This window comes from Treponema sp. (assembly GCF_017430385.1).
GTDB lineage: Bacteria > Spirochaetota > Spirochaetia > Treponematales > Treponemataceae > Treponema_D.
The window spans coordinates 1-47,703 of sequence record NZ_JAFRNB010000113.1 but is presented as its reverse complement, the minus strand read 5'-3'; the positions used below and the strand labels follow the sequence as shown (position 1 = coordinate 47,703).

The following is a 47,703-nucleotide window of genomic DNA, read 5'->3' as shown; positions in this document are numbered from 1 at the left end:
TGCAATCTGGCGCGCAATTTCAAGATGCGGAAGCTGGTCCTTTCCGACAGGAACGACATTTCCTTTGCAGAAAAGGATATCCACAGCCTGATGAACAGGATAAGTGTACATGCCTGCATTGAGCGGAATTGAAGATTTGGCCATCTCGTCCTTTACGGTCGGGTTTCGGTCAAGGTCACTCTTCGTTACGAGCGTAAGGAAAGGAACCATAAGCTGGTTTGCCTCAGGAACATGACTGTGCGGATAAATGCACACATTTTCGCCAGGCTCAATTCCGGCTGCAAGATAGTCGATTACGAGCTCTTTTGTGTTCTCGCTGATTTTGTCGAAAGCGTCATGGTCGGTCAAAACCTGATAATCCGCAATCAAAATCATCGTTGGAACGCCAAGTTTTGAAAGGCGGACGCGGTTTTTGAGCGAGCCGAAATAATGCCCGATGTGAAGGCGGCCAGTCGGTCGGTCACCGGTCAAAACACGGTATTTTTTGGGATTCTGGGCAATGTCTGCCTCGATTTTTTCGCTCATTCTCATGGCTTCAGCCAGGATTTTATCTGCATTTGTTTCTAATTCTTCTGACATAAATTCCTCTAAATGCAGAGATTATATCAGAATCGGGTGATTTTATCTATAAGAATTTTAAGGCGCGAATCAACTTGCAACGGGCTTTCCAGCCTTCGCTAACGCTCATTGCTACGCTCCCGCCGGTCGCTTCGCAACTAAAGGGCTTCCAATTCCGCGCGGTCATTTATTGTAAAAATAAAAATCCACTCGCTTAAAAAAAAACTAATCATTATAATTTCCAACCATGAAAAAACTTGCTTCAATCGAAAAATTAGAAAACTGGATAGATTCTTACCTCAACTTCGAGAAAACCCCAAAAAAGAACATTTTCTGGCTGGATACCATGAAATTCTTCTGTGAAAAATTCGGCCAACCACAGGATTTCGCACCCTGCTTCCATGTCGCGGGCAGCAAAGGGAAAGGCTCAGTCTCAATGTTTATCGCATCGATTCTGGATGAGGCGGGCTACAAAACAAGCCTTTACACTTCTCCGCATATTCTGGATTTTATCGAGCGGGTTTCAAGCCCAAGCGGAGCTTTTGAGGAAGAAACTTACAACCGTGCCGTCGAAGAAATCATGAGCGGAGTCAAGGCCATTCCGATCGAGGAGCTTCCGGGGCAAAGACCCATAACCTGGTTTGAGCTTGTCACGCTTTTTTCATTCTTGGTTTTCCGACAGGCAAAAGTCGACTGGTCTGTTTTTGAAGTGGGCCTTGGCGGGCGGCTGGACTCAACGAATATCGTAAACCCAAAGGTTTCGGTTATAACGCCGATTGAACTTGAACACACGGAATTTTTGGGCGACACTCTTGAAAAAATTGCCTTTGAAAAAGGCGGAATCATAAAAGAGAACACGCCTGTCGTAATTGCAAAGCAACGACCGGAAGTTCGTAAAGTTTTTGAAAAAATCGCTGCCGAAAAGCACGCCAGGGCAATTTTCGTGGAAGATGCAATTCAGAATCTAAGCTTTGAGATAAAAAATATATCAAACTGTATAAAAAATAATACTAATATAACTATCGGTAGTCAGAATTTTAAAGAAGATGGTATAAAAAATCATACATCTTCACAACAAAATCAAAACATCTCACTAATGAGCGTTAGTTTTTCTTCAAAAAATTTCAAAAGACCTATACAGACGGATACGCTATTGCTCGGTCGCTTTCAGGCTGAGAATGCCGCGCTTGCAGCCCTTGCTGTAAAAACAGCCCTTCCGAACATTAGTGAGGAAGTGATTGAGCGAGGCCTGGCAAAAGCAAAGCTTCCTGCCAGATTTGAAATCATTCAGGCTCCACAAAGCTTTGAAAATATTCCCTTCCTCGTGATGGACGGAGCGCACACAGTCAACAGCGTCCGCTTCACAATTGAAACAATGAATCAAGTTTTCGGGAAAACTGACGGTCGTAAGGAATCTGAAAATCAATTTTCAAAAAAAACTGCCGGTCGTTCGGAAAATGTAAAGGCATGTCCGGTGGTTGGAACGGAGCAGCAAAACTTCAAGCTGCCAAGTCGAAACCACAATTCAGAACAGGCCATTCGCCCAACACTTCTCTTCGCCTGTGCCGCTGACAAGGACGCGAAGGACATTGCCCCGCTTTTCAAAAATCAGTTTGATTCAGTATTTTTGACAAAGCCAGGAAATGTAAAACAGTCTGATCTGGAAACGCTCGCAAAGGCTTTTTCAGATGCAGAAATTCCCTACGACCTCAACGAAGATTTTGAAACGCAAATAAAAAAAGCGTTCGACCATGCGAACGCTAGTAAGTCAATTCTTCTTGTGACAGGCTCCTTCTACCTGATTGCCGAAGTGAAGAAATTCCTGCAAAATCACAGCATTATTTGCCAGCAGCCAGACAACTAACATTAAACTCTGACAGTCCTGACAAATAACTTTCGTACAATTTTCTAATCTTTTCATTTTTTGAAAGGATTAGAAAATCAAAATCATCAAGGAAATCTATTTTTCTAAGACTTTTTTCTATTTCCCACTTTTCATCATTAGCATTGGGATTAAAAAAAGCATTAGGCTCAAAACCATATTTTCTGCCTTTCAAAACCAATTCAAGGCTTTTTTCCAGTGCATTGTCATAATTCAAAAATTCGATTTTCCTTTGGATTCGCTCCAGCTCATCATTCAGCATTGAATAGCTGTAATACTGCTCTCCCTCTAGTTTATAAAAAAATCCTGCATCGTGCTGATTTTTTAATTCCGAAAAATCTCTCCAAAACAAGTCATAGCAAGGCGATTCTTCAGTTATGTCTTTAATTTTCTCACAAACTTCTCTTATATCTTCCTCTGTGTTTTTGCACTTGTAGGCATAATAAAAAACGGCCTCATATTTTGTCGCGGCATAAAAAATAAGGTTGTCATAAGCATCGACAAGCACGAAACTTTGTATTCCAGTATAGCCATATTTATCATTAGCTTTGTCATATAAATCTTTCTTAGGATCTTTGAGTCTTGTTTCAATCAGATTTTCTACCGCCATTCAAAAACCTCTTTTAGTCGATGTAAACTCTCGGAACCCGTTTTGAGATTCCGCAGGTAATTTCATAAGAAATCGTGTTGGTTGCCCGCGCAATTTCCTCGGCACTTTGGAGCGCGCCACTTTCTTCTGGCCCGAAAATCACCGCCTCGTCCCAGCGTTTGACTTCGCTTTCTTTGCCCAAATCAATCATGCACTGGTCCATGCAGATCCGACCTCGGACAGGATACGGCTTTCCGCCAATCGCAACTTTTAGGCCGCCGCCTTCCCTGCCCTCATTCGTCTGATTGAATCTTCGGAATAGACCGTCGTCATATCCAATCGGAAGAACTCCGATGTCGGTCTCACGCGAACTTGTCCAGGTACGTCCATAAGAAACTGAATGCCCTACGCCGAATTTTCTGATTGAGACAACTTTTGAGACAAGAGCCATCACAGGCTTGAGGTCAATTTTTTCGCCTTTTTTCTCGAAATATTCTCTTGTCAAATCACCAGGATAATAACCGTAGCAGATAATTCCAGGCCGGCACATGTCGAGGTGCATTTCAGGATTGTTGAGAGTAAGGGCTGAATTCGAGCAATGCCGGATTCCGGGGTCGATTCCGAGCTTTTTTACCTGCTCGCACGCAAAATTGAACCGCTCGAACTGTTTTTTTGTGTATTCGATGTCGTCCGCGTCCAGAGAATCAGCGACAGAAAAATGAGTGCACATTCCGCCAAGTTTAAGGACTTTTGTGTCCAGAATCATCTTCGCAAAAAAAGGAGCTTCCTCAGGCAAACAACCGATCCGCCCCATTCCTGTGTCCACCGCAAGATGAACCGGGAAATCTTTTTTGCCCAAGCGCAGGCAAGAAACTGCAATTCCTGTGATATATTCCTCGTCAAAAGCAAGCGGAGTCAAATCATTCTGAACAAGGTCGTCCATTTCGTCAGGCGAGCAAAGGCTCAGAACCAGAATCGGGCATGTGATTCCGGCCTCACGAAGCTGGATTCCCTCGCTGATTGCGGCAACGGCAAAATAGTCCGTGCCACACTCAATCGCAGCCTTAGCGCACTCAACGGCTCCGTGACCGTAAGCGTCGGCCTTGATTGCGACGCACATTTTTGAAGAAGGATTTATTTTTGAACGGATAACCTTAAGATTATGCCGCAGATTTTTCATGTAGATTTTAGCAATTGTTGGTCTCATAAATTCTATTCTATATATTCATCTTTTTTTGTTCAATCAAAATTTTTATCTTGTGAAAGATTCGAGTTTTCTCTATAATAATACAGTTTTGTGATATTATGGACAGTTTTAGGAGCCTGTTACTTTCAAAACCGTATTGTTACTTCTTAGAGAAACAGCTTGATGTAACCTTCACAAAAATTATTTATTAAAATTAATGCAAAAAAAAGTTTCAGGGGATTTCATATATGAAATTTACAAAGTCATCAAAAATTTGCATAAGCCTGTTTGCGACATTGGCGTTCTCATGCGCATCAACGGCAAACATCCAGAATGGCGAAAACCAACAAAAAAAATCAAATAAATCAAATACTCCTGTTGAGGTCGTAAAAGTTCCGACTGCCGCAGAGCTTTATTCTCAAAAACTGGACGGATTGAGCTTCTCTCTCTTGTCATTCCCAAAACAGACAACGAAAGGCAAAATCTTCACAGAGCCGTACACAATCGAGGTCAAAAATTCAGAGGGAAATCCGGTCGAGTCATTTGAGATTTCAGTAGTTTATCCTTCGTCACGCAAAGAAGGCCTCATTCAATTCGCGGAGACAGCAGTCTCTACAGATTCAGAAGGAAAAGCAAAATTCCTTCCTCCTGCGCCAACATTCTCATTCAATTCAGAAGTATCATTCTTCCCGAAAGGTGACATGAGCGATCCAGAAATCGCAAAACTCGTCCAAGCAAAAACTATCAAAGCCGCTTACAAAGTTCAGACAAACCTAAAATCAGCAGGCGGCACCCTCGCAATCGTAGACTTCAACCAGAACGGCAAGGCAATCACTTCCAATCCAATTTCTTCATCAAATCTTCTCATGACTTTGATGAAACTCGGATTCACAAGAATCGGTAACGCTCCGCAGGAAGTTTCAGACGCTGTTATTCAGGACAACAAGGAAAAAGTTTATGCCCGCGCAAAATCAATCGCCCCAAGTTTCATAATTTACGGAACTGTTAAGATTGACTCAAACGAAAAGACAGCGGAAGGCTCAACCTACACGCTCACAGGTTCTGTAAAGTCTATGGACTCAAAAACAGGCGAAATCACTTTTGCAATCGATAAAACAATTTCAGTCACAGACAAAAATGACTGGAACGCGCTTGCAAATGCCCGAAAGCAGCTCGCGGAACAAATTGCAGACGAAATTAAATACGGAATCTAGTAAACTGAAAACTAAGGGAGATATAAAATGATCTACACAGATACGCGTGATAAAAGCGTTAAGACTGACTTGAAGACAGCCGTAATGAGCGGCATGAACGAGAAGACTGGCGGATTGTACATTCCTGTCGAGTTCCCGAAATTGCCTTCAAGCTTTATCAACAAAACACCGGAGCCTTCTTTCCGCGACATCGCTTTTGAAATGGCAAAGCCTTATGTTGCTGGCGAAATCCCGGACAAGGACTTGCAGGCTATCATTCAGGACGCATATCCGTTCACAGCCCCGGTTGTTCCTGTCGATAAAGTCTCTTATGTTCTTGAACTTTTCCACGGTCCGACATGCGCTTTCAAAGATTTCGGCGCACGCTTCATGGCTCGCGTAATGTCTTACTTCAACCGAAATGAATCTACCCCGCTCCACATCCTCGTTGCAACATCAGGAGATACAGGCTCAGCCGTTGGCTCAGCTTTCCACAATGTTCCGGGGCTTGATGTAACAATCTTGTACCCGGAGGGAAAAATCTCCCCATTGCAGGAAAAACAGCTTTCAACTTTCGACGGAAATGTTCGTGCCCTCAAAGTAAAAGGAACTTTCGATGACTGCCAGAAGCTCGTAAAAACAGCTTTCACAGACAACGAATTGCGCGCAAAACTCCGTCTTTCTTCTGCAAACTCAATCAACATTTCCCGACTCTTGCCTCAGAGCTTCTATTACATGTACTCAAGCCTCGCTGTTCGCGCACGAAGCTGGGGTGACAACAAAATCGAAAATCCGGCAATCATCTGTGTCGTTCCGAGCGGAAACTTCGGTAACCTCACATCAGGCTTGATTGCACGCGAAATGGGTGCTCCAATCACAGGTTTTGTTGCCGCTACAAACTCAAACCGCACAATTCCTGACTGGATTGCAACCGGCGACTACAATGCCCGCCCATCTGTTGAGACTTATGCAAACGCAATGGACGTCGGTGCTCCTTCAAACTATGAGCGCATTCAGGCAATGTATTCTCTAGAGCAGGTTCGCTCACTCTTCGCATCATACTGGCTTGATAATGACGGAATCATCGATTCAATCAAAAATTGTTACGAAAAAACAGGCTATACAATTGATCCGCACGGTGCAGTCGGCTGGAAAGCTTGGAGCGACATTCGCAAAGGTGGCATGGAAGCTCTCAAAAACGGCACAAAGAACGACTTCACAAAGCCTGGCCTTACACCAAATCTCCCTTCTTGGGCAGACAAAGTTATCAACAAAGAAGCAGTCGGCATCATCTTGGAGACAGCACATCCTGCAAAATTCGGTGCGACAGTACAGAAAGCAACAGGCTCTTCTCCAGTTATCCCGGACCGCCTCGAAAAGGTAATGAAGCTCGAAGACAAAGCGATTCCAATGGAAAACAGCTACGAGCAGTTCAAGAGCTGGCTTCTTGAGAACCTGTAAAAAGTGAGGAGTGAGGAATTAGGAGTTAGAAGTTGCTTGCTTCGTTTCGAGCGACTCGCAGTTACAGAAAAGTTAACTCCTAACTCCTACCTGCTAACTTCTAACTACATATCTTCGTATTTCTGGACTTCATCTTCCAAATGTTCGATTTTAATTCCTACTTCTTTGAACATTTCAAGGCTGTCAGCTTCATCGTGATAGTGCTTTTCGCAGACTACCCGCTTGATTCCGCAGTTGATTATTAGCATGGCACAAGTGCGGCAAGGAGTCATTTTGCAGTAGACCGTAGCTCCGTCGATTGAAATTCCCCTTTTTGCAGCCTGACAGATTGCATTCTGTTCGGCGTGAACGGTGCGAACACAATGCTGGCTGATTGTGCCGTCCGAGTGAAGCATTTTCTTCATCAAATGGCCAACTTCATCACAATGAGGCAAACCTGCCGGGCTTCCGACATATCCAGTAACCAAAATCTGGTTGTCGCGGGCAATTACGCAGCCGCTCCGTCCGCGGTCACAGGTAGCGCGCTTGGCTACAGTGCGGGCAACTTCCATAAAATAGTCGTCCCAGGTCGGACGAATGTATTTTTCAGTTTTTTCTTTTGATTCAGACATGATAAAATTATATCAGAAAAATTTCTTTTGCGATAGGGATAGTAGTGGCAGCGAAGCTGTTCGCGAAGCGAATGAAACCACGAATAGCCCGACCTGCCGCAAGGCAGGAATCGCCCAAAATATTTTTAAATTTTCTTTACTTTATGCCGGATTCTGTATTAAAATAAGTTTAATTTATTTAGTTTTGGAAGTTGATATGAAACATTCAAAAAAAATTCTTCTTTTATCGGCGTTGCTTGCTTCTTTTGCAGGCACAGTAAACGCAAAATCCAACGGCATTGACAAAATCAAAAAAGCTGGCGTACTCACTGTGGGCGTTAAGGACGATGTTCCGGGGTTCGGGCAAATCAATCAGACAACCAAGGAGCACGAGGGGCTTGAAATCGACATCGCAAAGGCTGTCGCAAGGCAAATTCTTGGCACGGACTCAAAAATCAACTTCGTCACAGTCACTGCGAAAAACAGGAGCGCGTTTCTCAATCAGGACAAGGTTGATATGGTTATTGCGACATTCACCGTTACAGAGGAACGAAAGCAAAATTATGATTTCTCGGATGTCTACTACACTGATTCAGTCGGCCTCATGGTCAAAAAAAGCTCCGGTATCACTTCTTTCAAAAATCTGGAGAACAAAAAAATCGGCGTTACGCAAGGCTCGATGACTACGACCACAATAAAAAATGCCGCAATCAGGGAAGGCGTTTTCATCACATGCGTGACCTACCCTTCAAACCAGACTTTAAAAGACGCGCTTGACCACGGTGAAATCGACGCGTTCAGCATTGACAATTCGATTCTTCATGGCTATCTTGACGACTCGGTTATGATTCTGCCAGAGCACTTCGATGAGATGAAGTACGCTGTCGCAATCAAAAAAGACAATTCCGCCGTGACAAAAGTTGTCAACGAGGTTATAAGAACGCTTGTAAAATCCGGGGAACTTGACAGGCTCCTCGTAAAACACAAACTTAAATATTAAAAATCTCATGCAGACTGTTCATGCAGTCTGCTTTTTTTTATAATATTATTATGAAAAAGCTAGCAATCATTTTTTCGCTGATTCTCCTTTCAAAATCAGCATTCTCTCAAATCATTAATTTCGGGCACCAGCATCACAGCGGAATGAACACGGCAAGTTTCGGGGTGTTCCGCACGGACTATGACAACTTCACGGATTATTTTTACTGGAACGATGTCAGCCTTGAAAAGGATTTTTATCCGACTTTCTACGCTGGTGTTGATGAAAACTACTGGAATGCCGGTGCAAGCGCGAAATATCAAGATTTAAAGGCATCTCTTATTTTTTACGAGCAGATTTCCGCTTATAAGGACTGGCCCTCAAACATGACTGATCTTGGACTGGCTTTCAATATCGGTCTTGGTGAAAAACTCACTTTCCAGGGACGATATTATGATTTCTGCTATTCTGGCGGAAAAGGAACCGCAATGCCGGGCGGAACAGTCGCGTACATTTTCGGTGTAGATGAATTCAAGCACAGGGCGGCGGCTTCAATCGACTGGTGTTTCTGGTTTTTGGGGCCATGGACTGCAGATGTGATGTTTCCAAGAATGTCCGTCAAATATGACTGGAGCCGGGATTCATCAAACGGTGTCGGAGCAAGCTATATGGCAGCACCACCGATGAAAGGTGTCGGCAACAAGACAGATGTTCACAAGGTTGCTACGAGCCACACATTCAAATTCTGGGCAGGAACCACAAAAGATATCGAAGATTTTACGGTCGGAATCAGGCCGGACCTTCACATTGTGCTGAATACCGCAAATCCGACAGACCTTCCAAAAAACAAAAAAGGTGAGGTTGATGATTACAATCCGTTCGCCAAAAAAGGCTACAACGAATTCCATCTTTCGCTTCCTGTCGCCATCTCTTACCACATAACTGAAAAAGTTGAGCTTGTGGCATCTGTTTTCTTCGGACTTTACTACGCGAATTTCGATCACGCTAATTTCGTTGACAGTGCAGGAAACAAAAAGAAATACTCAGGCCTCGGCGGAAGCAATAACCGTGGCTGGGTCTGCGAAAAAGGAATCGGACTTGGCCTAATTTTTGACATCAGCCCGCGAGCCAGCCTTCAGATTGGAACTAAATTCATAAGAGTTCCAGAGCTGACTGGCGACGAGACAGGAAATGCTTTCGACAACCACTTGTATACGGCGGAGAATCTTTCGGCCGCAAACATGGCAAAGGCACCGCTTTCGGTCTCTGGCAAGTTCAGTTTATAGCAATTCCTGTTAATTCTAATTCGCAAAATTGAGTTTATCCGTGTTTTTAGACTAATGCCTCAAGTTTTTCGCGGATAAACTCACTCTTTTCTTTCAGGCCGATTTTTCCGGCCTGCATAAGAATCATGTTCGGCTTGGTTGGGTCAAGCTTGACCTTGCCGGCAGTTTCTTTTATCAGTTTAAGAACCCTGTCTACCTTTATATTGCTGACTTTTCCGAATTCTATCTGAATTAAGCCCTGCCTTTCTTTTATAGAAGAAATAAACAGTTTTTTGGCGATTACACGCACTTCCGCAAGGCTCAAAAGAGAGTAAACTTCATCTGGAATCGGGCCAAAACGGTCTTCAAGCTCCAGATAGATTCCCTCAAGCTCACTTTTTGTCTGAACTCCGGCGATTTTCTTGTAAACTTCCATTTTAGTCTGCAAGTTCGGAATATAAGTGTCAGGAATGAAGCCAGAATATTCAAGCTCCATGAGGACTTCATTCTGTGCCTCATAGTTTTCGTTGTTCATAAGCCGCTCAACGGCCTCATTCAGGAGTTTGACATACAAATCAAACCCGACTGAATAGACTTCGCCGCTCTGGTCTCGCCCAAGCAGATTTCCAGCTCCTCGGATTTCCATGTCCTTCATCGCAATCTTAAAGCCACTTCCAAGCTCGGTAAAATCGGAGATTACCTGCAATCGCTTCATCGCAACTTCAGAAAGCACCTTGTTCTCCGGGTACAAAAGATATGCGTAGGCTTTTCGATCACTTCGGCCAACACGGCCCCTGAGCTGATAAAGCTGGCTTACGCCGTACATGTCGGCCCGGTCTATGATAATTGTATTTACATTCGGAATGTCGATGCCGTTTTCGATAATTGTTGTGGCAATAAGAATATGGAAGCCGCCCATCTTGAAACGGCGGAAAATATCGTCAAGTTCTTCGGCACTCATCTGTCCGTGAGCGACATCAATCATCATCTCAGGCACAATCTGCTGCAATTTCCGGCGGACATCTTCAAGAGTCTCAACCCGGTTGTGAAGATAGAAAACCTGCCCGCCCCGCTCGACTTCTTGCCGGATTGCCTTTGCAACTCGCTCTTCAGTGTAAGCGTCAACAATCGTCTCAATCGGCTTACGAGTCTGCGGAGGCGTTGTCAGAAGAGACATATCGCGGATTTTCAAAAGACTCATGTGCAGCGTTCGAGGAATCGGAGTCGCACTCATGGCAAGGGAATCGATGTTTGCCTTCATCGTCTTGAGTTTTTCCTTGTCCTTTACGCCGAACCGTTGTTCCTCATCGATAATCATCAAGCCCAAGTCTTTGAAAACAATATCCTTCTGGATGATTCGGTGCGTTCCGACCAAGATATCAACTTCACCGGCCGCAACCTTTGCGATAATCTTTTTCTGCTCGGCGGGTGACACAAAACGAGAAAGCTGGGCAATCGTAACAGGGAAGTTTGAAAATCGCTCCACACAGCTCTCATAATGCTGTTCAGCAAGAATTGTCGTTGGAGCAAGGAAAGCGACCTGCTTGCCTCCCATTACGGCCTTGAAAGCCGCGCGCATGGCAATTTCAGTCTTTCCGTAACCAACATCGCCGCACACGAGCCTGTCCATCGGAACCGGTTTTTCCATGTCGGCCTTGATTTCTTTTGAGACAGTGAACTGGTCTGGCGTGTCCTCATAAGGGAAAGCAGCCTCAAAGGCTGTCTGCCACTCGCCGTCCTTCGGGAATGGGAAGCCACGGCTCGCTTTTCTTCGGCTGTAAAGCGCGATAAGTTTTTCTGCCAAGTCCTCAACCGCTTTCTTTGCCTTGTTCTTGCGGTTTTCCCAGGATTTTGAGCCGATTCGGTCAAGGCGCGGATTGTCACCCTCGTTTCCGATGTATCGCTGGACAAGGTTGACCTGCTCGATCGGAACGAAAGCAAATTCTTCATCGGCATATTCAAGCTTGATATAATCACGCTCGTTACCCATTGCCTTGACGCGCTGGATTCCACGGAAAATTCCGATGCCGTAATTAACATGAACGACAAAATCGCCCTCGTTAAGCTCGACGAAAGTATCAATAGTCTGAGATTTTGCGCTTCGGATTGATTTCGGAACATGTTTTCGTCGTCCGAAAATCTCATTTTCCTGAATTACAAGCGTTTTCGTCTCAGAAATTCCGAATCCTGTCGTAATCGCCTTTGGATAAACGACCAGCGGATAATACGGGATTCCCCTTTTGGCATTTTTTGTAAGCCGCTCTAAATATTCTCCTTCTGCCGGCTTATCGATATAATTTTTGAGGATTTCCTTTATTCGTAGCGACTGATTTTCGTTGTCCGCGAACACAAAAATCTTCCAGCCCTCGCTCTGCAAATCTTCAAGCTGCTCTTTCAAATAATTAATGTTTCCAAAGAAACTTTTTGGCGGCTCACATTCAATCTTGAAGAAATTGACATCTTCATTCGCATTCTCTTCTTCATCAGTCTCGGTATGCAAGGTTCGGAAAGAAATACGATGCTCAGTCATCTCCGAGACTTTTTCAAACGGAAGAATCATCTCGCTCGGAGGCAAAACCGGGAATTTCTGGCGGGCCGTCCGGTACATTCCGGCATACTCACGGTCATAATTCTCCTGCATGTTGTTCAGGCGGTCATAATCATAGAAGAAAACCGTTGTATCAGAAGAAATATAGTCAAAAAGAGTGTATTTTTTCTCCCAGACGGCTCCGTAAAAAAGCTCCTCTCCTTCACTTTCACGCCCGGCACGAAGCTCGTCAAGAAGCTTAAGCTTTGCTTTCTCGGCTTCTTCCGTAAGGGCAAGGAAAATCGTCTCTTTGTCCGCGGAATTTCTCACAGAGGCCACAGAATCCGCGGAGAGCGGATTATCCAGGTCATTTTTGGCGAGATTTTCCCCAAACTTTTCAAAAACACTTTCCAGCCGCCCCAAAAGCTCGTCATTCCAGATAACTTCCTTCATCGGGTAAATCAAAAGCGAATCCAAGACTTCCACAGTTGACTGAGTTTCAACATCGAATGATTTTATAGAAGAAATCTCATCAAAATCAAAAAGAATTCGGCTAGGCCGAGCCTCTCCAGGAGTAAAAACATCAAGAACCTCGCCACGAAGCGTAAATTCTCCGGGAACACCGACTTTTGGAACGCGAATATAGCCCAACGAAGCAAGTTTTTCAGCCAAATCTGTCGGATCTATCGAAAGCCCTTTATGAAGATTGAACACAAGAGAGCGGATATATTCTGGAGAAGGAAGCGGAGTCTGTAATGAACGCTGTGTGATTAAAAAAATGCGCGGTTTTGTGTTTGAATTGAGCGAGCGTGCCTGATAAGCAAGCCGAGAAAGAACGCCGGATCGCTGGCCAAAAACGGCCGAACCGACTGCAACGGAACGATACGGAACAATTCCCCACCATGGAAGGGAATAAACCTCAACAGAATCAGAAAAAGCCGTCTCAAAATCCTGGGTTAAATCAAGGGCTTCTTTTTCAGTAGGAACGACGACGACAAAATCAAGGGAAGAAGCCGAAAGCGAAGAGACACCGGCCGACTGCTGCCCCTGTGAATACCGCCCGGTTGCATTGTATTGTAAAGCAGAAAGAATTCGCGCTCGGACAGCCTCAATATAATGTGCAGTCAGAAAACTCGCGCCTGTCCCGGAGACACCCTCAATTTCCGCAGGGAAATACTCTCCAGAAGCAAGATTTTTTATATCAGAGAGAAAATCATGCCAGCCATTAGTGACAGAAAGAAGATAATTTGATAATAATGATTTCATGCAAACATTCCGATAATATAATTGAATATCTTTAAAATAAGGAGAAGCAGTTGAAACGCATTCTTTTTAGCATTATAGCAAGTTTTACTATTTTTGCACAGTTCGCTTTCTCTCAGAAAGCAAGCTCAATAGACAACCAAGATTACTCAAAGGCATCGGTCGCAATCAGATTCTTTGACCGAACGATGTATTATCCTGGAAGCAAGGAAGACAATCCTATTTATGTAGATGTCTCAATCACGAACAAAGGAACGGACACACTCCGCTTCAAGCTCGCTGATGACCGCATGTTCTCACTCGACTTCTACGCTTACACAATCAAGAACACTACACTTCCAAGTACAAAAGATCTGGTAATCAAACGATCGACAAACCAGACAGTCTATTTCCGGGAGCTTGCAATTGAGCCAGGAGAGACATATTCATTCGTCGAGAATGTAAAGGACTACATTCAGATTGACGAGCCATCAATTTACTATCTCGAAATGCGATTCTACCCTGAATTGTACAAATCAAAGATTATTGAAATCGCTTCAAACCGACTCTCACTTGATGTCCGCCCGGCTCCATCAGCATCATCTTCAAACATTCTTCCAGTTGAGAACAAAACAACCTCCCTCTTAAAGCCAGAAGCAATTTCACCAGACAAAGTTGTTGAACAGACAATCATCGCTCGCCAGAAATCTTTGTGGGATCAGTATTTCCTCTACATGGACATCGAGCAGATGATGGTACGAAACAGCGAAGTCAACCGCAAGTACAAGAATGCGGCTGCCGACGAGCGAAACAGAATGTTGCAGGCATATAAAGCTGACCTCATGCAGAACAAAATCGACTATGACATCGTAGGCGTACCAGAGAGATTCCAGATTGAAAACACATCATACTCACAGACAGAAGGAACAGTCTCTGTTATCGAGTGGTTCAAATATCCGAATTTCAGCGAGAAAAAACGATACATCTACAAAGTCCGCCAGCGTGACGGAATCTGGCAGATTTACGACTACTCAGTAACAAACCTCGGAACTGAGTAAATCAGCATAACGGAGAAAACACGGAGAAACCATGAAGGCGCTTCTTGTAGCCGATGACGAAAAGGCGATTACAAACATCTCGGAAGTTCTCAAATCAGCGGGCTATGATACGATTGTTTATAAATGGCTTTTAAAAGCACTTGATAACATCGAAGAAATTGCCCCTCACCTTATCGTCGTCAGCACAGGAGACTATCCGCGCCACTGGAAAACTCTCGCACAATACTCATCAATCGGAATCGGGGACTACAAGCCGCAGATTATTCTTTACACGGACGAAAACTTCAACGAAGAGGAACAAAAAAAGGCAGAGATTCTTCAAGTACGAGGAACTTTTGACTCTGTAGAAGTTGAAGGACTTGACAAGCTCCGCGAAATCCTCAAAAAAGCAGACGATATTTTCTCAGGCTATCTGACAGAAGCTGAACAGGCGGAAATCACGGTAGACGACCTCGTTCCAAACGCAAAAAAATTCGTCGAGGCCGAAGTCGAAGAAATAGAAGAACCAGAGCCAGAAGAAACCGAAGAAGCTGTTGAGGAAATTGAGGAAGAGGCAGTTCCAATCGAAGAAAACAAAATGCCAGTTGAAGAAGAGTCTGAGCCGGTTGAGGAAACAGAGCCGGAAGAAGCCGAAGAAGCCGTTGAGGAAATCGAAGAAGACAGTTTTGATGAGCTTGCAAGCAAGGTTGAGTCCACCGAGCCGCTTGGCGAAGTCAGCGAGGATGACAGTTTCGATGAGCTTTCAAGCATGGTTGAAGAGACCACAGACGAAAATACAAGCATAACCGAAGAGCAGACTCTTGATGACATACAAAAAGCCGAAGCTGAGGCTATTGCCGATGATGATGCCGCGAACCGCCTTGAAGAAATGGCAAATGATGAGCTTGCCGCAGACAGACTCGAAGAAATCACCGGGGATGAAATGGCGGCCGACAAACTCGAAGAAATGGCAGAAGATGACAAAGCGGCCGACAAGCTTGAAGAAATAATCGAAGACGAAAAAGCTGCCGACAAACTCGAAGAGCTTTCAGAGAATGAAGAACCAAGCGAAAATGATGAAGTTCCTACAGTAACAGAAATACTCAGCGAGTCTTATGATGAATCAGAGGCAACAGAACTGCCGGGAATCGATGAGCTGAAATCTCTTCTTGAAGAAAATAATAACGAAGAGAACGATATTGAAGAAAACATATCTGGCGAAGACAATTCCGAAGAAAACACATCTGATGACAATAACTTTGATGAAAATAACTTTGAAGAATCGGAAAACAATGATATAATTGAAGAAACGGAAGAAATTTCTGAAACACCGGAAGAAGAAGCACCTGAAGAAGCATCAGATTCAGCTTCCGAAAATCAAGATGGAGAAAACGATATGTCCGATGAACAGAGCATTGAAGAAAAATTAGCAGCAATTATGAACGCAAATAAAGCCGACCAAAAAGAAAAGGCAGAGGCACTTAAGCTTGACTCAGGCTCAAGCTCAGTCTCATTCGTGTTCACAAATCCAATAACTCTAGCGATGGTTTCTGGTGTCGCGCGAAATTACAACGGACTCGTCCTTGAATTTACGCCTGACATTCCAAATTTTATCATGAATCTTTCTCCGGGAACAAAAATTGACATTGCCTCAATGAAAATTGATGACAAAATCGAAAATGTTTTTGCCGAAGTAATGTCAAACGATGCAAAAAAACTTGCTTTGGCAATCAAAAAAATCAGTTAAAAGTTTAAAGTAAAAGTTAAAAAATGAAAAAACAATCGGCTAAATTCTTCTGTGAAAACTGCGGTGCAGAAGTTCCTCAGAACGCACGAGTGTGCAGGCATTGCGGAAAATTCTTCTCATCTGTTCGATGCCCTGTTTGTGGCACGACAGGAATGCCGAACAAATTCGCCAACGGCTGCCCTACCTGCGGATATGCCGTCGGACAAGGTCAAAAAATCCCTTCTCCATCACAAAAAGAAGAAAAGGCAAGCCGAAAGTCAAAAAAAGACCTTCTCAACGCTATTGATTCCAGAAATCCAAAAGGCTCCCGCCGCCGTTCAGGTGACGGATCCCTCCCGGTATGGTCATTTTTTGCGATTGTCGGAATCCTCGTCCTCTTCGTTTGTTGCGCAATGAAGTATCTTGAAATTTCATGATTTTTTATGCGAATAGACAATTAACAAATTGACAACAAGGCAGTTTTTCTATAAAATATAATAGCTTTTTCGCCCGGGTGGCGGAATTGGCAGACGCGCTAGGTTCAGGTCCTAGTGAGGGCAACTTCATAGGGGTTCAAGTCCCCTTCCGGGCATAGATTACGGTGGTTTTGATTAAGTTCATCCACCGTTTTTTTATATGCAGGCAAAAGCGCAACCTTAAAAAGGTTTCTCTTTTTCCCGCACCTTTTTTCTTTTCCAAATAAAAAAGGCCTTGGATTTCTCCAAAGCCTTTCGTATTTTTACAAAGCCGCGCTTCCTGTATTCATATTTGTAAGGAAAGCCTCGTTGTTTCGGCTCTTCTTCATCTGATCAAGGATAAGCTCAGTGATTTCGGCATCTTCCATCGGATTGATGACCTTTCGCAAAACCCAAAGTTTCTGCAATGTTGCCTCGTCAAGCAAAAGCTCTTCCTTTCGGGTGCCGGATTTTTTGATATTGATTGCAGGGAAAAGTCTGCGCTCGGCCAGTCTGCGGTCAAGGTCAATCTCTGAATTACCAGTTCCTTTGAATTCCTCGAAGATAACCTCATCCATGCGGCTTCCTGTATCGATAAGAGCCGTAGAAATGATTGTGAGCGATCCGCCCTCCTCGATGTTTCGTGCGGCACCAAAGAATCGCTTTGGCTTATGGAGAGCGTTTGAGTCAACACCACCAGAAAGAACTTTGCCCGATGTAGGAACGGTGACATTGTATGCGCGTGCAAGTCGTGTGATTGAGTCAAGAAGGATAACTACATCGCGCTTGTGCTCAACAAGACGTTTTGCCTTTTCAAGAACCATCTCCGCAACCTGAACATGGCGTGTTGCCTGCTCATCGAATGTTGAAGAAATAACCTCGCCCTTGATTGCCCTTTCCATGTCCGTAACTTCCTCTGGGCGTTCGTCGATAAGAAGAACGATGAGGTAGACTTCCGGGTTGTTCGTGGTGATTGCGTTTGCGACCTTCTGCAAAATAGTTGTTTTACCGGCTTTTGGTGGAGCGACAATAAGAAGACGCTGGCCTTTACCGATTGGGGCAAACAGATCAATGATTCGAGTGCTGTATTCAGTGGAGATTGTCTCCAAAGTAAGTTTTTCTTTTGGATAAAGAGGCGTGAGGTTTTCAAAAGGAACGCGAGTCTGGGCAACGCGTGGCTCGTCGAAGTTTACAGTCATAATGCGAAGGAGAGCAAAGAATCTCTCGCCCTCTTTTGGAGAACGGGTCTGGCCGTAAATTGTGTCGCCGGTCTTGAGGTTGAACAATCGAATCTGGCTCGGAGAAATGTAGATGTCATCCGGGCCTGGAAGATAGCTGTTCTGCGGGCTTCGCAAGAATCCGTATCCGTCCGGCAAAATTTCCAAAGAGCCGGAAGCGAAAATCAATCCGCCACGCTCAGTATGTGATTTGAGGATAACGAATATAAGATCCTGCTTTTTCATTGCGGGAAGCTCTTCTTCCGGGTAACCGTATTCAATCGCAAGGTTGCGAAGCTCCGGCATACTCATTTTTGTAAGATCGTTGATGAGGAGCTTTGGCTTAGCTTCGAATTCTTCTGGGTTTTCAATAATCTGTGCCTGTGCAGTTGCCTCATCGCGGGCTGCGTTTCGGGCTGCGATTCGGTCACGGTAGCTCATGCGGCGGTCAAAACGGCCACGGGTATTATTCTGATTGTTGTAATTGTTGTCGCGGGGATTATTGTAATTGCGGTAATTGCGGTAATTTCGAGGCTGGTAGCCAGTATTCTCAGAGGACTGCTGCTGCTCTTCCTCCGTATTTTCGGCAGGGGCATTTTGCTGAACTTCGGCAGCACCGTTTTCCTGGTTTGAATAATTTTCCTGATTTTGATTTTCTGAGTTTATAACAGCTGCTTCATGTGATTCTGATGAATAATCCGGAGCGGCAGAAGCATAGCTCTCAGGCTGCTTTTCCTGTGTCTCCACTTCCGAAGTTTCAGGTTTTTCGATTTTTTCGGCTTTTATTGAAATTCTTCTTCGCCGAACGACTTTTGCGGGCTTTTCTTCTTCTGGAACCGCGTTTTCTGCAGGGGAAGGATTAGAATCGGATGTCTGCAAGTCCAATTCAGGCTGAGGATTTGTCGCTGCAGGCTCTTCGGCCGCTGCGGCAGTACGGCGTCTTGAAATCAGTGCCATTTTAAATTCTCCATGAGATTATATGAAAATGTATAAAAATAATGACAAAAAAACATGAATTTAGTTATTTCAAATTATTTAAATTAAAAGGATTTTTCAAAAAAGATGTTTTAACTAAAATAAATAATATATTTATATTAAATCACGGCTTGTTAAAAAAGTCAATGGGAAAGTTTCATCAGCGAGGCTCATCAGATTTCAGGACAAGGGCTTTTTTATATTCATCAGACGCGACAGAGAACAAGTTTACCTCTGGCTCATTTTCAAGCATAGAGATTTGGCCTTCAAATTCAACATCCTCGGCAATTCGTAAGCGGGATGTCTTTACATCACCATGAACGACGCTACCAGTACACATTTCGACACGCTCAGGAGCATCAATATCACCGGTAACAGTACCAGAAATGACGATTGAATTTGCCGTCATTTTCTCGACATTGCAGATTGCGCCTTTTTCGATTTCAAGATCGCCAGTCGCACAAATCTCACCTTTAAATTTGCCGGTAATTACCAAGTTGTCCGTAAATTCGAGAATTCCATCAAATTCTGTTTCCTGACCGAAAACTGTGAGGTTCTTCTTCTGCTTATCTTCTGCCATATACAGATACTTTAACAAATCGAGCGGATAAAATCAACAATAAAAGCAAAACTAAGGCACAAAGAATTTGAACAGGCAAATCTCCGGCAAAAAGATAAAAAGTCCTTGAATTCTTTTCGACAGCCAGTTTTGCACACAAAAAGGAATCACATCCAGAATCAATTTCCGAAATCACTTTCCCGGAAGAATCAAGAGCGCAAGTTTTTCCATCAATAGTCGAGCGAACCATCGGGGAAGAAAATTCCGCGCACCTGAATGCTGACATTGAAAGATGCATGTTTCGGGCCGCCTCAGAGCCAGACCAAGCATCATCACTGATGTTCACGAAGAACTCGGCACCATTTTTTTTCATTTCCGCAACGACGGGAGCAAAAGAATCCTCAAAGCAAATCGGAACGGCAAAATTTAAGGTTGAGCCGGAAGAATTTTTTATTGAAAATGATTTGAATCCGCATCCGTGAGCAAAAAATTCGCAGTTCAAGGAATCTTTTATCCTGTCAAAAAATTTAAAGTCCAGAAAATCAGGCCAGAATTCAGTGAAAGGAACAAGATGATTTTTATTGTAAACACCGACATCATTTTGCGAGGGGGAAAAATAAAGCGCGGCATTATGAGTTCCAGCCTCATCAATGTGGTTGTTTCCAATCAAAAAAGAGCAATCCTTCGACCTGAAATATGAATTCAAATCAACTGCAAGCGAATGTCTTTCAGAATCAGCCTTATTGTTCAGATGGTAAATTATGTCAGGAACAACCGCTGTTTCAGCCCAGACTACAAGCTCAGTCTCAGGAAAAAGTCGCAAAGCCTCGTCAGACAGAGATTTTAAGAGAGCGGCATCCTTTTTGTAATCCGAAATTGACTCAGAATGAGCGGAAGAAGAATTCTGAATAAGCGCGACATTGAGGGATTCTGAACTGATGTTTTTTGGGGAAAGCGAAGGAACAAGCCAATAAATGAAAATCCCGGAAAGAAATGAAATACAAAAACAGACGGCCCTTAAATTCCTTAGCAGATTCTTTTCGGAAATAATTTTTGCGAGCAAAGAATTTACAAGAAGAATCACGAATGACACGCCCATGACTCCGAACAGCGAGGCGAATTTCAAGAAAACAGGATTTTTCCACTGGCTGTAACCGATAATTCCATAAGAAAACCCAAATATTCCGTGAGTGCGCCCATATTCGACACAAAGGACTAAAGCCGCCCTGAAAATCCAGAAATATTTCTTAAGGCCTTGTGGAAAAATGTTTTTTGAAAAATAAAGCAGGAAAAACAGGCCGGCATTATAAAAAGCAAAAAGAAAGCAGACAAAAGAAATGGCTACCAGACCAAAAGATGAGAGCCACCAGCACATGCTTAAATAGGAAAGGAAACCATAAATGAATCCGTATAAAAATGATTTTTTTAATGCGACGCGCTCTGCAAGTATAAAAAACGGAATGTAGGAAATCCACGCACAAAAAGAAAGACCGTCCTCAAAAAAGAAGGACGGCTGGCTAACCGAAAGCAGGACGACCGCACAAACAAGCAGCACCGCTTCGGAAAGATTATTTTTTATCAACAGGAAGCTCCATGACAGCCTTTCTAAGTTCCTGGCCTGCCCTGAAAGCTGCGACATAATGAGGCTCTACAGAAAGAATCTCACCAGTCTTTGGATTTCTGGCATTTTTGCGTCCGTTTCTAAGCCGAGGCTCAAGTGTTCCAAAGCCACGAAGCTCAACGGTAGCCCCTTCTTTAAGAGCATTTTTGAATTCCTCAATAAAGCCCTCAAATGCATCCAAAAGAACTTTTCGCTCGATTTTTGTATTTAAATGAACCTTATCAACAATGTCACTTTTTGTTACTTTCTTTACAGACATAAAAAAACCTACTTAAAAAAAATGCTATCTGAAATGCATAAATATATACAATCAGATAGCTTAATATTAGAAGAGAAGCAAAACTTAGTTAGCTGCTGCGAATGTTACATTGTAAAGTCTCTGCATTCGTGACTTTTTGCGAGAAACAGCGTTGCGTTTAAGAACACCCTTGCTGCGTGCAGAGTCAAGCTTAGAAGTCAAAAGAACAAGTTTCTCCTGAGCGAGTTTTGCGTCCTTTGCATGAACAGCCTCAACAAACTGACGGATATAAGTGTGGCACTCACTCTTAATAGCCTTGTTGTGCATTCGGCGAACTTCACTCTGTCGGAATCTTTTCTGTGCAGATGTCTGTTTTTTTGCCATAAAAATATCTCCCAAAATATTTTACTAGTCTAAAACTAAAAAACCTTGCAAACTGTATTTTGTTGCAAGGCATAAGTATCATCTCCTAGCAGAATTGAACTGCTGTTGTCGGGATGAAAACCCGATGTCCTAACCACTAGACGAAGGAGACATCATTGCAACTCAGTAGCGAGCTGACTTTGATATATTACCTGATAAACAAAACTTAGTCAACACTTTGAAGCAGAAAAATACAATTTTTTTTGATTTTTTTTAATCGTCATAATCAAAAATTGTCTTTGCTTCAAGAAGCTCCCCGTATTTTTCCTTCCAGCTTTTGTGGACATCAGAAACATCAAAGTTCAAAAGCCCTTCCCTTGTCATCTCAAGTTCTATCATAAGGTGAAAGCGGTTCTCCCTTTCAGAATTTGAAATCTTAAGGCTCAGGCCGCTCACGCCATCGATGAGCTTTGCTTTTTCAAAATGAGCCTGGATTTCTCCGATAAGGCTCTTCCAATTCTCGTGGTCTTTGAATTTTACGATAATGCAATGTTTCATTTATTCTTCCCCCGTCTCCATTCCGTATTCCTGCAATTTTCTATGCAAAGTCTTCCGGCCTATTCCTAGCGTTTCGGCTGTCTTGCTCTTGTTACCCTTGTTTGCGGCAAGGTTTTCCTGAATAATGATTTTTTCGGCCTCATCGAGCGTAATTCCTACAGGAACAGATATCGTCTCGATTCCGCTTGCTTTGCTCACTGATGGCGGCAAATCTTCGAGCGTGATTTCGCTGCCACTCGCCATAACAACAGAGCTTTCCACGCAATGCTGAAGCTCGCGGATATTACCAGGCCAGTCGTATTTGTAGAGGGCATTCCGCGCCTGATTGTCAAAGCCCGTGATATGCTTTCCGTTTTCGGCATTGTACCGCTCGAGGAAACTGTTCAAAAGAAGCGGCAAATCGTCCTTTCGTTCCCTGAGCGGCGGCACTTCGATATGGATTCCGTTGAGTCGGAAATACAAATCCTCACGGAAACGCCCGGCCTTCACTTCCTCCTCAAGATTTTTATTCGTAGCGGCAAGCACCCGGACATCAACCTCAATAGGCTCTTCCCCGCCTACCCGCTCAAATTTACGCTCCTGAAGCACGCGCAAAAGCTTGACCTGAACGCTCATGTTGATTTCACCGATTTCATCAAGGAAAATGGTTCCGCCATGAGCAAGCTCAAATTTTCCTTTATGAAGGCTCTCTGCGTTTGTAAAAGCCCCCTTTTCATGTCCGAAAAGCTCGCTTTCAAGCAAAGTCTCGCTCAAAGAAGAGCATACGACAGGAATAAAAGCCTTATCACTTCGGGAAGAAAGATTGTGAATCGCATTGGCGACAACTTCCTTTCCAACGCCGGTTTCGCCTGTAATAAGCACGGAAATTCGGGCATCAGCGACTTTTTTTACAAGGCTCATCACCTTCTGCATGGCCGCGCTTTTTCCGATTATATTGTCAGTCTTTTTCTGCGTGGAAACCTGCTTTAAAAGCTCGGTGTGTTTAATCTTAAGTTCCCGGCCTTCTAGTGCACGCTTGACGATTACCTCAAGCTGCTCAAGATTCAGAGGCTTTGTCAAAAAGTCATAGGCTCCGTCCTGCATTGCCTTTACGGCTGCATCAATTGAGCCATGCCCTGTGAGCACGATTACAGGGATTCCGGGCATCTTCGTTGTGACTTCACGCAAAACCTGCTCACCAGAAATAGAGCCTGGCATACGGAGGTCAGTTATTACAAGGTCAATGTCACCCTTTGAAAGAAGATCAAGGCCTTCTTTTCCGTTGGCGGCAATCTTTACATTGTAGCCGTCCATCTCAAAGTCAGCGGCAAGACCTTCGCGGATATTCTTCTCATCATCGATTATAAGGATTGTGAATTTCATTTATCACCCTTTTTAAGCCTGAGCCTCAGTTTTGTTTTCATCAGAAGAAAACACTCCGGCCTTTTCCGTGAGCATGAACTGCCATGCCCTTGTCATCACCTGACTGTAATACGGAAGTACCCAAATCAAAGCGATTCCAAGCGTAATAATGCACAAAAGGCCCCAGCCAATGAAAGAAAGTTTAGTCACCAATAGATTCGTCCGAAATCCGTCCGTAACTTTTACAGTAAGGCGAAGCGAGTCAAGGATTTTCAAATTTTTTTTATCAGCAAGGGCAAAAAAGCACATCAGATATGAAGTCAGTTTCGCAATGAAGACAAAAGAAAGAAAGACAAAAAGCAATCCTCCAATAACCGCCAGAAAAATCGGCAGAGCAGGATTTAAGAATCGATGATACGCCGCAGTTGCAAGGCTGATAGGAATCATACAGACATGGACAAGAGCAAGCCACAATAATGACCTAAGATACATCCAGAAAAATGCCGGGATTGCCTTAAGTGTAAGAGCCTTCCGAAAATTTTTGAAATCAGCTTTTCCTTCCTTTGAAAGTATACTGCTCCACCTGAACAAAGCCAGATACAGCACGGCGAACACGCAATTCAGCAAAACTGAATACGGAAGAACCCGCCCAAGAAAGAAATATAATTTTGCAGTAAAATCATCGCTGTCAATTTCCATAGATTTAGCCAAAATCAACAGAATGAACAAAACCACCGCTACGACAAAAGGAATGAACATACACAGGCCGGCAAGAGAGGCTTTCTTCCAGTTACCTTTCAAATCAGCAAGGGCTTCTTTCTTTAAATTCGCTCTATTGTAAAACATCAAAATCCTCCACTTTAAGAACTCCGCTTTCAATCGCATTCTTTTTGACAGCCTCGTAGGCATTTATGAAAGAATTTTCAAAATACGGCATGAACAGAATGAGGCCAAAACCAAGAGTCAGGAAAGTAAGAATCCACCAGACAATGAATGTCAGGTTCATCATAAAAATGTTCTCACGGCAGCCCTTGCTCATCTTTTTTGATAGCCGCAAAGCACGGACTGCCCCAATTTTCGGATTCTCCGCAAGGACATAGAACATCATAAAACAAGACACGAGCTTAGCGCATGTAAAAACCAAGCATAAGATAAATACAAGATCCAAAATCATAAGTATGTATGGGAAAAGCTTGTCAGCATAATAGTAATAGCTTGCCTCAGAAATATATTTGGTAGAAACCACGGTATAAACTATTACCGGTAAAATAATAATCGTAGTCCACAAGAAATACCACAAAGCCCCGCGCCATGTCGCTGATGAAAAACACTTTATGAAAGAAGAAAGCGATGTTTCACCGCATTTACGCCACTGGTAAACATAGCGTGAGAGAGCAAATCCAACAGCGAAAACAAAAATGAAAGCAAAGACAGTGAAAAGGCAAAAGAAAATCAAGCCGGTCAAAGAAATCGAAGAACTGACATAATCCAAAAATGCCTCTCTTTTAGTAACGACAAGCTCCCCGTCCGAATTATAGCGGCCAACCTCGTCATAATCCGAAGGGTCGATTTCCTGGCCGTCCTTGAATTCTTTTAAATCACTTTCGCCCCTAAAATATCCATCCGAATTTGAAACGGTCTCAAACCATTCGTCGTTCCAGGTAATGTATTTCGCTCCAAAATAAGGCAATATTAAAGCAGCAAACAAAAAAATAATTGAAAAGACGCTGACTATGCTTGCAAGTGCCATTTTTTTAGGAAGGCCTTTTGAATTTGCATAAGCATCCTTTTTATATTTTTTTCTGTCGAACATCTCGACCTCCTTTTTTATTTTGATGAAACATTAGCCACACATTCTTTGAATTCAATAAGTTTTTTCTCCATCTGAGGAACCGGGAGCGAAATCGTGAATTTAGTTCCCTCGCCCAAAGCAGAAGAAACTGAAATGTCGCCGGAAAATTCCTTGATGATTTTATAGCTCATTGCCATTCCCAGGCCTGTTCCATTTGATTTTGTGGTAAAATATGGCTCGAACACGCGGCCAGAAGTCTCTTCGTCCATTCCGGTACCGTCATCTGCAAAAGTAAGGATGTAGCGGTCGTTCTCAATCCGGCTTTTTATGCTGATTCGGCCTTTTATGCGGCTCTCGTCATCATCGAATTTTTTGGAAATTGCTGAGATTGCGTTCTGGGAAAGATTTACGATTACCTCACGGAAAAGCTTGGCGTCAAGCAAAAGGCGGACATCACAGCCGCAAAGCTCGGACTCAAGTTTTATGTGCTTTTCGTTGAATTCCGGCATAAAGAACGAAATAAAGTCCTCGAGGATTTTGTTAGGGTTCACAAGCTCCAGTTTGGCGGAAATCGGACGCACGGCCATCAAGAAATCCACGACGATTTTGTTGAGCCGCTCAATTTCCTGAGTGATAACATCAAGATAGTCCTCGGCATATTTCGGAGGCGGCAACATTCCGTCACCTTCGCGCTTTTTTTTGAGTGCTTTCTGCATGAGCTGAATATGAATCGAAATCGCGCCAAGAGGATTTTTGATTTCGTGTGCGACGCTCGCCGCCACATTCGTAAGCCCGGCCAGAGTTTCCATACGATGAAGAAGCACTTCCTGATTACGCTTTTCGGTCACATCGTCGATACGGATAATAGAGCCGATAAGATTTTTGTTCTGGTTCTGATTCTGGACAAGCGGGGTCACATACAAATCAAGGAAACGCACCGAACCGCCAGAAGTTGCGACAGTGAATTCGTTTGAGATGTTGGTTTTGTCGGCTTCAAAGGCATTCTGTAAAAAATGGGAAATTTCCTCGTCGTCAATGAGATTCCAGACAGGAGACTTTTCTTTGACTTCTTCCGGATTGCTTTTAAATGGAAGATACCTCTCCGCAGCCTTGTTGATTTTCATCAGGCAGAAGTTTTCATCAACGATAATAAGTCCGCTCGGTAAGCTCTGGAAAATCGAATTAAAAATCTCCGTCTGAGAATAACAGTCCTCAACGAGCTGCTGAATCTGCAACGGTGTGAGCTTATCAAGTTTTTGCGAAACGCGTCGGGAAAATTCTTTCATTTTTACTTCCTGTTTGAGCAGGAATTATATCACAAATTCATCGTCAAAGCAAAACGAAGACTGCCCTGCAATTACTTTTCCGGCCTGCACACCGTATTTTTTGAAAGCAGAAAGGGCTTGTGTACCATGGTATTGTCAAAATCTGTACTTTTTACACATTTAAATGTTGTCAAAAACTGCTTCTATATATTATAATTTTTGAGAAAGGGAAATTGCAATGTTTTGGCGAAAAGCGTTTAATGCACTCGTATCTATATGGCTGTTGGTGATATGCCCCAGGCTGTGGAAGCATACATAAACGGAAAGAACTTCGACCAGATAGACATGGTAAAACGGAGCATATTAAAGCTTTACGAAGAAGATTTTTATAAAATCGATAAGTCTGGCCGTCTTTCAAAAATGTACAATTCAATTCCGACCCAATTAAGCTTTAATAAAAAACGCTATGTAATTTCAAATGCCACAGGAAAGAGGACTACAGAAAAGGACAGGGAAATTTTTTCAGAGCTTCTTGACTCAAAAACCGTTCTGATTAGTTACAACACCACAGATCCAAGCGTTTCGCTTTCTGCTACAGCAGACGAAGAATCTTACAAATTGTATTTGTCAGACACAGGGCTTTTTACGACTCTTCTTTTTAATTCTGCGGATAAGCTTCATACCAAGATTTACGCAAAGCTTTTAAGCGATAAGCTTGACGCAAACCTAGGCTATCTGTATGAAAATGCCGCCGCTCAAATGATAACCGCAAGCGGTAACGGACTTTTTTATCATACTTGGAAAAAAGCTGATAACACTCATGATTATGAAATTGATTTTCTGCTTGCCTCAAATGCAAAACTTGTTCCTATGGAAATAAAATCTTCTGCCGTAAATACGCATAAGTCCATAACGGAATTTGCCACTAAATTTTCGAGAAAAGTGTACAAACAGTTTTTGTTTTCGCAAAAAGATGTAGACAACAAAGAACAGCTTTTATATAAACCGATTTATATGCTCCCCTTTGTCCTGGAAGAATTGTAACGAAAGTAAAAGTTCAAAAAAAGTGCGAAAAAATGAAAAAAACTTATGCTATAAGCGTGACTTCAACTCTGACTCAGAAATTACGCAAGCCCTCTTCTCAGCCCTGCCAAGTCCCGCGACAGTTTTTCAATCACGGCGGCAGGAGAAATATTGAATACGGTGACAGAATTGTAGCACTCGCGGCAGAATTCGGTAATTTTTGCGCAGATTTCGGCTCTTTGCGGAGTAAGCTCGCTTCCTTTGGCTTCTTCCATGATTCCAACGAGGAAGATTTTTAAAAGGAATCGTGGCTCAAAACCGGCACATTCCTTAATCACTGAGTCCGAAAGTGGAATCTGACCGCTCATAAGATGATTGAAATAAGAAGAAGCGGCTTTTTTGATTTCGGCAGGCTTAACCGGCAAATAAAGCTCCAGATAATCGTTAATCAAAAGATTTTCTTCGCCACCTCGCGCATGGAAAACACGCTGGACGACTTCCTTCTGCTGAACGGCATTTCGCTCCGTAAAACTGTAAGTTCGTACGCGGGAAAGAATAGTCGGCATCACGGCTCCGCGGTTGGATGTTGTGAGGATAAAAACCATGTCCTCTGGCGGTTCCTCAAGGATTTTCAAAAGTGCATTTCGGACGCTCTCAAGCATTCGGTCGGCATTTTCGATGATAAAAATCTTTTTGCCGGAGACAGACTTCATGTGCGCCCAAAGCGAAGCCCGGCGAATCTGATTTATTGGAAGAGAATCGTACATAAAGCCGGACTCAAGTTTCTCGCAGTTTTTTACGATTGAGTCGCAGATTTTTTCAAGTTTGTCACTGTCAGGAAGAGGCTTTTCGGGATTGAGTTTTTCCATTTCCTCGTCAATTGCACCGACAACAGGACTTAGTTTTGAAAGCTTGTCGTCACCTTCCCAAAGAACCTGTGAAAAACGCATGGTCAGTTTACGCACCGAGCGGATAAAAAGGTAACGCACGGCCACAAGATAGCTTGAATTGTCGAATGCCGCCTGCAGGAAAGCTTTTTTTGCAGCAAGAATTTCAAGTGAACAGTCACGAGGACCTGCCAGAAGCACATTTGTATTAGAAAGCTCCTTGTTTTTTTTGCAAGACGGACAGTTACAAAGCCAGTGACCGCGCTGATTGTACTCATTTTCGCCAGAGCAAGAAAGGATCCGGGCAATCTCAAGCGCACAGGTGAGTTTTCCGCTCGCAACAGGGCCACTCAAAAGAATCGCACCGGGAAGCCGGTTATTCAAAATGTCATCTTTTAAAAGAGAAGAAGCGTTCTGATACAAAAGGTTGTCGAACATTAGGCAAGCATCCCCCGGATATATGAGATTGGAGTCTGTAAATAAGGAAGCAGAATCTTTGCGAAGGTACTGCCTGAAAGGATGGAGTCAAAATCAAACCAAATCTGGGCTTTCATCACGATGAGGATACAAGAGACAATCAAAGCCCCCTCAACAGCACCAAAAGCAAGACCAAGCACGCGGTCAAGGCTCTTCATGATTTCGCCTGAGAAAATCGCGCCCACAATAATCTGAACGATTTTTACGGCAAGGAAAGCCGTGATGAAAATCAGTATGAACGCAAGAACGACATCTACGGCCGGAATCTTAATGATTTTTGAGATATGAGGTGCAAGCAAGCCGCAGAAATAAAATCCCGCGACCACACCGACAATAACGGCGAGTTTTCCAAAAAGTTCCTTGATAAGTCCGTGAATCATCGCGGTAAAGGCAAAAGCGGCGATTATAATCAAAAAAACAATATCGATGAAAGTGAATGTCATTTTTATTCTCCAAAAGCCTTTTCGTAGACGATTTCGGCAATTTTCTGGGCAGGTCTTTTTCCTTCTGAAAGGGATTTTGACTGCACTGCCGCATTTTCCCGGAATTCAGGATCCAACATTCTCTCAAGAGCAGACTTCAGATAAGATTCCTCGGCATACTCACCCAAAAGAACGATCGCAGCACCTTTTTCCTCAAAGAAATGAGCGTTATCAACCTGATCGCCACGAGTTCCGCTTCCGCACAAAGGAATAAGAACCATAGGCTTTCCAAGCACGGAACATTCCCAGATTGAATTCGCGCCCGCACGGCTCAAAACAATGTCCGCGCAAGAAATGACATCGCACATCTCCTTGTAAATGAACGGATGCAAAAAGTAGCCGTCGTGATTTTTCGGCATTGAATCGGCATCTTTTGCACCGCACTGATGAACGACATTGAAACGCTCGCAAAGCCAGTCGAGGTTCTGAACGACAAGCTCGTTAATCTGATGCGCGCCCAAACTTCCGCCCAAAACAAGAAGGATTGGCTTTTCGGGATTGTAGTCGCTCCGCTCGCTGAAAAGGAAGTTTTTGCCCTCTTCCGGATTTGTATTGTAGAAAACAGGCCGCACAGGATTTCCGGTGACAACGGCTTTTTCGCGTTTGTCAGAAGGAAGATAAGCTTTTGTCTCATCATAAGACACCAATATTTTTGTTGCGAATTTTGAGTTGAGGCGAGTTGCAAGGCCAGGCGTAAAGTCGCACTCATGAGTAAAGACCGGAATCCGCAAGAATTTTGCTGCGACACAAGGCGGAACGCTTACAAAGCCACCCTTCGAGAACAAAACGGCCGGCTTCAGTTTGAGCAAAGTGAAAAATGACTTGACGAGACCGGCGAAAATCTTGAACAAATCGCTGAAATTCTTAAAAGAAAAATATCGGCGCAACTTTCCGCTTGGAATTCCGATGAATTCATCCACAGAGCCAGAGTTTTCGACAAGATTTTTGTCCATTCCGCCTGAATTCCCGAGCCAGACGATTTTAATTTCCTGATTATTTTTTGATGCGATTGCTCGAACCTCATCGGCAACGGCAAGACCTGGGTAAATGTGGCCGCCAGTTCCGCCGCCTGCAAAAACGATTGTATTTCTTATTTTTTTCATGAAAGTTTCTCCAAAATCTTTTTACCAACCTTCCAGTTGTCGCCTGCCCCCATCGTTACGAAGACATATCCGTCAGGGAAAGCTTCACCGCTCGGCTCGGAAAGGAATTTCAGTCCAAGCTCCGCAGCCTCATCAAATTCTTTTGAGTATGAGACATCCTTGTGATATTTTTTTGCGCGCTCTGCCAAAATTTCGCCAGTGACGCTTGCAGCACTTGCATCTTCACGCGCGCTACCATAAATCTTGTTGATGATAACTTTGTCCGCAGAATCAAAACTTGAAGCAAATTCTTCGAGCAAAGCCGCCGTCCGGGTATAAGTGTGGCTCATGAAATCCACGATAATCTTGTGTCCTTTATAAAATTCACGAAAACCGGCAAGAGTCGTTTTGATTGCAGTCGGATGATGGCCATAATCATCGATGAAAATAACATCCTGCCCCAAAGCTGTTTTTGCCCGCCCGACAATTTCACTTCGTCTCTTTCCGCCGGCAAATTCTTTGAGACCGCGCTTAATATCTTCTATGTAATCATGCGGATTTTTTCCATCAGTCTTTAAAAGCTCGCTTGTCAGGGCAATTGCGGCCGCCGCGTTACGAACATTGTGGTCTCCTGGAACGCAAATCGCACACTCGCCCAAAGAAGCAATCTTAAAATAATGAACGCCATTCTCAACCCGCCCGAAAGTAAGCTTGTAATCACCAGAAGCCGCCCCACCATAAGGAATTGCCTGAATGTCAGTTCTTCGGGATTTTGCAAGTTCCACGGCCTCGCACGCGCCTTTGTCATCGGCACAATAAATCACCTGCCCGCCCTGTGGCAGCTTACAGATATAATCGACGAAAGCCGCGCGGATGTCCTCATAAGTCGGATAATAATCCTGATGGTCACTCTCAACGCTTGTAAGGATTATTTTCTTTGGCTCAAAGGCCATGAAATGACGCTGGTACTCGCATGTTTCGGCAACAAAATAATCATATCCCTTTGTCATTGTGCAGGATTCCCCGAAACTTTTGATGATAGACCCAGCGAGAACCTGAGAAGAAAGTGGAAGTTTCTTTAAAACAGTGCCACAGAGTCCTGTGGTTGTTGTTTTTCCATGAACACCACAGACACCACAGGAATAAGATGTTGCACTTATTGCGCCAAGAGCCTCAGAATAAAGCATCATCGGAAGACCGCGTTTTTTTGCTTCGATTAAATCAGGATTTTTTTCGACAGAGTATGCGCTTGAATAAATCACGAACTGAACGCTTTCAGTAATATTTTTTTCAGAGAAAGGAAGAGCCTTGATTCCAAGTTTTTCAAGGACTTCATCAGTGTAAAAACGCTCCGAGACATCACTTCCTGTGATTACAGCCCCGCGCGCATGAAGAATTTCGACAAGGGCAACCATTCCCGTTCCCTTGATTCCAACAAAATGAAAATGAACGCCCTTAAAATCTTTGGGCAAAGAAAATTCGAGAGACATAAGGCAAGTATAGCAGAAATGAAAAAAATTGTGAAATGAAAAAACAGTGCTTTTCAAAGCCGATTTTTTTCATAACTTCACCGTTAAATTTTTTTTTCCAGATTCCGATAATTAAGTATCAGACAAAAAGCGTACAACGCTGAGAAATGGAGTAAAATATGGTAAGAAGTCTTTGGACAGCAGCGACAGGCATGAACGGTCAGCAGCAGAATCTTGACACGATTTCAAACAACCTCTCGAATGTCAACACAACAGGATTCAAACAGCAGCGTGTTGAGTTCGAAGATCTTATCTATCAGAATGTGAAACTGGCAGGAACACCAGCAACTGAAGATACTGTAACCCCAGTAGGAATCCAGCAGGGTGCAGGTACAAAAGTTGCGGCAACACAGCGCATTTTCACACAGGGCTCACTCCAGAACACAGGCGTTGATACGGATGTCGCAGTCGTCGGTGACGGATTCTTCCGCGTTATGCAGTATGACGGAAGCTATGCCTACACACGAGACGGCTCATTCAAAATCGACATGAACGGACAGCTCGTAAATTCAAACGGTCTTCGCGTTCAGCCGGAAGTTATCATGCCGGAAGGATTTGACATCCACACGCTCACAATCGACGACACAGGCCGCGTTTCGGTAAAGATTTTCGGACAGGACGATCCGGTTGATGTCGCTCAGCTTGAGCTTTACCGCTTCCCTAACAACGCAGGCCTTGAGGCAGTCGGTGACAACCTCTACAAAGTAACAAATGCTTCTGGCGAGGCAATTGCAGGACGGCCTGGCTTTGAGGGCTTCGGTGTTACAAAGCACAAGTTTGTCGAGATGTCGAACGTTTCTGTAGTAAACGAAATGGTTCAGATGATTGTCGCTCAGCGAGCTTACGAGTTCAACTCAAAGGCCATCCAGACCACAGACTCAATGCTCTCGACGGCAGTCAACTTGAAACGATAGTTAAAAGTTAGCAAGTAGCAGTTAGGAGTTAGGAGTTTTTGAAGGGGAAAGCCTTCCCCTCGCTCCAACCGCTACGCGTTTTCCGCTACCCCTTCTACGTGGGCCTTGCCCCCGTAACGCCCCCAAAGTTTTCTTACAGGAGAAGAATATTTATGACAATCGGTGGTATTTCAGCAATTACTAAAGGCGAAGGTGCTTCTCTTAGCGCAAAAATTTCTTCTGAAAAGGGGAAATTTGAGGCTCTCGTGAATGAGGCAAAATCTCTCGCTAAGACTGAATCTGGCGTTGTCGGTAAAAATCTTTCTTCTTCACAAGTCTCTTATGACGGCCGCATTAACGGCGACTGGACTTCGGGATTTTCTGGAAGCTTTATGGCAGAAAGCGACAAAACTGCACTTCCGCAGGGAGCGGCTGCAAATCAGGCAAATCCACATGTAAAGCCTTCAACAATCGACCGCACTTCAAAACTCTACGGAAAATCCCTTGAAATGGAATCATACATCGTTAAAATGATGCTTTCTTCAATGAGAAAGACCGTAATGAAGGCAGATTCACAGTCAAACTACGCAAAAAACATGTACGAGGATATGCTCTACGACGAATACGCAACAATGATGACGAAAAATGCGGGATTCGGTTTGGCAGACCAGATGTACTTGCAATTAAGTCAGGGTATAGAAGCTTAGACATCCATGTCTTGACAAGTTTTTCTAAGCAAAAACTTGCGGCTCAACCTGCAAAAATAAAAACAAGCTCTCGGTGAGAACCGGCCACAAAAGTCGCAGTGAACAAGTTCAAACGACTTTTTGTCCGAACCTCACCTACGCTTGTTTTTGCATTTTCTGGCTAAGTGGTCAACTTATTCTTCTTACTTTTCTTTTTGGGTACAATAATAGAATAATTTATCGTCTTTTCGATTTCTTTGCCGGCTTCTAGCTCTACATTCCAGCACAGGGATGCTACGAAGGCGTTTCCGGAGATTGTTGGAGAATCGCTTGCGGAAGACGGGCGGCGGAAAATAATCGGCATACATACTAAATCACAAATCTCATTCGGCTCGTAAACGAAAGAAATGTCATTCGATGTGTCGGTAATCTGCATGTAAGAAATTTTTTTGCATGAGCGAGGGCTTTCTTTTGCATCAATCTCGCTCTTCTCCTCGTTCATAATGACCTCAACTTTGTAAGAATTGGCCTTGACCGAAGAAAAATCAGTCTGCGCATAATTTGATTCGGTGACGAACACGGCTTTCAAATCAAAAGGACTGTCATTTTTCAGAATGTACTGAATCGCGAATCCGCTTGAATTGGCAATATACTTTTTGATGAGCACAACCCCGGCCTGAATCGGAGAGAACATCCCGGAACCAGAAAGCTTGATTTCGTGGCGATGGGCATCAAAATCCAGTTCCTTGAAAACTGTCTGTGAGAAAATTCCGTTGCCAGTCGGCATACCTTTTTTGTATTCGGCGAATTCATCGACAGAAAAAAGATGGTCAACGAACAATCCGCGATGATATTTGTCCTCAACTTTGTCGAACTGCTTGATTCTTCTGGGTGAGTCAGCATAATTTCCGGTGTTGTGAATTATATCCAGCTCCGTAATCTGCGCGCCCTTTAGCGAAACGCAGGCATTATACTGCTTCATCGCACAAATGTATTCTCCGAATCCGTCACCATTGTAATCGTAATTTGCGACAGATTCCTTGAAGCCACCCTTCACTGCCTCACGGACAAGTTTTTCAGCTTCAGTAAGATTTCGGTAAGCGTGCTGCCTCATTGCATTATTAGCAAAAACGCCGTCAGGGTCACAAACATAGCCTTCGCCGTTCTGGGCAATCCAGAGCTTTTCACGCGCAATCTTTTTACGAGCTTTATCCCCCTTGCACTGGTTTATCAAAAGCGAGATATAAAGCATTCGGTTGTAAAGCGCCCGGTTCTGCCTGTATGTAAGAAGGAAGTCAAAAATTGTCGGCTGCGAAGAATTTGAGACACTGATTTCCTCATAAGCCTTTTTCGCCCATTTTGCAACATCTGACTGGATTCCAGCAGGAATGTAAGAAGGAATTCGCGTCTGCTCCCGGTGAAGGTACTCAATCGGAATCGTGACTTTGATTGTGTCGGAAAAGTATTCCTCAACGACGGCAAAAAGTTTTTCGAGCCATTTTGTTTCACATAGTTTTTTAAACTGATTCTCGTCGATTTTAATTGCAACCACCCGTTCATCAGTAAAGGAACTATAGGCATCGTCCTTTGTAAGGTAATTGATTGTATCAAAAAGATTACGAAGGTATTCCCGAGGTGCAATCAGTATGTTCGGTATGAACTCACGGTTTACGGAAATGACACTGAGACTACGCCCCTGCTCATTGACCATAAGCGGAAGATAGAACTGCTTTTCTTTTGGAATCAGAGAGCTGTCAAGAAGCACATACTCCATGCCGCACGACTGGATGCACGAAACAAGATTATTGTCCCAGATTGAATTGAACACAGCCATTCCGCGAGGCCGCTTTCCAATGCAACGACGAAGCTCGCTCGTCATCAAATCAATCTGCCCCGTTCTGTCCTGAGGAAAAAGCAACGGGAAAACAGGATTATAATATCCGCCGCCTAAAATTTCTGTCTGCTTGCGGCTTGTAAGTTTTGAGAGAACCTGTGTGAATTCTGGATGCTCACGGTCAATCCAGGAAAGAAGCGGGCCTGAAAAAGCAAAGGAAAGGTGGCTTTTCGGCTTTTCGGCAAGAAACGAAACGAACCACTTGTAAATTTCCTGATATTTATTCTCAAATTCTTCATTTTGAGACAAGAGTGATGAGGATCCCGTAACATAAAAGCAAACATTTAAAACTTTCATAAGGTTAATAAAAAAATATTATCCTCGCACCCGATTCCACAGTCTATAACAAGCTTTCCAAAATTTAAAGCCTTTTGAAGCAGATTCCTCAATTTTTTTTGCGCGTGGAACCAAAGAAATGATATTTTCTGGACAAAAATCAATGCACTTGCCGCATCCGTTGCACATTTCGGTGACGACAGCACATCCGTCATGGATTTTTATTGCTTTCTGAGGACAAATCTTCACGCAGTCACCAAAGCCGATGCAAACCTTCGGATTTTTGTATTCTGAGCTGTAAATTTCATGGAAAAGGCGGCAGTTTTTTTCACCTTTATAGAACAGCCTTTTATCATCAGATGAAACCTGGAGTTTTTGCACAAAGGCAATTCTTGAAAAATCTGAATTCAGTTCAACGGAATCCGTATCAGTATAAAACTGAAGCTCACTTGAAAGAGAATCGCTGATTCCGTCATATTTTATTTTCAGAGCCGGCAAAAAGAAACAGAATAAATAAAAAATCAGCAGAGTGATAATCAAAAGCATCAGAAAAAGGAACAGGAAAGAGCCAATCATTTTGCGCCCCCATCAAGGTAAATGTTAAACCATGAGACATTAACGCCATAAATCGCAATCATTATTACGGCAATACAAATCAAAAGAACGCAGTAAGAGCTAAGGCCACCCTCGGCAGTGTAAAAGCTAACCCGCTGGCGGACACAAAGGAATACAATCAGCATGGAATAGAAAGAAATTATACACAGGCACGAAATAGCCACGGCATAACCAAGGGTCATTCCCTCATTCAATCCAAGGAAAACGGCCAGAAGAGGAATTGAAAAATCAACCGGAGACTTGCGGACACCGATTCCAATAAAGATTTCAGTGAGTGTCGTAAACAAAATGAATACCAGAGTCGCGATAAAAGGGAAAATCTCTGTCAACTGAACCGGAACAAGAAGCCAGTTTACAAGAATATAGCTAACTGCAGTTGTGGAGCTTGCAGAAAAAAGAGATTTAAGACAAGTAAGAACAGATGAAGATAAAGAATCTGAATGAGAAATAGATTTATGAACCCCAATTCCATAAAAGAGAACGGCAGAAGCAAGCAGAAGATAATAAATTACAATGGAAATCATTTTCCTTCCTCCGCAGAATCAATATCAGGAGCATTTTCCAGAATACGAAGTTTTTTTGAGACAAAAATATAAAAACTGATAAGGGCTGAAACCAAAACAAGACAGCCTGGAATTGTCGCAAGGAAAACACTTGCGCCACCGATGTCAGAGTTCTCAAACAAATGAACAACAATAAGCCTTTTCCAGCCGGGAAAAGTGATGGTTCCATATCCTAACATATCACGGATGAGAAAAATCAAGAGCATAAAAGCACTCAATGCTAAAGTCTTTTTTGCGTTATCTATAAGATGACCTTTAAGTCCATGCTCATAGTCAAGGAAGAAGAATGCAATTATAACGAAAGCCAATGTCGGCAGATAAATGCAGAATCCGAGGGTAAGTGCCGCAACAGGACAAAAAATTATAAGAATCTGCTTGAACAAAATTCCGAGCGAGATAATCGTAAGAGAAAGCACTGTATTCTGCAAGCTTGCCAGATTAGTGCGGTGAATCGCATGGAAAATCATGGTAATGGCCGCCATCTGAAGATTAAAAAGAACTGCCATGATAATCGCATAGGCGAACCTTCCCGGAACAGGAATCAAAAAAGCAAGATTTGCTGCAATATAAAGATATATTTTTTTCTTCTCAGTCATTTATATTTCCTCACTCAGCACCCGTATTCGCAACAATTTTTGGAACCATATTTTCCCAATACTTTAAAATACCGCTTGAGATTCGCTTTCCGACAGTTGCGGAAGCCTTTCCGTTATCGACAGCATAGCCCGCAAAAAACACTCCGTTGTTCTCACTGTAAATGAAAACGGCCGGCAAAGGACCAAGCATCGAAGGAATACGCACTATGACACCGTAATATTTTTCATTCTTGCGGTCATCTTTTTTTATCAGCTCGTAGACAGCGGAACTCGTAGACAATGTTGAATTGACAGGAAGATTCGTTCCGACCGTATACTGTCCGTAAGGATAAGAATCAAGGACATTCTGAATCTCAACAGCAAGCCCCGCGCGCCAGGAATTTCTTGCGGAAAGTGAAAAAATTATGAGGACGACAATCATGCCGAAGACCATGCCGAAAAAGACAAGGAAATTTTTTATTATCTTTTTAGATTTTGTGTCAAGATTCACGAACTTACGCATCAACTCCCTCCTTAACAGCCTTTACCTGATTCATAAGAACCGTTCCCATATATTCCTTGAGGAAATGATTCTCAACGCCCTGAATGAAAAGGGAGAATACATTGACAATCAGAATGACAAAAGCAAAACCGACCGGCGAAAGTCCGATTCCCATGATAAAGAAAGCAAGGACACCGGCAAACAAACCGTAAAACCATTTTCCGCGATTTGAGAAAGGCGTTGTTCCATGCCACTGCAGCAGGAAGAATGTTGAGAAAAGAGTGCCGCTTGAAAAAAGAGCAAGGATTACATCGCCCTGAAACATCAATCCATTATAGAAGAAAGGTGCCGCAAGCTTTACGAGAATGCCGTAAGTAAAAATAAATACAGCCGGAATTATAGGATTTAGTACATCGGCAGCCAAAAGAACGATTGAGGAAATGAGAGTCAGAAGATTGAAGCGGAATGCAGGAATGCTTGAATGAGAATCCCAAAGAAGCGAGAAATAGCCTTCCGGGATTGAAAATCCGAACAAACTGAAAAGCTTTCTGTTAAGGAAATTCGTAACGGTGACATCGAAGGAATTCTGCGGGAAAGTTCCGTCCTGAATCAGCGAAAGCGCGATATTCTTTGACTGCAACGCGACTTCAGAAAGAGAAGTTTCCGGGAAGAATTTCATGCCGATAATCCAGCAGACCGTAACGGTAAGCGCAGCCGGATTTATCCAGGAATTCGCAAAGCCGCCTAAGGTATGCTTGTTCAAAAAAAGGACGACGAAACTTACGAAAAAAACGGTTGCCGGAGGAAAGCCGGCAGGAATAAGCAATGCAATCATCAAAGCCCTGATTGTGCTTGAAATCATCACGAAACTGCTTTTGTAGTTCTTTTCAGAATTAAGGAGATCAGCCGCATAAGACGCAAAGAGACTCGCCAAAACAATCCGCAGGGAATCCACAGACTTTGTAATGAAAAGCATGAGAACCTGCATGAGAAGCAAAGTCAGCATGATGTATGACTCGGTGCGGACAGAAGGCCTGAGATATTTGAACGGGCTCAAAAAAACTGATTTATACAAGATTTCTTTATTTTTCATTATGAGACCCCTTTAATAAAGAGATTGTCTGGCTCAAAGGAAGCCTTGAAGGACATACTGAATTGCAAAGTCCACATTCGGTGCAAAGAATCACGGATTTATATGCGTCTTTGTCGCTCTTGCAGGCAGTTTCAATATCCTGAATATGGAAAATTCGATAAAGATTGCCTGGCCAGAGGTTGACAGGACAGATTTTGCGGCAATTTCCGCAGCGCACGCAATTTTCGGAATTCTGGATTTTTACGCTGTGCAAAGGAATGAATTCAACGGATTTAACTCCGCGGTTAATAGGAATGTCCAGGCTTGAGACCGCCCTTCCCGAAACGATTCCATTTATGACGATTTTTGAAAGCTTGCGCTTGAATCCGCCACACTGCTCAACGATATCACGCAATGTAGTTCCGATTCGGACATTGAGCATGGCGGCAGTATTGAGGCAGTCACCTGTAACATGGACAAAATCACTCACCACAGGCCGGCCGAGCACGATTGCATTGTATACGGACATAGCCGTTGCACTGTCAATGAACAAATCTTTTTTGCCGACTTTTGAAAAGAATTCGCCTTTGTAAGTTTTTTTTATGGCAGCCGTAATGTCATGCATGGTTCCGGCCGGGTATTTTTTAGTGTCTGTCGCAACTGTGAAAACCTCAAGCCCGTCTCCGAAGAACGATGCTCCCCTTTCCTTTATTATTGAATCAATTTCCGGCTTAAGGATATTTTTTTCTGATGCGGAATAGGCAATCATGAGATTTTTTGCGCCGAAAGTCTTGGCAAGAATAGCAGCTCCCTCAAGGACAACAGGAAGGAAATGCTTCGAGACGAAAGATTCAGTCACATAGCTTGGATCGGAATCGAAGAGCCTCAGAACTACGATACTGCTCCCGGCATCACGGACTTTTTTTATCTGCGTGAACACAGGAAGTTCCCTGTCAAAAGTATTTACGACACCGGCTTCTTTTAAAAGAAAGTGAATCGTGGAAGCATCGTAATTCTTCCAGTCCTGCTTTGCGGATGGTTTTCCAAGATAAGAGAAAGAGCCGTTCAGTTCAATGACCGCGCACAAGCCCTGCTTTCCGTTGCTGTACTGCCTCTGCTCGATTTTTCTAATGATTCCTGGAACAGAAGAATGAATGTAAAGTCCTTTTGATTTTGCGATTATGTCACCTTCTCTTACACGCATTCCCTCGGAGACAACGACCTCAGAAACAGAATCATCATCCTCGCAAAGAGGTATGACCGCAACTTTCGGAAGGAATGCGTTTATCGAGGAAACGATAATATCTTTATCAACAGAAATAAAATTAGATGCTGAGACCATAGCGTTTTCTTCCCACAATATAATTGATTCCAAGCGAAGCCGTTACCGTGATAAAAACCACAAGCAGAATCAAGGCAAATCGCTCCGCAGCAGAGACAGAAGCTTTTTTGGTATAGGCGAAACTTGCGTTTTTCCCTTGCCTAAGCATAAGCTTTTCTACGGCAGGATAGTCAAGTTTCTCAACCAGCTTATAAACTGAATCACGGAAATCAGAATTGAACACAAAGGCCTGGGTTTCGACTTCCTTTATGACACCATCTGACTCCTGATAATCCTTAATTGAAACGACCTCGCCTTCTTCTGGAAGCGGATGCTGCTCTTCTCCGATTTTTCGGTACGGGAAAGTGACGGTATTCCAGCTCCAGTTTATGAAATCGGACAACTGAACAAGCTCCCCGCCCCTTGCAACAGGAGCCGGAAGAGACGGCATTGCAGCAGAAGAAGAAATAGAGCCGACATTTCCAGAGACTTTGAAACAAAGCAATGTCGCAAAAAGAGATGCAAGAAGCAGCCCAAGCAAACGGATTCCGAGATGCCCCATGACCGGCATCATTCTTGCGCTGCGGATAAAAAGCGGCTTGAAGGAATATTGATTTTCACGATGCTGCTGAACCAAAAAATACATCCATACAAGGCTTACCGAACCCGAAAGCGCAATCACATAGAAAACAGAATGAAGCGGCGAAGAAAAAAGAAGCACGAGAACAGGAGAAAGCGCGAAAAGAAGCACATAAGGGCTGTTCAGCGTTTTTTTGAGAAAGTACATTCTTGACCAAAGAGAATGGAAAAGGAAAAAGGCGAAATAAAAAAGCATTGCCGCCGCACACACCGTAAAAAGCGGACGGGTAAAAGAAAGCAGAATAAAGAAGGAGCATCCGAGCAAGTAAAGCACCCTGTTTTTTGAGAAGAAAAGGAAAAGGACAAAAACAAGCGCGCTGATTATAGGGGCAATCCACGGAAAAGAAGCCTTTCCGTCAGTACCAGCATTCGTTCCCTGAAAAGCCGAAAGCTCCCGAACAGCACGGTCAAGCATCGCAGACTTGGTATCAGGAACATAGAAAACCATAGCCCTGTGATTTTTGTCCATGAAGAACTCAGAACGTCTGTAAATGTATGAATCAGCATCCTGCACCTGAACTGGCGACAGTTGCGACAGAACGGGAATTTTCTGGTTCGAGCTTGATATAACCGAATCACAGCCGTTTTTTTCGAGGACCGCAAGAATATCGTTCTCAGAAAGCTCCTCACTGTAAACATAAAGGATTCTGTAATCTTTCCAGAACTGGCTCACAGGAAGCGAGCGGAAATGGCACAGCAAGAAAAAATCGAGAAAACTGATTATGAAAGGAAAAATATACTTTGAATTAAATCTCATTTTTAAATAACCAGGTTACAGGACACAGAAGGCAATTCCTATGAAGAAACCAAGCAGGCTTCCGACGAATGCCTCCATCGGTGAATGTCCGTTGACTTCCTTTAGTTTTTTGAAATCATCGTAAAGCCCCTTTTCTTTGAGGACCGCACCAATCTCATTCAAGCGGCGTGCCTGCATACCGTTGGCCCGGCGAACACCCACCGCATCACGAATCGTGACAAGGAAAAACACATAGGCAAGGACAAATACATCGGAATCAACGCCGCAGCGATAACCGATTGTGGTACAGAGACATGCTGTGATAGCGGAATGGCTGGACGGCATACTGCCTGTACGCCAGAAAAGCAACTCGAAAAGTTCTTTTATACTGTGGACATTCCCGGAAAAAAGCTTAATAACTGTTTTGATGAATTGCGCGCACAACCAGCTGAACACACACGCCAAAACGATAGGGCTGCCCAATAGGATTTGTAGTTGCAATCCTGCATTCGATAACATAACCTTATTTTAACAGTCTGAGATATTTTAGTCTATAATAATGAAGGAAATCACTTGCCATCATGCGACATTTTATCAGAAAGAAAGCGCACATCCTCCTCGCGGATTGAGGAAATCTTTGCGCAGGCACAAAGGCGGTTACAGTCATAGTTCTCAAAAACCTCGTCCACGACACATGTAAAATAAACCTTGCGTTCCTTTACAGGTCCAGAAATCGGGAACCTAAAAAGAACCGCATACTCATAATCAGCGGCAAAAGGCATGTCTATTTTTCTGGCACCGAACAAGATTCTTGCAGAATCAATATATACGACCTTCGGAGAATGAATCCTGCCCTCAATGGACTCAGCTTCGGAAATTTCTTTTTCTGAAAGATACCGTTTCGCAATCTCCTTGTAATCAGAATGAACAAAAAGCGGAAATCTCTCATCAAAATCGCAAACTATGTCAGTCTGACGCTTCTCATTTTTTTTTGATGAAGCCTCGTAATAGACAGTAACGGAAAATCCTGACTTTTCCTGATTTTTTTTATCCTCGACCTTAAAGATACTGGCAGGAATCACCAGAGCAAGAGTAACAGGCTCCTCAGGCTTTGATTTTTTTGCAGGCACGGCCTGAACTTTCGTGATAAAATAAAGGGCAAGCTTATTGAAATAGAACTGAACCCGAACAACTCTGCCCAAAAAGAGAGAATCGGACTCTGGCGCATTTTTCAAAAGTATTATTCCCTGCTCCAAAACCTGAATTTGCTCGGCCTTAAGAGCCAAAGGAAATACGGGCTGAACAGGCTCCTGGCCTAGAGAGACGGAAGAGTCTTCTTTTTCAAGGGAAATCGTGAGGGGCGCATTTCCGTCAACCAGATAATCGAGAACCAGCTGCCGCTCAACACCTGTAAGCTCATTTTTTGCCATCAAGAATCTCCCAGTCGGCAATCTGAACCTGATCGACCTTCCAGCTACCGGATTTTTCTACACAAAAGACACAAAGCGTAAGCGTGGCCTTTTTTGAGAAGAATTTTACAGGAACTTCGTAATAAAGACCGTCAAGGAATGGCTGTCCAAACACGAAAGAATCAAACAAGGGCGGCTCTTCAACATCTTTTTCGGATTTTTCAAAATCAGATTTTTTCTCGGAATCAGTTTTTGCTTTTTTATCTAGCTCAAAGCAATCCGAGAAAATTTTATTGAAATCATTATAAAACAAGGCAAGGGAATAGACACATTCCTGCACCATAAATGAATCGGCATCTTTATTTTTGGAAATTGAATCAGAAAATAATGTGAGCATTTCCCTCAATGCAGGAGAAATAAGACTTGTGTCCAGAGAGCCGAAGCCACCAAGAACCGGGTAAAGCCTTTCAGAATCAGAAGTTTTGCCTGCAAGCACCACAAGCGGAGAAAGAGTGATTCTGGATGAAATTCCATTGGCCGAAGAAACATTTGCCGTAAGACGGTCAGGCTCGACTTCCTCAGTCCAGACGGTAGATTTATAAAGGCTTTCCGCAGTGTAACGGAGCGTAGGAGTATCGGAGTCAACGGAATTCTCCTGTGCGGAATTTGAGCATGAAAAAAGAAGAGAAAATACGCAAAGGGCGACAAATCCCCCAAAAACAGAGAGAATTTTATTATTCATAAACGTTTCTATATAGTATAGCATAAGACAAATTAAAGGTATATAATATGAATAAATTTTTTGATTATTAAAAAGAGGTACATTCATGGCTCTAACTCTTGCCGAAAAAATCTTGCAGGAACACATCGTTCCAGAAGCTTGCCCTAACATTCAGTTCAAAAAGGGCACTCCAATTCCTCGCGGAGAGGACATCGCAATCCATATTGACCAGACTTTGACACAAGATGCAACTGGTACAATGGCCTACCTTCAGTTTGAGACAATCGGAATTCCACGGGTCAAGACAGAGCTTTCAGTTTCATACATCGACCACAACACTTTGCAGACTGACTTCAAGAACATGGACGACCACCGTTATCTTCAGTCAGTGGCAGCAAAATACGGCCTTTATTTCTCACGCCCGGGCAATGGTATCTGCCATCAGGTTCACCTGGAGTCCTTCGGAAAGCCGGGAAAAACCTTGCTCGGTTCTGACAGCCACACACCAACAGGTGGCGGAATCGGCATGATTGCAATCGGTGCTGGTGGTTTGGATGTCGCAGTCGCAATGGGTGGCGGCGCATTCCACACTCCGATGCCAAAAATCTTCGGCGTTAAGCTCACAGGCAAGCTCAAAAAAGGCGTCGGCGCAAAGGACATCATCCTTGAAGTTCTCCGCCGAGAGACAGTAAAGGGCGGTACAGGCGCAATCTACGAATATTTCGGCGAGGGCGTTGAAAAGCTCACAGTTCCACAGAGGGCAACAATCACGAACATGGGCGCAGAACTGGGCGCAACCTGCTCAATCTTCCCATCAGACGCATCTACAAAACGCTTCCTCGAATCAATGGGCCGCGGAAGTGACTGGAGCGAGCAGAAGGCAGACGAAGGGGCTGTATATGACAAGCTCATCGAAATCAATTTGGACGAACTTCACGCACTGGCTGCCTGCCCGCACAACCCTGACGTAATCGACACGGTAAAAAATCTTGCTGGCAAAAAAGTAACTCAGGTCGTAATCGGTTCTTGTACGAACTCTTCTTTGGATGACTTGGAATCTGTTGCCGCAATCGTAAAAGGAAAGCATATAGCCCCTGGAGTTGAGGCTGGTATCGCACCAGGAAGCCGCACTACTCTCCTTATGGCATCTAAAGCCGGCATCCTCGAAGACCTTATCGAAACCGGATTCCGAATCCTCGAATCAGCTTGTGGTCCTTGTATCGGACAGGGATTTGCTCCAAACAGCGAGGGCGTAACCTTGCGAACATTCAACCGAAACTTCAAGGGCCGCTCAGGCACTGCCGACGCAAATGTATATCTCGTTTCACCTGAAACAGCCGCAGCCGCAGCAGTAACAGGAGTTTTCACAGAGGCAGAGACATTGAGCTACGAAGACCCTGCATACAAAACAGGCGTCCGAATCTCAATGCTCGACGGAAACGATCCGCGCTTGTCTAGCCCGATGGTTCTCAACTGCGCGACAAACCGTGCTATGGTTATCCCGCCGTTGCCTGAGTCAGAAGCAAGCAAAGTCGAAATTCTTCGCGGACCGAACATCAAGCCGTGCCCAGCATGTCGTGAATACAAATCAAATCTTTCGCTCCCAGTACGTCTCAAGGCAAGCGACAACGTATCAACCGACGACATCATGCCGGCCGGAGCAAAAGTTCTTCCACTGCGTTCAAACATCCCTGAGATTTCAAAATTCACCCTCACCCGCCTAGACGAAACATTCTACACACGCTCAGAAGAAGCAAACTTCGCTGACTGCTGTGTAGTCGGTGGCGAAAACTATGGACAGGGTTCTAGCCGTGAGCACGCAGCCCTTGGACCTATGTACCTCGGAGTACGAGCCGTAATCACAAAGAGTTTTGCTCGAATTCATAAAGCAAACTTAATAAATTACGGAATTATTCCAATGACATTTGCAAATTCTGAAGATTATGTTAAAATTAAAGAAGGGGATACACTTGAACTCGTTGATCTTGATAATTCCCTCAAGAACCACAAGCCGTTCAAAGTTCTCATCAACGGAACGACAGAGATTGAATGCGTGAACGATATTGCTGCTCGTTCTGCTCAAATCATTATGGCAGGTGGTTTGGCGGCTTACACCCGAAAGGGCGGAAACTAAGCCAAAATACTTAAAAAGTAAAAGGAGGAGCTTTATGAATGTACACAACATGATGGAAGATTTGGTCACGGCCGAAGTAAACGCTCTTTACGAACAGGTTAAAAAGGCAAATTCTCCGTGGCTTACCTGTGACTGCAAAAACTGTCGCCTAGACACAATCAGCTATGTTCTGAACAGGATTCCGCCGAAATATGTTGTCTCTGGCCGTGGAGTAACTCACTCAAACGAAATTTTCGCAGACCATCAGCTTATCGCAGATATTTCCGCAGTAGCAATGGAAGGCTTGCGAATCATTTCATCGACAAAACGGCCATTCCACACACTTCCGCGCGAGGAATGTGAAGTCAAAAAAGAAGAGAATCCAAGCTTCAATTTCCCGACATTCACAGGAACAATTCTTGACGGAAGCACATTCGAGCCTATTTCCGGCGCAAAAATCCTGCTCAAGCTCGATGGCAAACCGGTTGATATGGTCGATATGACATGGGCAAACCCGACTCAGACTTTCCAGAGCACAAGGGGTGCGTTCACATTCTGGCCAAAATCACTTTCAGCTCAAAAAACTGGCGAAAGCAAAAAATTTGAGTTTGAGGTCGAGATTGAGGTCGAGGGCTACGAAAAATCATTCCAGTATTTTGAAGTGCCAATCATCAGTGATTCGGAGACAAAAACCGAGCTGAACACGGCTTGCTCCGTCAAAATCCGCGACATAGTTCTTTTCAAAAGAGAGATTTTTGAAGAGGACAAAAAAGAAGAAAAAGCGGAAAAATAGCAGAATTTATCAAAAGAACGGTTCACATCTATTGACACGAGCCGTTCTTTTTGATAATCTATTATCATTCTTCGGGCAGTTAGCTCAGTTGGTAGAGCCCCTGGTTTACACCCAGGTTGTCGGGAGTTCGAGTCTCTCACTGCCCACACTTTTAAGACTTAGGTTTTAGCCTGAGTCTTTTTTTATGCCTCTGTCCCTGAAAGCTCTGGCTGATTGTTTGAATCCAAAATCAATACATCTTTTCTTTAAAAGAAAAAAGCCACATCAACTAAAAAGCTAATGTGGCTTCTACCCTATCTTGCTATCTGATTGAATCTATATTTAAGCTTCCGCCCTTTACAAACGGAAGGACATTCTCGCAGCGGGCGATTCTCGTGCGGACGAAAACCGGGCCTTTTACATCAAAAGCCTTGCTTTCCCAGTCCGGGTCAGTGTCGGCATCAATAGCTTTGATTCCAAATCCTTCTGCAATTTTCAGCAAATCAGGATTAGAAGCAAAAGTGCTTGCCGAATAATGCTTATTGAAAAGATATTCCTGCTGCTGACGAACCATGCCCAAGGCTCCGTTTTCAAGAACAATTACAGTGACATTAAGATTGTTCTCTGCCATAGTGGCAAGTTCCTGAATGTTCATGAGGATTGAGCCGTCACCTGAAATACAGATGATTCGCTTGTCTGGCTCTGCAAAAGCAGCTCCAAGTGCCGTTGGAAGACCGAATCCCATCGTACCGAGAGAGCCGGAAGTAAGGAACTGACGAGGCCGCTCAACATCATAATACTGAGCCGCCCACATCTG

General features: G+C 43.7%; 44 protein-coding genes and 3 tRNA genes. 15 read left to right on the top strand and 32 right to left on the bottom strand.

What is annotated here, in order from left to right; all coding sequences use genetic code 11:
- Positions 1 to 579, bottom strand: a 579-nt coding sequence (locus IJJ71_RS08195) for a tryptophan--tRNA ligase (RefSeq protein WP_367113234.1), incomplete at its 3' end; no start/stop codon positions are given.
- A 226-nt stretch (positions 580 to 805) separates the two neighbouring features.
- Between IJJ71_RS08195 and IJJ71_RS08190 the strand changes: the two genes are divergently transcribed.
- Entirely contained in the window at positions 806 to 2,422 is a 1,617-nt protein-coding gene (locus IJJ71_RS08190) for a bifunctional folylpolyglutamate synthase/dihydrofolate synthase (RefSeq protein ID WP_296846343.1), read from the top strand.
- Here IJJ71_RS08190 and IJJ71_RS08185 read toward each other — a convergent pair.
- Both IJJ71_RS08185 and alr read right to left on the bottom strand, forming a co-directional pair.
- A complete protein-coding gene (locus tag IJJ71_RS08185; protein ID WP_296846342.1) occupies positions 2,397 to 3,050 on the bottom strand; it encodes a hypothetical protein in 654 nt (217 codons plus the stop codon). The genes IJJ71_RS08190 and IJJ71_RS08185 overlap by 26 nt on opposite strands.
- Before the next feature lie 13 nt (positions 3,051 to 3,063).
- On the bottom strand, positions 3,064 to 4,236 hold the full coding sequence (gene alr / locus IJJ71_RS08180; protein WP_296846341.1) for an alanine racemase: 1,173 nt from the start codon (positions 4,234 to 4,236) through the stop codon (positions 3,064 to 3,066).
- 227 nt (positions 4,237 to 4,463) lie between these two features.
- Between alr and IJJ71_RS08175 the strand changes: the two genes are divergently transcribed.
- Positions 4,464 to 5,429 carry a hypothetical protein gene (locus IJJ71_RS08175; protein ID WP_296846340.1) on the top strand — a complete coding sequence of 322 codons (966 nt, stop codon included), beginning with the start codon at positions 4,464 to 4,466 and terminating at the stop codon, positions 5,427 to 5,429.
- A gap of 27 nt (positions 5,430 to 5,456) precedes the next feature.
- Positions 5,457 to 6,869, top strand: a complete 1,413-nt coding sequence (gene thrC / locus IJJ71_RS08170; RefSeq protein ID WP_296846339.1) for a threonine synthase — start codon at positions 5,457 to 5,459, stop codon at positions 6,867 to 6,869.
- Between the two features lie 104 nt (positions 6,870 to 6,973).
- On the opposite strand, the gene IJJ71_RS08165 is transcribed toward thrC, so the two are convergent.
- On the bottom strand, positions 6,974 to 7,480 hold the full coding sequence (locus tag IJJ71_RS08165; RefSeq protein WP_296846338.1) for a deoxycytidylate deaminase: 507 nt from the start codon (positions 7,478 to 7,480) through the stop codon (positions 6,974 to 6,976).
- 196 nt (positions 7,481 to 7,676) lie between these two features.
- Here IJJ71_RS08165 and IJJ71_RS08160 point away from each other — a divergent pair, with 196 nt between their 5' ends.
- Complete coding sequence (locus IJJ71_RS08160; RefSeq protein WP_296846337.1) at positions 7,677 to 8,459, top strand: transporter substrate-binding domain-containing protein; 783 nt, start codon at positions 7,677 to 7,679, stop codon at positions 8,457 to 8,459.
- 50 nt (positions 8,460 to 8,509) lie between these two features.
- Entirely contained in the window at positions 8,510 to 9,724 is a 1,215-nt protein-coding gene (locus tag IJJ71_RS08155) for a hypothetical protein (RefSeq protein ID WP_296846336.1), read from the top strand.
- Between the two features lie 46 nt (positions 9,725 to 9,770).
- On the opposite strand, the gene mfd is transcribed toward IJJ71_RS08155, so the two are convergent.
- Positions 9,771 to 13,496 (bottom strand): transcription-repair coupling factor, encoded by a 3,726-nt coding sequence (mfd, locus tag IJJ71_RS08150; RefSeq protein ID WP_296846335.1) that lies wholly within the window; start codon positions 13,494 to 13,496, stop codon positions 9,771 to 9,773.
- Between the two features lie 50 nt (positions 13,497 to 13,546).
- Here mfd and IJJ71_RS08145 point away from each other — a divergent pair, with 50 nt between their 5' ends.
- From IJJ71_RS08145 to IJJ71_RS08130, 4 genes are all read left to right on the top strand, one after another.
- Entirely contained in the window at positions 13,547 to 14,530 is a 984-nt protein-coding gene (locus IJJ71_RS08145) for a hypothetical protein (RefSeq protein WP_296846334.1), read from the top strand.
- A 31-nt stretch (positions 14,531 to 14,561) separates the two neighbouring features.
- Complete coding sequence (locus IJJ71_RS08140) at positions 14,562 to 16,256, top strand: response regulator (protein ID WP_296846333.1); 1,695 nt, start codon at positions 14,562 to 14,564, stop codon at positions 16,254 to 16,256.
- Positions 16,257 to 16,279: 23 nt separating this feature from the next.
- Complete coding sequence (locus IJJ71_RS08135; RefSeq protein ID WP_296846332.1) at positions 16,280 to 16,672, top strand: zinc ribbon domain-containing protein; 393 nt, start codon at positions 16,280 to 16,282, stop codon at positions 16,670 to 16,672.
- A gap of 71 nt (positions 16,673 to 16,743) precedes the next feature.
- Positions 16,744 to 16,827 (top strand) — tRNA-Leu (locus tag IJJ71_RS08130).
- A gap of 147 nt (positions 16,828 to 16,974) precedes the next feature.
- Here IJJ71_RS08130 and rho read toward each other — a convergent pair.
- The 11 genes from rho to IJJ71_RS08075 all read right to left on the bottom strand — a co-directional run bounded on the left by rho (position 16,975) and on the right by IJJ71_RS08075 (position 26,640).
- The gene (gene rho / locus IJJ71_RS08125) at positions 16,975 to 18,864 is read right to left on the bottom strand and encodes a transcription termination factor Rho (protein ID WP_296846331.1); all 1,890 of its coding nucleotides are present in this window, start codon (positions 18,862 to 18,864) and stop codon (positions 16,975 to 16,977) included.
- Between the two features lie 178 nt (positions 18,865 to 19,042).
- Entirely contained in the window at positions 19,043 to 19,462 is a 420-nt protein-coding gene (locus IJJ71_RS08120; RefSeq protein WP_296846330.1) for a bactofilin family protein, read from the bottom strand.
- On the bottom strand, positions 19,449 to 21,023 hold the full coding sequence (gene lnt / locus IJJ71_RS08115) for an apolipoprotein N-acyltransferase (RefSeq protein WP_296846329.1): 1,575 nt from the start codon (positions 21,021 to 21,023) through the stop codon (positions 19,449 to 19,451). The genes IJJ71_RS08120 and lnt overlap by 14 nt, the downstream gene beginning before the upstream one ends.
- Complete coding sequence (locus IJJ71_RS08110) at positions 21,010 to 21,321, bottom strand: HU family DNA-binding protein (RefSeq protein ID WP_296846328.1); 312 nt, start codon at positions 21,319 to 21,321, stop codon at positions 21,010 to 21,012. The genes lnt and IJJ71_RS08110 overlap by 14 nt, the downstream gene beginning before the upstream one ends.
- An 84-nt stretch (positions 21,322 to 21,405) precedes the next feature.
- Positions 21,406 to 21,684 carry a 30S ribosomal protein S20 gene (rpsT, locus tag IJJ71_RS08105; protein ID WP_296846327.1) on the bottom strand — a complete coding sequence of 93 codons (279 nt, stop codon included), beginning with the start codon at positions 21,682 to 21,684 and terminating at the stop codon, positions 21,406 to 21,408.
- 79 nt (positions 21,685 to 21,763) lie between these two features.
- Positions 21,764 to 21,835: transfer RNA gene (locus IJJ71_RS08100), tRNA-Glu, on the bottom strand.
- 101 nt (positions 21,836 to 21,936) lie between these two features.
- On the bottom strand, positions 21,937 to 22,221 hold the full coding sequence (locus IJJ71_RS08095; protein WP_296846326.1) for a hypothetical protein: 285 nt from the start codon (positions 22,219 to 22,221) through the stop codon (positions 21,937 to 21,939).
- On the bottom strand, positions 22,222 to 23,583 hold the full coding sequence (locus IJJ71_RS08090) for a sigma-54-dependent transcriptional regulator (protein ID WP_296846325.1): 1,362 nt from the start codon (positions 23,581 to 23,583) through the stop codon (positions 22,222 to 22,224). It abuts the gene before it with no gap.
- A 12-nt stretch (positions 23,584 to 23,595) separates the two neighbouring features.
- The gene (locus tag IJJ71_RS08085) at positions 23,596 to 24,408 is read right to left on the bottom strand and encodes a DUF975 family protein (RefSeq protein ID WP_296846324.1); all 813 of its coding nucleotides are present in this window, start codon (positions 24,406 to 24,408) and stop codon (positions 23,596 to 23,598) included.
- Positions 24,395 to 25,375 carry a DUF975 family protein gene (locus IJJ71_RS08080; protein ID WP_296846323.1) on the bottom strand — a complete coding sequence of 327 codons (981 nt, stop codon included), beginning with the start codon at positions 25,373 to 25,375 and terminating at the stop codon, positions 24,395 to 24,397. Before IJJ71_RS08080 ends, IJJ71_RS08085 begins: the two co-directional genes overlap by 14 nt.
- Positions 25,376 to 25,389: 14 nt before the next feature.
- On the bottom strand, positions 25,390 to 26,640 hold the full coding sequence (locus IJJ71_RS08075) for a two-component system sensor histidine kinase NtrB (protein ID WP_296846322.1): 1,251 nt from the start codon (positions 26,638 to 26,640) through the stop codon (positions 25,390 to 25,392).
- Between the two features lie 255 nt (positions 26,641 to 26,895).
- On the opposite strand from IJJ71_RS08075, the gene IJJ71_RS08070 reads away from it, so the two are divergent.
- Positions 26,896 to 27,663, top strand: coding sequence for a DUF4143 domain-containing protein (locus IJJ71_RS08070; RefSeq protein WP_296846321.1), 768 nt, complete (start codon positions 26,896 to 26,898; stop codon positions 27,661 to 27,663).
- A gap of 80 nt (positions 27,664 to 27,743) precedes the next feature.
- Here the strand turns inward: IJJ71_RS08070 and IJJ71_RS08065 are convergent, their stop codons facing one another.
- Genes IJJ71_RS08065 through murC form a run of 4 tightly spaced genes read right to left on the bottom strand, consistent with a single transcriptional unit; the run spans position 27,744 to position 32,060 of the window.
- Positions 27,744 to 28,967 (bottom strand): DNA polymerase III, encoded by a 1,224-nt coding sequence (locus IJJ71_RS08065; RefSeq protein WP_296846320.1) that lies wholly within the window; start codon positions 28,965 to 28,967, stop codon positions 27,744 to 27,746.
- On the bottom strand, positions 28,967 to 29,449 hold the full coding sequence (locus tag IJJ71_RS08060) for a CvpA family protein (RefSeq protein ID WP_296846319.1): 483 nt from the start codon (positions 29,447 to 29,449) through the stop codon (positions 28,967 to 28,969). Before IJJ71_RS08060 ends, IJJ71_RS08065 begins: the two co-directional genes overlap by 1 nt.
- Positions 29,450 to 29,451: 2 nt before the next feature.
- A complete protein-coding gene (murG, locus tag IJJ71_RS08055) occupies positions 29,452 to 30,591 on the bottom strand; it encodes an undecaprenyldiphospho-muramoylpentapeptide beta-N-acetylglucosaminyltransferase (protein ID WP_296846318.1) in 1,140 nt (379 codons plus the stop codon).
- On the bottom strand, positions 30,588 to 32,060 hold the full coding sequence (murC, locus tag IJJ71_RS08050) for a UDP-N-acetylmuramate--L-alanine ligase (RefSeq protein ID WP_296846317.1): 1,473 nt from the start codon (positions 32,058 to 32,060) through the stop codon (positions 30,588 to 30,590). Before murC ends, murG begins: the two co-directional genes overlap by 4 nt.
- 158 nt (positions 32,061 to 32,218) lie before the next feature.
- Between murC and flgG the strand changes: the two genes are divergently transcribed.
- Both flgG and IJJ71_RS08040 read left to right on the top strand, forming a co-directional pair.
- A complete protein-coding gene (gene flgG, locus IJJ71_RS08045; protein ID WP_296846316.1) occupies positions 32,219 to 33,013 on the top strand; it encodes a flagellar basal-body rod protein FlgG in 795 nt (264 codons plus the stop codon).
- A gap of 152 nt (positions 33,014 to 33,165) precedes the next feature.
- Positions 33,166 to 33,699, top strand: a complete 534-nt coding sequence (locus IJJ71_RS08040; RefSeq protein WP_296846315.1) for a rod-binding protein — start codon at positions 33,166 to 33,168, stop codon at positions 33,697 to 33,699.
- Between the two features lie 160 nt (positions 33,700 to 33,859).
- Here the strand turns inward: IJJ71_RS08040 and IJJ71_RS08035 are convergent, their stop codons facing one another.
- The 11 genes from IJJ71_RS08035 to IJJ71_RS07985 are packed head-to-tail and all read right to left on the bottom strand — an operon-like array spanning position 33,860 to position 44,022.
- Positions 33,860 to 35,869, bottom strand: coding sequence for an alpha-amylase/4-alpha-glucanotransferase domain-containing protein (locus IJJ71_RS08035; RefSeq protein WP_296846314.1), 2,010 nt, complete (start codon positions 35,867 to 35,869; stop codon positions 33,860 to 33,862).
- A gap of 18 nt (positions 35,870 to 35,887) precedes the next feature.
- The gene (locus IJJ71_RS08030; protein ID WP_296846313.1) at positions 35,888 to 36,424 is read right to left on the bottom strand and encodes a 4Fe-4S binding protein; all 537 of its coding nucleotides are present in this window, start codon (positions 36,422 to 36,424) and stop codon (positions 35,888 to 35,890) included.
- Positions 36,421 to 36,987, bottom strand: coding sequence for a hypothetical protein (locus tag IJJ71_RS08025; RefSeq protein WP_296846312.1), 567 nt, complete (start codon positions 36,985 to 36,987; stop codon positions 36,421 to 36,423). The genes IJJ71_RS08030 and IJJ71_RS08025 overlap by 4 nt, the downstream gene beginning before the upstream one ends.
- Entirely contained in the window at positions 36,984 to 37,622 is a 639-nt protein-coding gene (locus IJJ71_RS08020) for a hypothetical protein (RefSeq protein WP_296846311.1), read from the bottom strand. The genes IJJ71_RS08025 and IJJ71_RS08020 overlap by 4 nt, the downstream gene beginning before the upstream one ends.
- A gap of 10 nt (positions 37,623 to 37,632) precedes the next feature.
- Positions 37,633 to 38,124 (bottom strand): hypothetical protein, encoded by a 492-nt coding sequence (locus IJJ71_RS08015; RefSeq protein ID WP_296846310.1) that lies wholly within the window; start codon positions 38,122 to 38,124, stop codon positions 37,633 to 37,635.
- Positions 38,117 to 39,196, bottom strand: a complete 1,080-nt coding sequence (locus IJJ71_RS08010; protein ID WP_296846309.1) for an RnfABCDGE type electron transport complex subunit D — start codon at positions 39,194 to 39,196, stop codon at positions 38,117 to 38,119. The genes IJJ71_RS08015 and IJJ71_RS08010 overlap by 8 nt, the downstream gene beginning before the upstream one ends.
- Positions 39,186 to 40,517: a 4Fe-4S dicluster domain-containing protein gene (locus IJJ71_RS08005; protein WP_296846308.1), complete on the bottom strand. Its 1,332-nt coding sequence runs from the start codon at positions 40,515 to 40,517 to the stop codon at positions 39,186 to 39,188. The genes IJJ71_RS08010 and IJJ71_RS08005 overlap by 11 nt, the downstream gene beginning before the upstream one ends.
- Positions 40,501 to 41,892: a hypothetical protein gene (locus IJJ71_RS08000; RefSeq protein WP_296846307.1), complete on the bottom strand. Its 1,392-nt coding sequence runs from the start codon at positions 41,890 to 41,892 to the stop codon at positions 40,501 to 40,503. Before IJJ71_RS08000 ends, IJJ71_RS08005 begins: the two co-directional genes overlap by 17 nt.
- A gap of 15 nt (positions 41,893 to 41,907) precedes the next feature.
- Positions 41,908 to 42,390, bottom strand: coding sequence for a divergent PAP2 family protein (locus IJJ71_RS07995; RefSeq protein WP_296846306.1), 483 nt, complete (start codon positions 42,388 to 42,390; stop codon positions 41,908 to 41,910).
- 50 nt (positions 42,391 to 42,440) lie between these two features.
- Entirely contained in the window at positions 42,441 to 43,301 is an 861-nt protein-coding gene (locus IJJ71_RS07990; protein ID WP_296846305.1) for a hypothetical protein, read from the bottom strand.
- Positions 43,288 to 44,022, bottom strand: a complete 735-nt coding sequence (locus IJJ71_RS07985) for a hypothetical protein (protein WP_296846304.1) — start codon at positions 44,020 to 44,022, stop codon at positions 43,288 to 43,290. The genes IJJ71_RS07990 and IJJ71_RS07985 overlap by 14 nt, the downstream gene beginning before the upstream one ends.
- An 85-nt stretch (positions 44,023 to 44,107) precedes the next feature.
- Between IJJ71_RS07985 and IJJ71_RS07980 the strand changes: the two genes are divergently transcribed.
- The 3 genes from IJJ71_RS07980 to IJJ71_RS07970 all read left to right on the top strand — a co-directional run bounded on the left by IJJ71_RS07980 (position 44,108) and on the right by IJJ71_RS07970 (position 47,053).
- Positions 44,108 to 46,135: an aconitate hydratase gene (locus tag IJJ71_RS07980; RefSeq protein ID WP_296846303.1), complete on the top strand. Its 2,028-nt coding sequence runs from the start codon at positions 44,108 to 44,110 to the stop codon at positions 46,133 to 46,135.
- A gap of 34 nt (positions 46,136 to 46,169) precedes the next feature.
- A complete protein-coding gene (locus tag IJJ71_RS07975; protein WP_296846302.1) occupies positions 46,170 to 46,907 on the top strand; it encodes a late competence development ComFB family protein in 738 nt (245 codons plus the stop codon).
- Between the two features lie 73 nt (positions 46,908 to 46,980).
- Positions 46,981 to 47,053 (top strand) — tRNA-Val (locus IJJ71_RS07970).
- Between the two features lie 155 nt (positions 47,054 to 47,208).
- On the opposite strand, the gene IJJ71_RS07965 is transcribed toward IJJ71_RS07970, so the two are convergent.
- On the bottom strand, positions 47,209 to 47,703 hold a 495-nt coding region (locus tag IJJ71_RS07965), incomplete at its 5' end, for a thiamine pyrophosphate-dependent enzyme (RefSeq protein ID WP_296846301.1).

What these genes read in the sequence shown, in the direction of transcription:
- IJJ71_RS08190 (WP_296846343.1), top strand. Translation starts at nt 806, where the DNA reads ATGAAAAAACTTGCTTCAATCGAAAAATTAGAAAACTGGATAGATTCT.
- IJJ71_RS08185 (WP_296846342.1), bottom strand. Translation starts at nt 3,050, where the DNA reads ATGGCGGTAGAAAATCTGATTGAAACAAGACTCAAAGATCCTAAGAAA.
- alr (WP_296846341.1), bottom strand. Translation starts at nt 4,236, where the DNA reads ATGAGACCAACAATTGCTAAAATCTACATGAAAAATCTGCGGCATAAT.
- IJJ71_RS08175 (WP_296846340.1), top strand. Translation starts at nt 4,464, where the DNA reads ATGAAATTTACAAAGTCATCAAAAATTTGCATAAGCCTGTTTGCGACA.
- thrC (WP_296846339.1), top strand. Translation starts at nt 5,457, where the DNA reads ATGATCTACACAGATACGCGTGATAAAAGCGTTAAGACTGACTTGAAG.
- IJJ71_RS08165 (WP_296846338.1), bottom strand. Translation starts at nt 7,480, where the DNA reads ATGTCTGAATCAAAAGAAAAAACTGAAAAATACATTCGTCCGACCTGG.
- IJJ71_RS08160 (WP_296846337.1), top strand. Translation starts at nt 7,677, where the DNA reads ATGAAACATTCAAAAAAAATTCTTCTTTTATCGGCGTTGCTTGCTTCT.
- IJJ71_RS08155 (WP_296846336.1), top strand. Translation starts at nt 8,510, where the DNA reads ATGAAAAAGCTAGCAATCATTTTTTCGCTGATTCTCCTTTCAAAATCA.
- mfd (WP_296846335.1), bottom strand. Translation starts at nt 13,496, where the DNA reads ATGAAATCATTATTATCAAATTATCTTCTTTCTGTCACTAATGGCTGG.
- IJJ71_RS08140 (WP_296846333.1), top strand. Translation starts at nt 14,562, where the DNA reads ATGAAGGCGCTTCTTGTAGCCGATGACGAAAAGGCGATTACAAACATC.
- IJJ71_RS08135 (WP_296846332.1), top strand. Translation starts at nt 16,280, where the DNA reads ATGAAAAAACAATCGGCTAAATTCTTCTGTGAAAACTGCGGTGCAGAA.
- rho (WP_296846331.1), bottom strand. Translation starts at nt 18,864, where the DNA reads ATGGCACTGATTTCAAGACGCCGTACTGCCGCAGCGGCCGAAGAGCCT.
- IJJ71_RS08120 (WP_296846330.1), bottom strand. Translation starts at nt 19,462, where the DNA reads ATGGCAGAAGATAAGCAGAAGAAGAACCTCACAGTTTTCGGTCAGGAA.
- IJJ71_RS08110 (WP_296846328.1), bottom strand. Translation starts at nt 21,321, where the DNA reads ATGTCTGTAAAGAAAGTAACAAAAAGTGACATTGTTGATAAGGTTCAT.
- rpsT (WP_296846327.1), bottom strand. Translation starts at nt 21,684, where the DNA reads ATGGCAAAAAAACAGACATCTGCACAGAAAAGATTCCGACAGAGTGAA.
- IJJ71_RS08095 (WP_296846326.1), bottom strand. Translation starts at nt 22,221, where the DNA reads ATGAAACATTGCATTATCGTAAAATTCAAAGACCACGAGAATTGGAAG.
- IJJ71_RS08090 (WP_296846325.1), bottom strand. Translation starts at nt 23,583, where the DNA reads ATGAAATTCACAATCCTTATAATCGATGATGAGAAGAATATCCGCGAA.
- IJJ71_RS08085 (WP_296846324.1), bottom strand. Translation starts at nt 24,408, where the DNA reads ATGTTTTACAATAGAGCGAATTTAAAGAAAGAAGCCCTTGCTGATTTG.
- IJJ71_RS08080 (WP_296846323.1), bottom strand. Translation starts at nt 25,375, where the DNA reads ATGTTCGACAGAAAAAAATATAAAAAGGATGCTTATGCAAATTCAAAA.
- IJJ71_RS08075 (WP_296846322.1), bottom strand. Translation starts at nt 26,640, where the DNA reads ATGAAAGAATTTTCCCGACGCGTTTCGCAAAAACTTGATAAGCTCACA.
- IJJ71_RS08070 (WP_296846321.1), top strand. Translation starts at nt 26,896, where the DNA reads ATGGCTGTTGGTGATATGCCCCAGGCTGTGGAAGCATACATAAACGGA.
- IJJ71_RS08065 (WP_296846320.1), bottom strand. Translation starts at nt 28,967, where the DNA reads ATGTTCGACAACCTTTTGTATCAGAACGCTTCTTCTCTTTTAAAAGAT.
- IJJ71_RS08060 (WP_296846319.1), bottom strand. Translation starts at nt 29,449, where the DNA reads ATGACATTCACTTTCATCGATATTGTTTTTTTGATTATAATCGCCGCT.
- murG (WP_296846318.1), bottom strand. Translation starts at nt 30,591, where the DNA reads ATGAAAAAAATAAGAAATACAATCGTTTTTGCAGGCGGCGGAACTGGC.
- murC (WP_296846317.1), bottom strand. Translation starts at nt 32,060, where the DNA reads ATGTCTCTCGAATTTTCTTTGCCCAAAGATTTTAAGGGCGTTCATTTT.
- flgG (WP_296846316.1), top strand. Translation starts at nt 32,219, where the DNA reads ATGGTAAGAAGTCTTTGGACAGCAGCGACAGGCATGAACGGTCAGCAG.
- IJJ71_RS08040 (WP_296846315.1), top strand. Translation starts at nt 33,166, where the DNA reads ATGACAATCGGTGGTATTTCAGCAATTACTAAAGGCGAAGGTGCTTCT.
- IJJ71_RS08035 (WP_296846314.1), bottom strand. Translation starts at nt 35,869, where the DNA reads ATGAAAGTTTTAAATGTTTGCTTTTATGTTACGGGATCCTCATCACTC.
- IJJ71_RS08030 (WP_296846313.1), bottom strand. Translation starts at nt 36,424, where the DNA reads ATGATTGGCTCTTTCCTGTTCCTTTTTCTGATGCTTTTGATTATCACT.
- IJJ71_RS08025 (WP_296846312.1), bottom strand. Translation starts at nt 36,987, where the DNA reads ATGATTTCCATTGTAATTTATTATCTTCTGCTTGCTTCTGCCGTTCTC.
- IJJ71_RS08020 (WP_296846311.1), bottom strand. Translation starts at nt 37,622, where the DNA reads ATGACTGAGAAGAAAAAAATATATCTTTATATTGCAGCAAATCTTGCT.
- IJJ71_RS08015 (WP_296846310.1), bottom strand. Translation starts at nt 38,124, where the DNA reads ATGCGTAAGTTCGTGAATCTTGACACAAAATCTAAAAAGATAATAAAA.
- IJJ71_RS08010 (WP_296846309.1), bottom strand. Translation starts at nt 39,196, where the DNA reads ATGAAAAATAAAGAAATCTTGTATAAATCAGTTTTTTTGAGCCCGTTC.
- IJJ71_RS08005 (WP_296846308.1), bottom strand. Translation starts at nt 40,517, where the DNA reads ATGGTCTCAGCATCTAATTTTATTTCTGTTGATAAAGATATTATCGTT.
- IJJ71_RS08000 (WP_296846307.1), bottom strand. Translation starts at nt 41,892, where the DNA reads ATGAGATTTAATTCAAAGTATATTTTTCCTTTCATAATCAGTTTTCTC.
- IJJ71_RS07995 (WP_296846306.1), bottom strand. Translation starts at nt 42,390, where the DNA reads ATGTTATCGAATGCAGGATTGCAACTACAAATCCTATTGGGCAGCCCT.
- IJJ71_RS07990 (WP_296846305.1), bottom strand. Translation starts at nt 43,301, where the DNA reads ATGGCAAAAAATGAGCTTACAGGTGTTGAGCGGCAGCTGGTTCTCGAT.
- IJJ71_RS07985 (WP_296846304.1), bottom strand. Translation starts at nt 44,022, where the DNA reads ATGAATAATAAAATTCTCTCTGTTTTTGGGGGATTTGTCGCCCTTTGC.
- IJJ71_RS07980 (WP_296846303.1), top strand. Translation starts at nt 44,108, where the DNA reads ATGGCTCTAACTCTTGCCGAAAAAATCTTGCAGGAACACATCGTTCCA.
- IJJ71_RS07975 (WP_296846302.1), top strand. Translation starts at nt 46,170, where the DNA reads ATGAATGTACACAACATGATGGAAGATTTGGTCACGGCCGAAGTAAAC.